Raw genomic sequence first — 57,078 nt, 5'->3', positions numbered from 1 at the left:
GCAGGCTCCTTCAACCTGGGTCTGGCGGGCGTTATCTTCTCCTTCATGCTGGTAAACCTGTTTGACTCCTCCGGTACGTTGATTGGCGTGACTGACAAAGCCGGTCTGGCCGACGCGAAAGGCAAGTTCCCACGCATGAAGCAGGCGCTGTTTGTCGATAGCGTCTCCTCGGTTGCTGGCTCCTTTATCGGCACCTCTTCCGTCACCGCGTATATCGAATCTTCCTCCGGCGTGTCCGTGGGCGGTCGTACCGGTCTGACGGCGGTAGTGGTTGGTCTGCTGTTCCTGCTGGTTATCTTCCTGTCGCCGCTGGCGGGTATGGTGCCGGGCTATGCGGCTGCAGGCGCGCTGATTTACGTGGGTGTCCTGATGACATCCAGCCTGTCTCGCGTGAAGTGGGATGACCTGACCGAAGCGGTTCCTGCGTTTATTACCGCGGTGATGATGCCGTTCAGCTTCTCAATCACCGAAGGTATTGCGCTGGGCTTCATCTCTTACTGCGTGATGAAAATCGGTACCGGTCGTTTCCGCGACCTCAGCCCGTGCGTGATTGTTGTCGCACTGCTGTTTATTCTGAAGATTGTGTTTATTGACGCAAAATAAACAGTAAGCCCTTTTCATCGAAAAGGGCTTTAGTGTTTGTACCCTCTCCCTGTGGGAGAGGGCCAGGGTGAGGGCATCAGCCTGTACTTACGCTTTAACGCGCTGAATGTACTCGCCAAATGCGGTCAACTGACCGGTCAAATGATCCAACGTCCCTTGTTCAATCACTTCACCCAGCTGTGGGTCGACCTTATTCTGAATCACGCCGCCCATAAACTCCGGCTTGTTCATGACCATTGCATCCAGGAACACCAGAATCTGGCGCAGATGATACTGGCAGCGCGCGCCGCCGATAGCGCCCATTGAGCTGGTCTGAATCAGAACTGGTTTACCTGAAAGCGGCTGATCCGGCAGGCGGGAGAGCCAGTCGATGGCGTTTTTCAGGCCACCCGGCACGGAATAGTTGTACTCTGGCGTGACGATAACCACGCCGTCGGCCTGGCGAATCTGTTCTGCCAGCGCTTCCACGCTTTGCGGGAAACCGTCTTCCTGCTGGAGGTCCGCGTCATACAGCGGGATATCGCCAATCGACGGCAGTGCGGAAACGGACATGCCCGCCGGGGCGATTTTAGGCAGGGTGCGCGCCACCATACCGTTGAATGAGCCTTTGCGCAGGCTTCCCAGTAACGTCACAACGTTCAATGTTTCAGACATGACTACTCCTTTTCCATCATGGCGGCTGAAATCCAGCCGAATCAATTGAGTATAAGCGCTTTCTCCGCCGGTAGGCTGGTGAATCTCATCAGGCGTGCCGAGGGTTCGTTAGCCCGGGTCTGGGCATCGGGCAGGCTACGCCAGCCGTGCTTACCATCAAACTCCCAAACCTTGAGTTTGTCGATAGACGGTGAAGCGGCCAGCGACCAGACCAGTACGTCTTCAGCATCGCAGATGACTTCAAGCTGGTCGGTTAACGCTGAACGCAGGCGGCCTGAGCCGGGCAGTAACTGGAGCGTCTGAGGGGAGTCGTGGTGAACGTCACCTGACAGCTTGAGGACGCTCTGACGCAGCGTGATGAGCTGGGCGCGCGCTTCATGTGGATCGTTCTGGTTGTTGATCCACAGATTCTCATTGCTGGTAAAGCGGTAGCTTTCCATCATCGTGGCCTGCGGGGTATTGCGCAGCGTGCGCAGCAGTTCCATATCGAGGCCGCATTGACCTTCGGTGGTCAGGGCTACGCCGACGATGTTACCAGCATAAGCGATAGAAAAATCAGGCAGATGGCTGTCCTTAAAGTACGGTTTACCTTCTTCCTGAGTCTCGATTTCAGGCAGTTCGCTAATGCCATACAGCATAAACAGCAATTCCGCCAGCAAAGCGCGGGAAGCCAGGTAGCGGGTCCGGCGATGGGCCGGCAGCTGGCGCGCAATATTATGGCTGGTGGATGAGAGCCTGACCGATAGTAGATGTCCGTCCTTAAGGATCCCTCTTGCAAAGTGCGTCGCCATTTTTCGCTCCGTGATTAATGGACTGTGGATATGACGAGAGTAACATTTACGCCAGTTATGATCAGGTTTTACTGCCTAAAAGTGCGATTGAAAAGGGGTATTACGCGACTTTTACACTTCGCCCTAACTGAAACGTATTATTTTTACGAATAATGAGTCAGGAAACAGCGAGATATAAGGCTTTGAGGGTATCACGGAGCCAAATAATTTTCGGGTTGTGACTATTTCGTTTATGCCAGAGTAGGGTAAACGGCACCTGCAGTTTTTCCCGCTGCACGGCATCAAACGGTAGCGGGCGAGGCACTAAAGGCAGGTTGTGCAGTTGGTTATAATGCTGGCAGTAGCGTGGCGCGGTGGCGATCATCTGGTGATCCGGTTGGGCGGCCATAAACAGTGACTGTTCAAAGCCCGGCAGGCTGAGCGCGATATGGCGCTCGCGCCCCATCTCCTGCAATACGTCGTCCAGCGCCCAGGTATCGCTTTGTTCCCAGCAGATACTGATGTGCGGGTAGCGCAGGAATGTTTCCAGATTCCACTCTTCCTGAAGCGCTGGATGGTCTTCACGCAGCCAGACCCAGGGCAGGTCGGTAAACAGTACCTCGTAGTCTATCGACAGCGGCAGCAGGCTCAGCAGCTCGCGTGAGCGGGGATGACTTTCACGCCCGGTGAAGCCGATATCGACTTCACCGCGAATAATCGCATCCAGCGAATCATAGTCCCAGTTACGCACTTTGATGGTCGCCTGCGGGTAGCGCTGATAAATCTGGCTGGAGAGTTGGTTGAACATGATCATTACCAGCGGCGTTTCGGCGACCAGGTCGAACTTCAGCCCGCGTGGCGTTTCGTGATGCGGTTTATCCAGCAACTGATTGCCCATCTGCATCCACTCGGCCAGGCTTTGCTCCATGCTGACCATCAGCGGCGTCGGCGTCAGCCCAAGCGGGGTGTTCACAAACAGCGGATCGTCAAACCAGGCTCGCAGCTTCGACAGCGACTTACTGACCGCCGACGGCGTGACGTTCATCCGTTTGGCGGTTTTGGTAACGCTGCGCTCCTGCATCAGAAGCTGGAGGCATAGCAGTAAATTAAGATCGAGACTGGAGAGGGGCTTCTTCATGTGTTGGCGCAGACCGGTTAGGAGCCACTGAGATAATCAGCAGTATGCACACTATGCTACAGCCAATCAGAATCCCGATCAGCATATTCAGCGCATCAAGACCCAGGATGGCCGACAGCCATATCCACAGCGACGAACCGCAGACCTGAGCAATACCCAGCGCCGAACTGGCAACCCCTGCCCGCAGCGAGAATGGCCCCAGCGCCTGACTCATGGCGACGCCAAAGCCTACCGAGAACCCTGCGCAAATTAAGGTCAGCCCGAAGAGCGTAACGGCGTGCGTACCGGCAAGCGTGAGCACAATCCCCGCCGCCAGAAAAAGCACCTGCGATGCCAGCATGAGAGTGCGGGGTTTAAATAGGCTCAGAGCGAACGGCGTTGAGAATGACACCGCCATGCTGACGCCTGCGGTCATCGCCATGGTCGTGGCATATTCGCCACGGTCAAAGCCCATGACCTCCATCAGCAGCACCGGTGAGGTGTTTACGAAGGTGAGGATCACCGACACGCTCAGCGTGGTGATCGCCAGACGGCTGAGGAAAAAGCGATTTATCAACGACTCGGCTCCTGGCGTATGGCCTGCCGAGGCAGGTAGCGTCGCCGGGCGCGATTCTCGCAGTACAAATACCGACAGCAAGCAGACCACCACCCCCATGCCAATCATCGTGTAGAACAGGCTCTGCCACGGGTATTTGAGCATAATCAGGTGCCCCAGCACCGGTGCGAGCACCGGCACGATGCAGGTGATACCGTTAAGTAGCGACAGCACCTTGGCCCGCAGGCGATCGTCGAGCGTATCGCGCAGGATAGCGAACGCCACGACGTAGCAACAACCCGCCCCGACCCCCTGAATAAAACGCCCCACCAGGAAGGGGGTGCCGCTTTCCGCCAGCGAACAGATAGCGGAAGCGGCGATGTAGATCAGCGCCCCGACAATCGCTACCGGCTTGCGGCCCGATTGGTCCGCCACCTTCCCGGCGAACAGCATCGCGGTTGCCATTCCGGCCAGATAGACCGAAAACGCGATGTGCAGCTGCGCTTCGCTGGCCTGTAAATCAGCGGCGATACGCGGTAATCCCACCAGATACATATCAATACCGGCGGGATAGAGTAAAACCAGGGCAAAACAGCAGACGAGAAAGCGTGTCATGGCGACCTCACGAGAAATGTGGCGCTCAGCATACTGGGGCGCGTGCGATGACACGAGTTGCCATTTGGACAACAGTGATTTCCTGTGAGGAAAAATCTGTTACCTGATAGTGTTAGCCTTACCGGGCCTACATGTCGCGTAGGCCGGATAAGGCATAGCTGCCATCTGGTAAAACTACTTACCAATACAGAAGCTGGAGAAAATCCTACCCAGCAGATCGTCGGAGGTAAATTCCCCGGTGATCTCACTCAGGCTTTGCTGCGCCAGGCGCAGCTCTTCTGCCAGCAGCTCTCCGGCCCAGGCGCCAAGCAGTTGGGCTTTCCCCTGCTCCAGATGTTCGGCGGCATCGGAAAGCGCCTGCAGGTGGCGACGACGCGCCAGGAAGCCGCCTTCCATATTGTTTTCGAAGCCCATGCTCTGTTTGAGATGGTTACGCAGCACGTCGACGCCTTCACCGGTACGCGCGGAGAGGCGCACAAGTGAGTGGCCATTTACTTCACTTAGCCCCAGCGTTTCGCCGGTGATATCGGCTTTGTTACGTACCACGGTGATCGGCAGGTTTGCCGGCAGACGGGCGATAAAGTCCGGCCAGATGTCAGCAGGGTCGGTGGCGTTGGTCGTCGTGCCATCGACCATAAACAGCACGCGGTCGGCCTGCTCAATTTCCTGCCAGGCACGCTCGATGCCGATACGCTCCACTTCATCGTTGGCGTCGCGCAGACCGGCGGTATCGATGATATGCAGCGGCATGCCGTCAATATGGATATGTTCGCGCAGTACGTCGCGGGTGGTGCCCGCGATGTCGGTGACGATAGCCGCTTCACGGCCCGCCAGGGCGTTCAACAGGCTCGATTTTCCGGCGTTCGGGCGGCCAGCAATCACCACCTTCATTCCTTCGCGCAGCAGGCTGCCCTGACGCGCTTCGGCGCGCACGGCGTCGAGATCGCCCATCACCGCATTCAACTGCGCTTCGATTTTACCGTCGGAGAGGAAATCGATCTCCTCGTCCGGGAAGTCGATCGCCGCTTCAACGTAGATGCGCAGGTGAGTGAGGGCTTCCACAAGGTGGTTAACACGTGCCGAGAAGGCCCCCTGAAGCGAGTTCAGCGCGGAGCGTGCTGCCTGTTCAGAGCTGGCGTCAATCAGGTCGGCAATAGCTTCTGCCTGAGCCAGGTCGAGCTTATCGTTTAAAAACGCGCGCTCGGAAAACTCCCCCGGGTTGGCAATGCGTACGCCCGGCAGCGTCAGAATACGTTTTAGCAGCAGATCGAGGATCACCGGGCCGCCGTGGCCCTGAAGCTCCAGCACGTCTTCACCGGTGAACGAGTTTGGGCCTGGGAACCATAGCGCAATGCCCTGATCCAGCGCGCTGCCGTCGCTGTCTTTGAACGGCAGGTAATCGGCGTAGCGCGGTTTAGGCAGTTTGCCCAGCACCGCCTGCGCGACATCTCTCGCCTTCAGGCCGGAGATGCGCAGAATGCCCACACCACCGCGTCCCGGTGGGGTGGCCTGGGCGACGATAGTGTCGTTTTGGCTCATGGTTTGTCTCTACTGTGTCGCAATAAAAAAAGGCGGTCATTCGACCGCCTTCCATTTTAGCTCGTGCTCAACCGAATCAGGATTTTTTCTTCTCGCGGCTATGCAGGCCACGTTTTTCCAGACCACGGTAAATCAGCTGCTGCTGAATGATGGTGACCAGGTTGCTGACGATGTAGTACACCACCAGACCAGATGGGAACCACAGGAAGAACACCGTGAAGATGACCGGCATGAAGGTCATGATCTTCTGCTGCATCGGGTCGGTCACGGTCGTCGGAGACATCTTCTGAATGAAGAACATCGTCGCGCCCATGATGATCGGCAGGATGTAGTACGGGTCTTGTGCAGACAGGTCGTGGATCCACAGGATAAACGGCGCATGACGCAGTTCAACCGAGGCGCTCAGCATGTAGTACAGCGCAAGGAAGATTGGCATCTGGATAATCAGCGGGAAGCAGCCACCCAGTGGGTTAACTTTTTCCGCTTTATACAGGGCCATCATTTCCTGGCTTTGACGCTGTTTGTCGTCGCCCAGACGCTCACGCATTGCCTGAATCTTAGGCTGCAGCATACGCATCTTCGCCATGGAGGTGTACTGCGCTTTGGTCAGCGGGTACATGATGCCACGAACGATAAAGGTGATAACGATGATGGAGAAGCCCCAGTTACCCAGGAAGCTATGGATCCACTTCAGCAATTTGAACAGCGGCTGAGAGATGAACCACAGCCAGCCGTAGTCAACGGTCAGATCCAGGTGCGGTGCAACGGCAGCCATTTTATCCTGAATTGCTGGGCCGACCCACAGGGTGCTCTGCAGTTTATCTGCCTGACCTGGCTGTACCAGAACCGGCTGAGATTTGTAGCCGATAGCCACTACGCCGTTACCGAGGTTAGCGGTGTAGAAGTTATTGGTACCGTTGTTCTGTGGAACCCATGCAGTAGTGAAGTACTGCTGCAGCATGGCAACCCAACCGTTTTTGGTGTTGGTGTTCAGGTTCTCGTTATCAACGATGGTATCGAATTTATATTTTTCGTATTTCGAATCAGACGTTGAGTACGCTGCACCACGGAAGGTGTGCATTGTAGACAGGCCACCAGACTGTGTATCGCGACTGGTTGGCAGTGCTGCCGTCTGCTTCAGCTGACCGAAGGTAGAGACTTCCAGCGGTTTCTCGCTGGCGTTCTTCACGTCATAGCTGACGTTCACCGCATAATCACCGCGTTTCAGGGTGAAGGTTTTGGTGAAGACGTTGCCTGCTTTATCGGTATAGGTCAGCGGAATGACGATTTCGTTCTGGCCATCGGCCATCACAAACGCATCTTTATCGACGTTATACAGCGGACGCGGGCCGTTAGCCGGGTTATCCGGGCCATCACGACCGGTTAAGCCGCTCTGTGCCTGATAGACAAACTGTGGGGTGGTTTCCAGTAACTGGAACGGTTCGTCAGATTTCAGCGCTTTCGGGTAAGCCGGAAGCAGCGCTTGCTCAATATCACCACCGCGAGTGTTGATAGTCAGCTCAAGCACATCAGTTTTAACCGTAATCAGTTTCCCTTGGCCACTGGCCGGTACGCCCTGGTCTGCGGCGCTACCCGCTGCTGTGGTCGTAGTCTGCGTGGTCTGCTGCTGGGCTTGAGGATTGTTATCCTGCTCCCAGGCTTGCCAGATCATGAAAGACACGAACAACAAAGCGATGATAAGGAGATTGCGTTGCGAATCCATCGTTAGTGTTCTCTGGTATCAAATGGTCCAGGCGGGACGGGGTCGTCACCACCAGGGTGTAAAGGGTGGCATTTTAATACGCGTTTCACTGTCAACCAACTGCCTTTTATCACTCCAAACCTGCGCAATGCCTCAATTCCGTATTGAGAACAGGTTGGTGTGAAACGACAATGCGGCCCGAGTAGCGGACTAATCAGGCGCTGATAGACCCTGATAAGGCCTATCAGGACCCGCGAGCCAGGCGACAATGGCGGCGCCATAATTTTTCCAACGCTTCCGAGAGAGCACGGTTATCGAGGTCGGCAACCCCTCTCTTTGCCACCACCACGAAATCCATAGGCGGGAGTTCATGTTGACGTAAACGGAAACTTTCACGCGTCAGACGTTTAATCCGATTGCGTTCATGTGCGCGTTTGACGTTTTTCTTGGCGACGGTGAGACCGATACGGGGATGCCCCAGCGAATTCAGGCGGCCGAGAATGGTGATTTGCGGCGTGCCAGCCCGTTGTGGCTGCTGGAAGACGAATGTGAAATGAGTGGGAGTTAACAAACGTAACTCCCTGGGAAATGCTAGCTTAACCACTCGAGGGGTTAGCTTTATTACTTGGAAACGGTCAGACGAGCGCGGCCTTTAGCACGACGACGTGCCAGAACCTGACGACCATTTTTAGTAGCCATACGAGCACGGAAGCCGTGAGAACGGTTGCGCTTCAGTACAGACGGTTGAAAAGTGCGTTTCATGGCGATTTCTACCTAAACTTGAATAAATTCAATGGCTTTATTGGATATCCGAACGAAAATCGAACGAAGGACACCGAAGCCATGGGTGATTAAAGAGGCCGGATTGTAATAATTGTACACTCCGGAGTCAATTCTCTTTCCTTATTTACCGCGTAAAAAACCACGTATCACCGCAGTTTTTCGCCCGGTAAATGAGCAGCGTCCTTCACCAAAATTCGCGCAGAACATGCCGGGTGGGGGATTATACGGCCTGCCCATTAAAGCGCAAGGATCATCCTGGATCTTTGTTAGATCATTTAAGCAGAAATTTGTCGCTAGTCATTAATTTTTCCAATATGCGAAGGAAATCGTGCCTTCTCTTTATCGGGATCGTTTACACTTAGCGCTTCTGGATCCACCCTGTGGATAAATCGGGAAGAATCTGTGAGAAACAGAAGATCTCTGGCGCAGTTTACGCTATGATCCTCGGCCCGATCGCGATCGGTGGATCGTAAAAGGGGAAAGTAACCGCGTCATTTCAGCACCGCGTCTGAAGGGCGCCGTTGAAAACCGCAGATAGCGGTTCGCACGTCACCCGCTTGCATCGGGTCTTTTCGACGTGTGCCAAAAATCACGAATTTTTAATCTTATACACAGCATTGTTCGGGCTGCATCTTTGCAGCAACTGAATGAGTCCCCGACAGTATTCAGTTTCACTGGCGGCAGGATCGTCAGAGGTAGCCTGCAGGTTTGCCTGGAGGATGATGTGTATCGACTTTTTTCGAGTGGAGTCCGCCGTGTCACTTTCGCTTTGGCAGCAATGTCTTGCCCGATTGCAGGATGAGTTACCAGCCACAGAATTCAGCATGTGGATCCGCCCATTGCAGGCGGAACTAAGCGATAACACGCTGGCACTGTATGCGCCAAATCGTTTCGTACTTGATTGGGTAAGAGATAAATACCTCAATAACATCAACGGCCTGCTGAATGATTTCTGCGGCTCTGATGCCCCGCAGCTGCGCTTTGAGGTTGGCACTAAGCCCGTCACCCAGACCTTAAGAGAGACGGCGAACGTCAGCGCCCCGGCCCAGATGGCCCAGGTTCATACCCCGCGCGTTGCCCCGGCACCGCGTGCAGGATGGGATAACGTCCCGGCGCCTGCCGAGCCTTCCTATCGCTCTAACGTCAACGTTAAGCACACCTTTGATAACTTCGTTGAAGGTAAGTCGAACCAGCTGGCCCGCGCGGCGGCGCGTCAGGTGGCAGACAACCCTGGCGGCGCCTATAACCCTTTGTTCCTCTACGGCGGCACCGGTCTCGGTAAAACGCACCTGCTGCACGCGGTGGGTAACGGCATTATCGCCCGCAAACCAAACGCGAAAGTGGTGTATATGCACTCCGAGCGCTTTGTCCAGGACATGGTAAAAGCCCTGCAAAACAACGCGATCGAAGAGTTTAAACGCTACTATCGTTCAGTGGATGCCCTGCTGATCGATGATATTCAATTCTTCGCCAACAAAGAGCGCTCTCAGGAAGAGTTCTTCCACACCTTTAACGCCCTGCTGGAAGGTAATCAGCAGATCATCCTCACGTCGGATCGCTATCCGAAAGAGATCAACGGTGTAGAAGATCGTCTGAAGTCCCGCTTTGGCTGGGGCCTGACGGTGGCCATTGAGCCACCTGAGCTTGAGACCCGCGTCGCTATCCTGATGAAAAAAGCCGACGAAAACGATATTCGTCTGCCTGGCGAGGTGGCGTTCTTCATTGCCAAGCGTCTACGCTCTAACGTGCGTGAGCTTGAAGGGGCACTGAACCGCGTTATCGCCAACGCCAATTTTACCGGCCGGGCGATCACCATCGATTTCGTGCGCGAAGCGCTGCGCGACCTGTTAGCGCTGCAGGAAAAGCTGGTCACCATCGACAACATTCAGAAGACGGTGGCGGAGTACTACAAAATTAAAGTCGCGGATCTGCTCTCCAAACGACGTTCTCGTTCGGTAGCGCGTCCGCGCCAGATGGCGATGGCGTTGGCGAAAGAACTCACCAACCACAGTCTGCCGGAGATTGGCGATGCGTTTGGTGGCCGTGACCATACCACCGTGCTGCACGCCTGCCGTAAGATTGAGCAGCTGCGTGAAGAAAGCCACGATATCAAAGAAGACTTTTCCAATTTAATCAGAACATTGTCGTCGTGATCCTATGAAATTTACCGTAGAACGTGAACATTTATTAAAACCGTTACAACAGGTGAGTGGCCCGTTAGGCGGGCGTCCGACATTGCCGATTCTGGGTAACCTGTTGCTGCAGGTCGCGGACGGCACGCTGTCGCTGACCGGTACCGATTTGGAAATGGAAATGGTAGCGCGCGTGGCGCTGCTGCAGGCACATGAACCGGGCGCGACTACCGTTCCGGCACGTAAATTCTTTGATATTTGCCGTGGCCTGCCGGAAGGTGCTGAGATTGCTGTACAGCTGGAAGGCGACCGTATGCTGGTGCGTTCTGGCCGTAGCCGCTTCTCGCTCTCTACGCTGCCTGCTGCCGACTTCCCGAACCTGGACGACTGGCAGAGCGAGGTTGAGTTCACCTTGCCGCAGGCGACCATGAAGCGCCTGATTGAAGCCACGCAGTTCTCGATGGCGCATCAGGACGTTCGTTATTACTTAAACGGCATGTTGTTCGAAACCGAAGGTGAAGAACTGCGTACCGTAGCCACCGACGGCCACCGTCTGGCAGTCTGCTCCATGCCTATCGGGCAATCGCTGCCGAGCCATTCGGTGATCGTGCCGCGTAAAGGGGTGATTGAGCTGATGCGTATGCTCGATGGTGGCGATACGCCGCTGCGCGTGCAGATCGGCAGCAACAACATCCGCGCGCACGTCGGTGACTTTATCTTCACTTCCAAGCTGGTTGATGGCCGTTTCCCGGATTATCGCCGCGTATTGCCGAAGAATCCGGACAAACATCTGGAAGCCGGCTGCGATATTCTCAAGCAGGCCTTTGCCCGCGCGGCGATTCTCTCTAACGAGAAATTCCGCGGCGTGCGCCTGTTTGTCAGCGAAAACCAGCTGAAAATTACCGCTAACAACCCAGAGCAGGAAGAAGCAGAAGAAATTCTGGATGTTTCCTACCCGGGCACCGAGCTGGAAATCGGCTTTAACGTCAGCTACGTGCTGGACGTTCTGAACGCGCTGAAGTGCGAGAACGTGCGCATTCTGCTGACCGATTCCGTATCGAGCGTACAGATTGAAGATGCCGCATCACAGTCGGCTGCCTATGTTGTTATGCCAATGAGACTGTAATGTCGCTCTCCCGCCTGTTGATCCGCGATTTTCGCAATATTGAAAACGCGGATCTCGCGTTATCTCCTGGCTTTAACTTCCTGGTTGGCGCTAACGGCAGCGGCAAAACCAGCGTGCTGGAAGCCATCTATACGCTCGGCCATGGCCGGGCGTTTCGCAGTTTGCAGATTGGCCGCGTTATCCGCCACGAGCAGGAATCATTTGTCCTGCACGGTCGCCTACAGGGCGCGGAGCGTGAAACCTCTATCGGTCTGACCAAAGACAAGCAGGGCGACAGCAAGGTGCGCATCGACGGTACCGACGGCCATAAAGTGGCCGAACTGGCGCTGCTGATGCCGATGCAACTGATTACGCCCGAGGGGTTTACTTTACTCAACGGCGGCCCCAAATACAGAAGAGCGTTCCTTGATTGGGGATGCTTCCACAACGAAGCCGGATTCTTCAACGCCTGGAGCAACCTGAAGCGGTTGCTCAAGCAGCGCAACGCCGCGCTGCGCCAGGTGAGCCGCTACGCGCAGCTTCGTCCGTGGGATATGGAACTTATCCCACTGGCCGAGCAAATCAGCCGCTGGCGCGCGGAATACAGCGCCGGTATCGCCGAAGATATGGCGGATACCTGCAAACAATTTCTCCCGGAGTTCTCTCTGACCTTCTCCTTCCTGCGCGGCTGGGAAAAAGAAACTGACTATGCCGAAGTGCTGGAGAGAAACTTCGAACGCGACCGTATGCTGACCTACACGGCACACGGCCCACACAAGGCGGACTTCCGCATTCGCGCCGACGGCGCGCCGGTGGAAGACACCTTATCGCGCGGGCAGCTTAAGCTGCTGATGTGCGCGCTACGCCTGGCACAGGGCGAGTTTTTAACTCGCGAAAGCGGGAGACGCTGCCTGTACCTGATAGATGATTTTGCCTCGGAACTTGATGATGCGCGGCGTGGCCTGCTGGCCAGCCGTTTAAAAGCTACACAGTCTCAGGTTTTCGTCAGTGCGATCAGCGCTGAACACGTTCTGGACATGTCGGACGAAAATTCGAAGATGTTTAACGTGGAAAAGGGTAAAATAACGGATTAACCCAAGTTTAAATGAGCGAGAAACGTTGATGTCGAATTCTTATGACTCCTCCAGTATCAAAGTCCTGAAAGGGCTGGATGCGGTGCGTAAGCGCCCGGGTATGTATATCGGCGACACGGATGACGGCACCGGTCTGCACCACATGGTATTTGAGGTTGTGGATAACGCTATCGACGAAGCGCTCGCTGGTTACTGCAAAGATATCGTTGTGACTATTCACAGCGATAACTCCGTTTCCGTACAGGATGACGGCCGTGGTATCCCAACCGGTATTCACCCGGAAGAGGGCGTTTCTGCTGCGGAAGTCATCATGACCGTTCTGCACGCAGGCGGTAAGTTCGACGATAACTCCTATAAAGTCTCCGGCGGTCTGCACGGCGTGGGTGTTTCCGTAGTTAACGCCCTGTCCCAGAAGCTGGAACTGGTTATCCAGCGCGATAACAAAATTCACCGTCAGATTTACGCGCACGGCGTGCCGCAGGCACCGCTGGCCGTGACCGGCGATACCGAAAAAACCGGTACTATGGTGCGTTTCTGGCCGAGCTACGAAACCTTCACCAACGTCACCGAGTTCGAATACGAGATCCTGGCAAAACGCCTGCGCGAGCTGTCGTTCCTGAACTCCGGCGTCTCTATTCGTCTGCGCGATAAGCGTGACGGTAAAGAAGACCATTTCCACTACGAAGGCGGCATCAAGGCGTTCGTTGAGTACCTCAACAAGAACAAAACGCCAATCCACCCGAATATCTTCTATTTCTCCACCGAAAAAGACGGTATCGGCGTCGAAGTTGCGCTGCAGTGGAACGATGGCTTCCAGGAAAACATCTACTGCTTCACCAACAACATTCCACAGCGTGATGGCGGTACTCACCTTGCAGGCTTCCGTGCGGCGATGACCCGTACCCTGAACGCCTACATGGACAAAGAAGGCTACAGCAAAAAAGCGAAAGTCAGCGCCACCGGTGATGATGCCCGTGAAGGTCTGATTGCGGTGGTTTCCGTGAAGGTACCGGATCCGAAATTCTCCTCTCAGACCAAAGATAAACTGGTCTCCTCCGAGGTGAAAACGGCGGTAGAACAGCAGATGAACGAACTGCTGAGCGAATACCTGCTGGAAAATCCGTCGGACGCGAAAATCGTGGTCGGCAAAATTATCGACGCGGCACGTGCGCGTGAAGCGGCGCGTAAAGCCCGTGAAATGACCCGCCGTAAAGGCGCGCTGGACCTCGCAGGCCTGCCGGGCAAACTGGCAGACTGTCAGGAACGCGACCCGGCGCTGTCTGAACTGTACCTCGTGGAAGGGGACTCAGCGGGCGGCTCTGCGAAGCAGGGGCGTAACCGTAAGAACCAGGCGATTCTGCCGCTGAAGGGTAAAATCCTCAACGTGGAGAAAGCGCGCTTCGACAAGATGCTCTCCTCTCAGGAAGTCGCCACGCTGATTACCGCGCTGGGCTGCGGCATCGGTCGCGACGAGTACAACCCGGACAAACTGCGTTATCACAGCATCATCATCATGACCGATGCGGACGTCGACGGCTCGCACATTCGTACGCTGTTGTTGACCTTCTTCTATCGTCAGATGCCGGAAATCGTTGAACGTGGCCACGTCTACATTGCACAGCCGCCGCTGTACAAAGTGAAGAAAGGCAAGCAGGAACAGTACATCAAAGATGATGAAGCGATGGACCAGTACCAGATCTCCATCGCGCTTGATGGCGCAACCCTGCACACCAACGCCAGCGCACCAGCGTTAGCGGGTGAGCCGCTGGAAAAACTGGTTGCCGAGTTCAACGCGACCCAGAAAATGATCAACCGTATGGAACGTCGCTTCCCTAAAGCGCTGCTGAAAGAGCTTATCTATCAGCCAACGCTGGTAGAAGCTGACCTGTCCGACGAACAGAAAGTGACGCGCTGGGTGAACGCGCTGGTGACCGAGCTGAACGAAAAAGAACAGCACGGCAGCCAGTGGAAGTTTGATATTCAGCACAACGTTGAACAGCAGCACTTCGAGCCGATTATTCGCGTCCGTACCCACGGCGTGGATACCGACTACGTGCTGGATAGCGAGTTCGTTAACGGTGGCGAATACCGTCGTATCTTCACGCTGGGCGAGAAACTGCGTGGCCTGGTGGAAGAAGATGCGTTCATCGAACGTGGCGAACGCCGTCAGCCGGTTTCCAGCTTCGAGCAGGCGCTGGATTGGCTGGTGAAAGAGTCCCGTCGTGGTCTGGCTATCCAGCGTTATAAAGGTCTGGGCGAGATGAACCCGGATCAGCTGTGGGAAACCACCATGGATCCAGACAGCCGCCGTATGCTGCGCGTGACCGTGAAAGATGCGATCGCCGCTGACCAACTGTTCACCACCCTGATGGGTGATGCCGTTGAGCCGCGTCGTGCCTTTATCGAAGAGAACGCCCTGAAAGCAGCGAACATCGATATCTAATCCGTGTGGTCGCCCGGCCAACGCCGGAAAACCAACGCCAAAAACGCCTGAATTTTTTCAGGCGTTTTTTTATGCCTGTCCCCCACGAACTATACTTCTCTACGTCTTCTCTTAACCGTCATTCTGAGGTGGAAAAATGGGGCTTTTTGATGATGTCGTAGGTTCGCTGCTCAGCGGCGATGCGGGTAAATATCAGGCTATCCTGAGCTGGGTAAACGAGCAGGGCGGTATTCAGGCGCTGCTGGAGAAGCTGCAAAGCGGCGGGCTTGGTGACATTGTTTCATCCTGGATAAGCAATCAGCAAAGTAATCAATCGATTAGCAGTGACCAGGTCGTCTCGGCGCTTGGCGCGCCCGCCGTGTCGGATCTGGGGGAAAAGCTGGGCACCGATGCCAGTTCTGCCTCAACGATGCTGGCGGAATATCTGCCGAAAATCGTCGATGCGCTGTCGCCAAAAGGCGAAGTGGACCCGCAGGCGCATAACGATTTGCTGTCAGCGGGCATGGATCTGCTGAAAGGCGGCAAACTCTTCGGTTAACGATGCGGCAAAAGAGGAGCACGCTTCTTGCGTTGTATCCCCGTTTTAAGCGCGGTTGGCTACTGTTTTTTGAGCTAAACCGAGTTAGCATGACAACAGACTCATCTAACCTGGGGATCTCATGGCTATTAAACTTATTGCAATCGACATGGACGGAACATTGCTGTTACCGGACCACACTATTTCTCCTGCGGTAAAAAACGCGCTGGCTGCAGCACGTGCAAAAGGGGTTAACGTGGTCCTGACCACCGGGCGTCCGTACGCCGGTGTGCACAGCTACCTGAAAGAACTGGGGATGAACGAGCCGGGAGATTACTGCATTACCTATAACGGCGCGCTGGTGCAGAAAGCCGGCGACGGCAGCACCGTGGCACAGACCGCGCTGAACTACGATGACTACCGCTTCCTGGAAGAACTGTCGCGCAAAGTCGGCTCTCACTTCCACGCGCTGGACCGCAATACGCTGTACACCGCGAACCGTGATATCAGCTACTACACCGTGCACGAATCCTTTATCGCCACCATCCCGCTGGTCTTCTGCGAAGCCGAAAAAATGGACCCGGCAACCGAATTCCTCAAGGTGATGATGATTGATGAACCGGCCATTCTGGATAAAGCGATTGCCCGTATCCCGCCAGAAGTCAAAGAGAAATACACCGTGCTGAAAAGCTCGCCGTACTTCCTCGAGATCCTCGATAAGCGCGTGAACAAAGGTACCGGCGTGAAGTCGCTGGCCGATGTGCTGGGCATCAAGGCGGAAGAGGTGATGGCGATCGGTGACCAGGAAAACGACATCGCGATGATTGAATACGCGGGCGTTGGCGTGGCGATGGATAACGCGATTCCGGCGGTGAAAGAGGCGGCGAACTTCGTCACTAAATCAAACCTGGAAGACGGCGTTGCCTGGGCGATTGAAAAATACGTCCTGTCCTGATTTTCCCGTTGCCCGGCATCGTCCGGGCACTAACCTTAAGATTGTTTGCAAACTTGTTATTGTATTATCAGGTGTGAAACCGCACGGAAGTCCCCCAAATTAGTCCGTAATTTCTTTACTCTCCCCCCTCTTTTATCTCCGGGCAGATCTGCCTGTAAATACGTTTCTTTTATGATCAACAAACGCATCCGTCTGGTGCTGATGATGTCATCCTGTACGGTTTTTCAGACCTGGGCTGCGACGGATTCTGACTCGACGCTGACACCGCTTTATGGCTATCAGGATGATAGTCAGGTCACCCCTTTGCCTGCGAAACCTGTGGCCGCTGCGCCAGAAGAAAGCCACTCCGTTTTACCCTTCTTAGGCGACGAAGCGCGTAAGCGCGGCTATCAACTGCCATTACCGTTTGGCGTGAATATTAACTACATGAATATCCGGCAGAATATTGATGTAGATAGTATCAATTTTAACGGCCTCTATTTGGGCACGAAGTCGCTGGATAACGCCTTTAAAATCAACGTGGGCAATACCCGCGAAAGAAGCAAAACCGAAACGGTAAAGCTGGATGCCTGGCTGCTGCCGTTTATGAACGTATATGGCCTGGTGGGGTATACCGATGGGCATTCCGTTTCGCAGATTGGTGTTGATGTGCTTGGGCCAAATGGGCACTCCATTCCACTGCTGCCAAAGTATAAAAACCAGCTGCAAAACCTGGCCTTCCAGCTCGACTTTAAAGGCACCACCTACGGCATCGGCACCACGCTGGTCGGCGGCGTCGGCAACTGGTTTACCGCCTTCGACGCCAACTACACCCAGACGCAGTTCGATATTCTGGATGGCAGCATCGACGCGTTCACTATTTCTCCGCGCATTGGCTACCGTTTTAACACGCCGGGCATCGATACCCTGCATCTGCCTTCCGGTAAGTTAAACCTGTGGGTGGGCACTATGTATCAGGACGTGCAGCAGGAATTTAAAGGCAGCCTGAGCGATCTCACTATGCCGTCTGCGACGCTTCAGGAAATGGTGAATGCGGCGAACCGTGATGGCAAAGGCCGCTTCGACGTAAAACAGCATCTGTCGTCACCGTGGAACGTGCTGGTCGGGGCGCAATATGAGCTTACCCGCAACTTCAACGTCACCACTGAGATTGGTTTTGCCGACCGCAACAGCTTCTTTGTGGCGGGAGAGTATCGCTTTTGACACGCCTCGCGCTGCTCCTGCCTTTTTGTCTGTTTGCCGGTCAAGTTCAGTCGGCGCTGCCCACTCGCGATCAGGTTGATGGCTGGCTGAAAACGCTGGGGGCTAGCGATAACTTTGATGCCAGCAAAGGCATTGATTGGGGCGTGATGCCGGGGCCATTTTACACCCCGGAGCTAGGGCTCGGCGTGGGCACGGCGGTGGTGGGTATGTACCGCCCCGACCCTCATGATACGGTCAGTCAGAACTCAACGCTGACGCTAAGCGGCTACTTCAGTTCGACCGGTGCATTTGGCGTTACGATGCAGAATTACGCTTTTTTCGCCGACGATCGCTGGCGTTTCTTCCTTGATGGCTCCCTGACTGACACCCCGACCTACTACTGGGGACAGGGCTTCAGCGCGGGAGATAAAGACAGTAAGAAAGCGCAGTATACCGCCCAGGATCTCGACCTGCGCCCGACGCTGTACCGACAGCTGGCACCGAACGTTTATCTGGGTATTGGCTGGTCGCTGAATGCCCAGCATGCGACGCAAATAGACGATAACGATCCGCCAAAAATCAACGATACTGCCCAGGGCGCGTCGGTGTTGAGCTCCGGTAGCAGCGTTGATCTCAGCTGGGACGACCGCGATTTCGTCCCTAATCCGCGCAAAGGGCAGTACGCCGATCTCCGCTACACCCGCTTTACCCCAGATGTCGGCAGCGATACCCGCTTTGATGAATACCAGCTTCACTACAGCCGCTATCACTCGCTGGACGACAACAACGTGCTGGCGTGGGAGATGGATGGCGCGTTTACCCAGGGCGATGTTCCCTGGACGATGATGCCGCTGCTCGGCAGCAATCAGCGGATGCGCGGCTACTACGAAGGCCGCTACCGGGATAAAAACGTCGTCAGCGGTCAACTGGAGTACCGCCGCAAGCTCGACTGGCGGCACGGCGTCGTTGGCTGGCTGGGGGCGGGCACCATGGGGCCATCGTTCCACGCGCTGGACGATGGACGCTGGCTGCCCTCGGCGGGCGTTGGCTATCGTTTTGAGTTCAAGCCGCGCGTGAACGTCCGGCTGGATTACGGCATTGGCAAAGGCAGCAGCGGTTTTTACTTTCAGGTAGGAGAAGCATTTTGAAGGCGTGGGTGAAAACAATATCGCTGCTGGCGCTGTGCGCCGTGACGCAGGTCTACGCCGCGCTGCCGGTAGCGCTGGATTTAGCTACTCAGGCCACTTCAAAGGCCAGCAGCGCCTGGCCCGCCATGCCGCCGCAGCCGCTGCCAAAAGGGCTCCGTCCGTGCTGCGCCTTTGGCTACAACCTGCACGCAGAGTTGCTGGGCATGCCGGTACCGTTCTACCAACTGGATAACGTGGCCTATGTCAGCCATCTGGGGCAGCATCAGTACAACGATAAGATGCTGGCTGGGCTCGAGAATCTGACCGGCTTAAGCGGTGAGAATAATGGCATTCTCTACACCGCTCGCGGTGGTTTCATTGATACCGCCCACGTCCGCGATACGGCGGATATGACGGTCTATATCTTTAGCCAGCTGCTGCCGCGGCTTGGGCAGGCGTTTACGCTCGATCTGGAGAGCGAGCTGGCGCAGCGTCGCCTGGTCTTTACGGCTTTTATTCCCCCCACCGATCCCGCTGAACGTTACACGCTCGCCGCCTGGCTTGCGGCGCATCTGGCGTATCAGGTCGCCGAGTGGCACGAAATTGCCCAATGGTACGGTTTTGAGTCCGTTTCCGGCTTTTCGGAGGGGGTTTCCGCTTTTTCGCCGGAAGATCTCTACTCAAACCTGCTAGGCGCGCGCTTAGCCGTCTCGCTGATCCTCGACGGACAGACCGTTTCCCAGGGCGTCTACAATGCGGCGATGGGCACGGCGCTCAGCCAGGCGCTCATGCATCTGGGCGCTCAGCCCCCAGCGATGACTCGCTTCCATTTCGATATGCTTGACGGCCGCTGGTGGAACAGCCAGCGTCGTGTCCCGGAGAAATATCTGGTGCTGCATCGTAACTTCCAGATGGGCGACAATCGCCTGCCAACGCGTATACCGGGCGAGCAGAGCGTGCCGCAGCGCCTGACGCTGCCGCATCGCTGGCAGGGCATCAACCTTGCCGACCTTGGGCAACTTCAGCTATGGCCGGGCGCGTCTATGAAGCAGCTTCCGCGGCCGCCGGCGCGTTACTACACCGCGGAGGATTTTTCTGCTCTGGCGGCCAGCGCGCAGCAGGCGGATGCTCAACCCCGCCGCTAAAGGCTTATGGGTTCGCGCCCCCGCGTGGTAAAAAGAGGCGGTATCTTTCTACCGGGACTCCGTCATGAAACAAATCACCTTTGCGCCGCGCCATCATCAGCTTACTAATACCCGAACCTGGACGCCGGACAGTCAGTGGCTGGTCTTCGACGTCCGGCCGTCTGGCGCCTCGTTTACCGGTGAAACCATTGAACGCGTGAACGTACATAGCGGTGATGTTGAGGTGGTTTATCGTGCGAGTGAAGGCGCGCACGTCGGCGTGGTCACGGTGCACCCGTCTGAAGAACGATACGTGTTTATCCACGGCCCGGAAAACCCGGACGCCCAGTGGCAGTACGATTTTCACCATCGTCGCGGCGTGGTCACCTCGCTGGGGAAAACGCAAAACCTGGATGCGATGGATATCACCTCTCCCTATACCCCCGGCGCGCTGCGCGGCGGCAGCCACGTTCACGTCTACAGCCCATGCGGGCAGTTCGTCAGCTTTACCTACAACGATCACGTGATGCACGAATACAACCCGGCGCTGGATCAGCGCAACGTGGGCGTGGCGGCACCCTATGGCCCGGTCACGCCGAGCGGCCAGCACCCGCGTGAATATGCCGGCAGCCACTGGTGCGTGCTGGTGAGCCAGACGACGGCGCAACCGCAGCCCGGCAGCGATGAGATCAACCGGGCCTACGAAGAAGGCTGGGTTGGCTCTTCCGCGCTGGCCTTTATCGGCGATACCGTTTCACTTACCGGTGAGAAAGTGCCGGAGCTGTTTCTGGTCGCGCTGCCGCGCGACGAGGCGGGTTGGAAACGGGCGGGGAGTGCGCCGCTATCCGGAACGGCAACTACGCTGCCTGCGCCGCCTGCAGGCGTTCGTCAGCAACGGCTGACCTTTACCCATCAACGCGCTTTTCCTGGGCTGGTGAACGCGCCGCGCCACTGGGTGCGGAGTAACCCGCAGGGGACGCAGATTGCGTTTCTGATGCGCGATGATAGCGGCGTGGTGCAGCTATGGCTTATTGCGCCAGAAGGCGGCGAACCGCGTCAGTTGACGCATAATACGTCGGATATCCAATCGGCGTTCAACTGGCATCCGTCAGGAAACGGGCTGGGGTTTGTGCTGGAGGGGCGTATTGCAATGTGCGATGCCGCGTCTGGTGCGGTGACCTTTTTAACGGCAGATCACGCAAATCCACCGTCGGCGGATGCGGTAGTTTTCTCGCCTGATGGTCAGCATATTGCCTGGATGGAAGAGGTGGCTGGCTTCCGCCAGCTATGGATGACTGAAACCCACCGCTGAATCAAGGCGCGGGCATCGGGGCTGGCGGAATAACCGAATTGGTCGCCAGCGTCTCCTGTTCGCTCTTTTCCACGCGGGAGCGTACGGAGTTGTCCTTACGGAAGAAGTCCCACGGCAGCAGCACCGTATCCATGACCGCCGTAAACGGCATATCGATGGCGACCAGTGATTTGGCGACCCAGCCACTATCATCATCGCCCAGCATCGCGGCGCTCGCTCGGGTGCCAGGATAGGTCCCCTCTTTGCCGCCGGTATGCGACATCACGCTGGAACACCCTCCTGATAAGAAGATCCCCCCAACCAGCGCGGCTTTAATCAGAACATTTTTCATAGTGAGTTCTTCTTGTCACGGGCATAAAACAGCCCTTCTCCGGGTTATATCCACCCATTGCCAAAATAGGAAGTACCAGCTTGCCGCTCTGTGGCGGCTGTCGCACTTTGGCCTTTTGTGCCATACCCCAGTCTAAGCGCTCTGGGGGAAAGTGCAAAAAAAGTAAGACATGAGGACTTGAAAATGGTTCTTTCCGCCACATTTTATAGGTGTAGCCAAGAGGAACACGCCTTCGGGGTGTTTGGGCTTCAACAACCTGTCCATGATGGAAGGTGATTAATTTCTCGCTGATTTTCAGGAGCTATTTAACTATGCGTAACTTCGACTTATCCCCGTTATACCGTTCAGCCATCGGTTTTGATCGTCTGTTCAACCTGTTAGAAAACAATCAAACGCAAAGCAACGGCGGCTACCCTCCGTACAACGTTGAACTGGTTGATGAAAACCACTATCGCATCGCGATTGCCGTGGCCGGTTTTGCGGAAAGCGAGCTGGAAATCACCGCGCAGGACAACATGCTGGTGGTAAAAGGCGCGCATGCCGCAGAGCAAAAAGAACGCACCTATCTCTATCAAGGCATCGCCGAGCGTAACTTTGAGCGCAAATTCCAGCTTGCGGAGCACATCCACGTGCGTGGCGCAAACCTGGTGAACGGCCTGCTGTATATCGAACTGGAACGTGTTATTCCGGACGCGGACAAACCGCGCCGCATCGAAATTAATTAATTCTGTCGGGCCGCCCGTGCGGCCCCGTTAGCTAAACACTCAATCGGCTTGCCGTCAGGGAGCCGGAAGGTACTTACTCGCTTCTTAGAAGGAGAAAACAATGCGTAACTACGATTTATCCCCACTGCTGCGTCAATGGATCGGTTTTGACAAACTGGCGAACGCGCTGCAAAGCACCAGTGAAGGCCAGACCTTCCCACCGTACAACATCGAAAAAAGCGACGATAACCACTACCGCATTACCCTAGCGTTAGCCGGGTTCCGTCAGGAAGATCTGGATATTCAGCTCGAAGGCACGCGCCTGACCGTAAAAGGCACGCCAGAGCCACAGGAAAAAGAGACCAAATGGCTGCACCAGGGGCTGGTTACCCAGGCCTTTAGCCTGAGCTTCACCCTGGCAGAAAATATGGAAGTCGCCGGTGCGACCTTTACCAACGGCCTGCTGCATATCGACCTTACCCGCAACGAGCCGGAAGCTATCGCGCCACAGCGCATCGCCATTAGCGAGCGTCCAGCGCTGAATAGTTAACAGAATTGCCCAATTAGCCCCGAGAAATCGGGGCTTTTTTTTGCGCACTCTCTTGATCTAGTCCCATTTTGGGACCATGATGAAGACGTGAAGATTATCGCTATAGCAACACTAAGGGATTTTTGGACGGCAAATCCGGACGCAGAACAGCCGTTAAAAGCTTGGGTAGACGAGGCAAAGAAGGCCAACTGGACTACCCCTGCAGAGATTAAGGAACAGTACCGCACGGCCAGCATCCTGAAAAACAGGCGTGTGGTATTCAACATAGCGGGGAATAAATATCGTCTCATTGTCGCCATCGCTTATCAACGCGGTGTGATATTTGTGAAGTTTCTTGGCACGCATAAGCAGTACGACGCCATCGATGCTGAGACAGTGAGTATGGAGTAACGACATGACTATTAAGCCTATTAAAACAGAGCAAGACTATAAAGCGGCGCTTAAGGCCGTTGAGCCTTACTTTGATAATGAACCTGCCATTGATACACCGGAAGGTGACTATTTCGAAGTGATGTGCCTGCTTATTGAAGAGTATGAAGCTAAAAATCACCCTATTGACCCACCAGAACCGATTGAAGCCATTCTGTTTCGCATGGAGCAGCAAGGGTTAACGGTCAAAGATTTGGAGCCTGCCATCGGCAAATCTAATCGTGTTTATGAAGTTCTGAAAGGGACACGGACTCTCACACTGCCGATGATTCGCCGCCTGCATAAACAATTTGGTATACCGCTTGAAAGTCTTGTGGGCATTTAATTGTTCTCAAATGGCGGGGCGATAAGAGGCCATAACTCCCCATTTTATCAACTCATTATTGTGCGCCGTACTACATACAATCACCTTACCCTTCGTCCATAATCCCTGATGTTAATAATGTTATTCACAGGGAAAATACGATGAGTGATATAGCATTGACGGTAAGCGTTCTGGCGTTGGTGGCGGTGGTCGGGCTGTGGATTGGCAACGTCAAAATCCGGGGGATCGGCTTTGGCATTGGCGGCGTGCTGTTCGGTGGGATTATCGTCGGCCACTTTGTCGATCAGGCGGGTATCACGCTAAGCAGCCCGATGCTGCATTTTATCCAGGAATTCGGCCTGATTCTGTTCGTCTACACCATTGGCATTCAGGTGGGGCCAGGTTTTTTTGCCTCGCTGCGCGTCTCGGGCCTGCGGCTGAATCTTTTTGCCATTCTGATTGTGGTTCTTGGCGGCCTGGTCACCACGCTACTGCATAAAATCTTCGCCATTCCGCTCCCTGTCGTGCTGGGCATTTTTTCCGGCGCGGTGACCAATACGCCCGCGCTGGGTGCCGGGCAGCAAATATTGCGCGATCTTGGTGAACCGTTTAGCGTCGTGGACCAGATGGGCATGAGCTACGCGATGGCCTATCCGTTTGGTATCTGCGGCATTTTGCTTACCATGTGGCTGGTACGCCTGTTCTTCCGCATTAACGTCGACAAAGAGGCGCAGCGCTTCGATGAGCAGACGGGTTCCAGCCATTCTCATCTTCAGACCATCAATATTCGCGTTGAGAACCCTAACCTGAACCATATGGCGATTCAGGATGTGCCGGTGATCAACAGCGATAAAATTATCTGCTCGCGCCTTAAACGGGGTGAAACATTGATGGTGCCGTCACCAACGACCATTATTGAGAGCGGTGACCTGCTGCATCTGGTCGGTGAACCAGCAGATCTGCGCAGCGCGCAGTTGGTGATTGGTAAAGAGGTTGAAACATCGCTTTCCACCCGTGGTACGGACCTGAAAGTAGAAAGGGTGGTGGTCACCAACGAGAAGGTACTCGGCAAAAAAATCCGCGATCTGCACTATAAACAGCGCTATGACGTAGTGATTTCGCGCTTAAACCGTGCGGGGGTTGAACTGGTCGCCAGCAGCAATGCCAGCCTGCAGTTTGGCGATATCCTCAACCTCGTGGGGCGTCCGGCGGCCATTGATGCCGTGGCCTCCGATCTTGGCAACGCCCAGCAGAAATTGCAGCAGGTGCAGATGCTGCCGGTGTTTATCGGTATTGGTCTCGGTGTGTTGCTCGGCTCCATCCCGCTGTTTATCCCTGGCTTCCCGGTGGCGTTAAAGCTTGGCCTGGCGGGCGGGCCGCTGATTATGGCGCTGATCCTTGGCCGTATCGGCAGCATCGGTAAGCTCTACTGGTTTATGCCGCCGAGCGCGAACCTGGCGCTGCGCGAACTGGGGATTGTGCTGTTCCTTTCTGTGGTGGGGCTTAAATCCGGCGGAGGCTTTGTAGATACGCTGGTGCACGGTGAAGGGCTCAGCTGGATTGGCTACGGCATCCTGATTACCGGCATTCCGCTGCTCACCGTGGGGATACTGGCTCGCGTGCTGGCGAAAATGAACTACCTGACCCTGTGCGGCATGCTGGCCGGTTCAATGACCGACCCTCCGGCACTGGCATTTGCCAATAACCTGCATGCGACCAGCGGCGCAGCGGCGCTCTCCTACGCGACCGTCTACCCGCTGGTGATGTTCCTACGCATTATCACGCCTCAGCTTCTGGCGGTGCTGTTCTGGGGGATGAGCTAGGGTTTTGGATGCGCCTGAGGTGGTAATCCACCTGGTATTCGCTGGCGTTACGAAACATCACTGAATAATTAAGAAACTCACCGCTGTCGCTGTAGGAAAGGGAGGTAATACGCAGCAGCGGTGTTTGCTCGGGTACGTTCATCGACTGGGCCAACTGCTTATCAGCCAGCACCGGTGCCAGGCTTTCATAGTTGCCGCTTATCGTTATGCCGCACTCTTTCTCGATGTAATCAAACTTTGACCCCTCCAGATGCACCAGCGACAGGTTACGAAAAAGCTTAACCGGCATATAGCTGTCTTCAAGCATCAGGGGCTTTCCATCAACGTAGCGTACCCTTCGGGAAAAGTAGATCCGCTCATTGATTTGAATGCGAAGCTGGCTGGCAATGGCGGGCGGAGCGGGCATCACCTCGAAAATCAGGACGTGGCTTATCACTTCTTTACCCTGCTTGCGCAATATCTCTGCCAGCCCCGTCAGGTTAGAGGTTTCGTGGTGGATGTCTTTATGAGCAACATAGGTGCCGCTGCCCTGTCGGCGAACCACCAGGCCCCATTCGACCAGCAGGTCGACCGCTTTTCGAATGGTCATCCGCGCAACGCCAAACTCCTGCGCTAACGCTTTCTCGCCAGGAATCGGGCTGCCAATGTTGAAATCGGATGAATTGAGCCGCAGCCGCAGCCTTTCAGCAATAGATTTATAGATCACTTATAGACCTCTATTCCCTATCCCAGCAGGATTATTGAACCGCCGTTTCTTATTAAAAAGTAATCAATTACAGGTGAATAATGAGAATCCTCATCACGGTACAGAATTCAGTTATATGACATGTCTATTTTTATCTTAAAAATTAGACAACATAGCGTGAATTAAAACCATGAAAGCGATCACGAATCGCACGCTCGCCGCATGTTGTCTGACGGGGCAATTCCTATTCTCGTAGCAGGCCGGAAATTAACATTAATAAGGCCACTTACCCTACGAGTTGTTAAGTGAGGATTGTTAAATGCTCAGTCAAATACAACGCTTTGGCGGCGCCATGTTTACCCCAGTTTTATTATTTCCTTTCGCGGGGATTGTGGTGGGTATCGCCATTATGTTGCGTAATCCGCTGTTTGTGGGTGAAGCGCTCACCGCACCCGATAGTTTATTTGCTCAGATTGTTCATATTATTGAAGAGGGCGGTTGGACGGTATTCAGAAACATGCCGCTCATTTTCGCCGTTGGTTTACCTATTGGCCTTGCTAAACAGGCGCAAGGGCGAGCTTGTTTGGCCGTACTGGTGAGTTTCCTGACCTGGAACTACTTCATCAATGCCATGGGCATGACCTGGGGCCACTTTTTTGGCGTCGACTTCTCCGCTGACCCCGTAGCGGGGAGTGGCCTGACGATGATTGCCGGGATTAAGACGCTGGATACCAGCATCATCGGCGCTATTGTTATTTCGGGCGTCGTGACCGCGTTGCATAACCGCTATTTTGATAAACCACTGCCGGTGTTCCTCGGTATTTTCCAGGGCTCATCGTTTGTCGTGATTGTGGCTTTCCTCGCTATGATCCCCTGTGCGTGGTTAACGCTTTTAGGCTGGCCAAAAGTCCAGATGGGCATTGAATCGCTGCAGGCATTTTTACGCAGCGCCGGTGCCTTGGGTGTCTGGGTTTATACCTTCCTTGAGCGCATTCTTATTCCAACAGGCCTTCATCATTTCGTCTATGGTCCCTTTATTTTTGGCCCGGCGGCGGTTGAAGGTGGAATTCAGGTTTATTGGGCTCAGCATCTCCAGGAATTCAGCCAAAGTACTGAATCGCTCAAAGCGCTGTTCCCGGAAGGCGGCTTCGCGCTGCACGGTAACTCAAAAGTGTTTGGTTCCGTCGGGATTGCGCTGGCGCTTTACTTCACCGCAGCGCCTGAAAACCGCATAAAAGTCGCGGGGTTGCTGATTCCTGCCACGCTGACCGCCATGCTGGTAGGGATCACGGAACCGCTCGAATTCACCTTCCTGTTTATCTCTCCACTGCTGTTCGCTATTCACGCCGTACTGGCGGCCACCATGTCGACCGTAATGTACATGTGCGGCGTGGTGGGGAACTTTGGCGGCGGTCTTCTTGACCAGTTTATCCCGCAGAACTGGATCCCGATGTTCCATAACCATGCGTCGGTGATGTTTACCCAGATAGGCATCGGCGTGTGCTTTACCGCCCTCTACTTCGTCGTCTTCCGGGCTTTAATTCTGCGCTTCAATCTGAAAACGCCGGGCCGTGAAGACAGTGAAATAAAACTCTATAGCAAAGCAGACTACCAGGCCGCACGTGGCAAAACCTCAGTGGCTGGCGCGAGTGACACGAAATTAGGCCAGGCGGCAGGCATCCTCCAGGCACTGGGCGGAGCCGCCAATATTGAAAGCATCAACAATTGTGCGACCCGATTACGTATTGCGCTAACCGATATGGCTAAAACGCAAAGTGATGACGTATTCAAAGCGCTGGGTGCGCACGGTGTGGTGCGCCGCGGAAATGGCATTCAGGTCATCGTTGGCCTACATGTACCACAGGTCCGTGACCAGCTTGAAACCCTGATGAAAGATTCTCTACAGACCGAACAAACCACCATGACGGAGGCAGTATCATGAAAAAATTCTCAGTTGTTATCGCAGGCGGCGGCAGTACTTTTACCCCAGGTATCGTCTTGATGCTGCTGGCAAATCAGGATCGTTTTCCACTGCGAGCGCTGAAATTTTACGACAACGACGGTGCGCGTCAGGAGACGATTGCAGAAGCCTGTAAGGTGATTCTTAAAGAGCAGGCGCCGGAGATTGAATTTAGCTACACCACCGATCCGCAGGCCGCTTTTACCGACGTCGATTTCGTAATGGCGCATATTCGCGTAGGGAAATACCCGATGCGCGAAAAGGATGAGAAGATCCCGCTGCGCCACGGTGTACTGGGTCAGGAAACCTGTGGGCCTGGCGGCATTGCGTACGGCATGCGCTCCATTGGCGGTGTGCTGGAGCTGGTGGATTACATGCAAAAATACTCGCCAAATGCCTGGATGCTCAACTACTCCAATCCGGCAGCGATTGTGGCGGAAGCGACCCGTCGCCTGCGTCCGGAGGCCAAAATCCTCAATATCTGCGATATGCCTATCGGCATTGAAGGACGGATGGCGCAGATTGTCGGTTTGAAAGATCGTAAACAGATGCGCGTTCGCTACTATGGGCTGAACCACTTTGGCTGGTGGACATCTATCGAAGACCTTCAGGGGAACGATTTGATGCCTAAATTACGCGAATATGTGGCGAAATATGGTTATGTGCCACCATCAAACGACCCACATACGGAAGCCAGTTGGAACGACACTTTCGCCAAAGCGAAAGATGTACAGGCGCTGGATCCGGACACCATGCCGAACACTTATCTTAAATATTATCTGTTCCCTGACTATGTTGTAGCGCACTCAAATCCGGAACGTACACGCGCCAACGAAGTGATGGATCATCGTGAAAAGAATGTGTTCAGCGCATGCCGGGCGATTATTGCCGCGGGTAAATCCTCGGCTGGCGACCTGGAAATTGACGAACATGCTTCTTATATCGTCGACCTTGCTACCGCCATTGCCTTTAACACTCAGGAGAGAATGCTGCTCATTGTGCCGAACAATGGTGCCATCCATAATTTTGATGCCGACGCGATGGTTGAAATTCCATGCCTTGTTGGCCATAACGGCCCGGAACCGCTGACGGTGGGTGATATTCCAAACTTCCAGAAAGGGATGATGAGCCAGCAGGTTGCGGTTGAAAAGCTGGTCGTCGATGCCTGGGAACATCGTTCATACCACAAACTGTGGCAGGCGATTACGTTGTCGAAAACGGTACCGAGCGCTTCCGTGGCAAAAGCGATTCTGGATGATTTGATTGAGGCCAATAAAGACTACTGGCCACCGTTAAACTAAGTACTGATTTAGCGCGTCATGCCCACAGAACGTTGTTCTGTGGGCATTTTTGTTTTCAGGTGTTGGGATGTGAGACCGCGCACACTGATGTAAAAAGCAGCGAGAGCACGTAAGCTATTGAGGTAACTTACTCACATTAGCTGGCACAAGGAGCCGTCATGAAAATTTCCCGCGTGGGAGAAGCACCAGACTATCGCTTCTCTCTGGCTAACGAACGTACGTTTCTGGCATGGATTCGTACCTCGCTGGGCTTCCTGGCGGCAGGCGTTGGGCTCGATCAGCTGGCCCCGGATTTTGCCACGCCGGTGATTCGTGAAACGCTGGCGCTGATGCTGTGCCTGTTTGCGGGAGGGCTGGCGATTTATGGCTATCTGCGCTGGCTGCGTAATGAAAAAGCGATGCGCCTGAAAGAGGATCTCCCCTACACCCGTAGTCTGCTGGTTATTAGCCTGATTCTGGCGCTGGTCGCGGCGGTGGTGATGATTCTGGTGTTCTATGGTGGATAACCGCAAGGCCCGCCGCGAGGCCGACCCAGGTCTGCAGCCGGAACGTACTTCGCTTGCCTGGTTTCGCACACTGCTTGGCTATGGCGCGCTGATGGCGCTGGCGCTAAAGCATAATTGGCATCAGGCCGGTGGGTTGTTCTGGGTGTCAATTGGCGTACTGGTTATCGTCGCTATCATCCTCTGGCAGTACACCCGTAATCGGAACGTCATGGACGTCACCCAGAGCGATTTTACTCAACCGCGTGCGGTACGTGATAAATTTTTGATCTCCCTCGCTGTGTTGTCACTCGCATTGTTGTTTGCTGTTACCCATATTCGTCAGCTTGTTATTTTCATAAAGGATTTTGCATGACAGGACGTCACATTGAAGCCGCCATCGCGTGCTGTAGTCCCAATGGCACGATGATGTCAGAGGGGACACTGCGTAGCATGGTGAGCCGCCAAAACTGCCTGCAGCCGCAGCACTGGTATCGCGAGCTTCGGCAAACGGGAACGACTTCAGTGCAATTAATTCCGCAGATAGAAAGGGATGCGTCAGGCAAACTCAGCGAGGGATCGGTGCAGCCGGAAGAGTGGGGCGCGTTCCTCTGCGCCGTTTTTGATCTCTGGGTGCGGGAAGATATCAGCACAATCCGGATTCAGCTTTTTGAATCCACGCTCGCCATCTGGCGCGGTTATTCCCCTCTGATAGCCAGCAATGCGGATAACCCATGCGGTGAGTGTTCTGTGTTGCGCTTCTGTCACGGTACCTGCCCTGAGCCCCCATTTTCTGAGGGTAAGAACGCGCTCTGCGAGGGATATCACCGCTTCTTTACCTACAGTGAACCACACATGAAAGCGATGCGCGATCTCCTTAAACAGCGACGCTCGCCGATGGAATTGATGGTGATGTTAAGTCAGGCTGAATAAGCTTTATCTGTTTGCCAGACGGGTCTGTCGGATGGCAAACAGGTCAAGGTCTCCGCTGCGTATTCTGGTATCACTATCTCTTCACTGTGATGACGCAACTGGAGTGTCTATGTCGCTCGTGCTGCCCCGGGAAACCCACTTTCACCATCCGCTGGAAAGCGTGGTGTTTCATTTCTGGCACCCGGAAAAAAATATCAGCCATGAACATACCCATGAATACTGCGAGCTGTTTCTGGTCGGGCACGGCAGCGGCATCCACGTCATTAATGAAAAGCCCTGGCTGCTGAGCAGCGGAACGCTCTGCTACCTGAACCGCCAGGATTACCATCTGTTTGAAGAGATGAAAGATTTACAGCAGGTGAACCTGCTGTATCTGGGGCGCGATAACTTTAACTTTATCAAACAGATCGATTACCTCCTGCCGCAGGAGGGCGAGAGCAACGTCTGGCAGGTGGACGTGGGCATTATGCAGCGGGTGTTTGAGCGCCTCGCCAGCCACAATGAAGCGGAATTCAGCGATAAGCTGCTGGCGGAAAGCCATAAAGAGATGATTTTTCTCGAAGTGTTGCACACCCTGAATCTGTGGCGCTACAAAACCCAGGATTTTCACTCCAGCGAAGACCGCATCAGCCAGGTGCTGATTCGCCTCAACGGCCAGTGGCAGCAGCCGCTCGACCTTGACGCGTTGTGCCACGAGTTTGGCCTTTCCCGGCGTACGCTACAGCGCGGGTTTAGCGACTACACCGGCGTGTCTCCTCAGCAGTATCTTACGCGCGTACGGCTATTGCAGTCCCACTATCAGCTACGCTTCACCAATGATTCGGTGAATGATATCGCAGTTCGTTGCGGATTTGGCGACGTTAGCTACTTTTCTCGTGCTTTTCGTCGCCAGTTTGGCGTATCACCGAATCAATGCCGCTAGCAGCCTTTCGCCAGATACTGTGCCATCTCCTCATCCGGCACCATGCCGCCGCCGGTGGCCCATACCAGGTGGGTGGCATGGTTGAGCTGTACTTCGCTTAATCCTTGCAGCTTGCGGTAGTCCGCCGATGCACAAACCCGCTGCGGCCCCGCCATTCCGGCGAGTGCCGAGGGTTCCAGCTTAATCGCTTCTTCCTGCGCCAGCCAGCCAAGCATATTGTACAAACGCTGATCGTCAACGGTGTACACGCCGTCGAGCAGGCGCTGCATTGCGCGGCCAACAAACCCAGACGCGCGCCCGACCGCCAGGCCGTCGGCGGCGGTGACGTTATCGATACCCAGTTCCTGCACCGCAATGCCGTCGTGCAGCCCGGTATAGACGCCAAGCAGCATGCACGGTGAGTGGGTCGGTTCGGCAAACAGGCAGTGAACGTGATCGCCAAAGGCTAACTTCAGCCCGAAAGCTACGCCACCGGGACCGCCGCCCACGCCGCAGGGAAGATAGACAAACAGCGGATGATTGGCGTCCACCACGCGCCCTTGCATGGCAAACTGTTCCTTCAGACGCTCACCGGCCACCGCATAGCCGAGAAACAGGGTGCGGGAGTTTTCGTCGTCGATGAAAAAGCAGTTCGCGTCTGCCTCGGCGGCTTTACGCCCCTGTTCCACCGCGACGCCGTAATCCTCCGCGTACTCCACCACGGTGACGCCGTGGCGGCGTAGCTTCGCTTTTTTCCAGGCGCGGGCATCGGCGGACATATGCACCGTGACCCTGAAACCGAGACGGGCGCTGATGATGCCGATCGAAAGACCGAGGTTTCCGGTTGAACCGACGGCAATGCTGTACTGGCTGAAGAACTGCTGGCATTCCGGGGTGAGCAGGCGACTGTAGTCGTCGGTGATGGCGATAAGACCAGCAGCAAGCGCCAGCTTTTCCGCATGGGCCAGCACTTCATAAATACCGCCACGGGCTTTGATGGAGCCAGAAATAGGCAGATGGCTATCTTTTTTCAGCAGCAGTTCGCCGAATATGGGCTGTTGATACTCCTGCGTCAGCCGCCGCTGCATCGCCGGAATAGCCACCACATCGGATTCGATAATGCCACCCTGCGCGGCGGTTTCCGGGAAAGCCTGCGCCAGATAAGGCGCAAAGCGGGCAAGGCGATCGTGTGCATCGGCAACGTCTTGCGCTGTTAGCCCAACATAGGGAAGCCCCTCGGCAAGCGAGGTGGTGGCAGGGTTAAACCAGGTGGTCTCTTTCAGCGCGATAAGATCCGCCAGCAGCGGGAATTGTGCGATTAACGTTGCAGGTTGCATTAGCCGGTCTCGTGTTGTTCTGTTGGTTCTATTGAACAGAAAACCGGTGAGGAATGACAAGCGATATGTGGCCCGATTTCCCGGCGTTACGTTGCTTGGCCGGGCTACTCATCTACAAGTAGCCCGGCCAGGCGTAGCACCGTCGGCGTTATGCTCCGATATCGACCACTTCCAGCAGCGTTGCCGCCGTTTTCTCACCGTGCGGCACATCGCGGAAAATCGGCAGCGCCTCCCAGCGTAGCCAATAGCGGTTTTGCGGGTGGTAATCGCTGTTTTGCGCGGGGATTAACTGCACTTCCGCCAGTGGCGCAATGCCCTGCCGTGGCTGACGCAGCGCCTCTGGAAGCGGCGAAACCAGCGGTCGAGAATCTATCACCGTTAGTTTCCGGTCATCAATAATCCACACCCCGCTTCCGGCCCAGACTGAGGTCCATTCCACCTCGAGTTGACCGTTGCCAATCGCGCGCGGTGCGCTGAGCGTCACGTCCGGGGGGATCGACCCGCCGCCGTTAAAGTCCCAGCGAAAATCCCATTGGCTAATCTGCGTTTTCTGCCACTGTCCGGTGCCATCCGGGCGTGCCAGCCAGGCCTGCGACAGCCCCCGGTCATCATAACGATGGTAAATCAGCACCGGGCGCGCCTGATTATCAAAGCCCACCTCCTGCACCATATTAATCAGCCCGCCGCCGATGCCCGCGTCGTCGACAATCTCGCCCTGATGCCGGGCAATGGGCAGCGCGAGCGGCGTGCCGTCTGATTTTTCCCAGCGCTGAAGGTCGCGGCTGCGCGCGTACGAGAGGTTATTGTTGGTCTCGCAGTGCGGCGTTTCGCGCCACATCCACACCATGTGCCAGTAGCCGTCCGGCCCCAGCAGCGGCTGGCGGGCGTAGCCGTTGCGCGCCCCTTCGCCGTTGAGCAGCGGCGTCTCCAGCAGGCGTGACCACTGCTGACGCTCGGCGTCGAAAATGTTGTACAGGTCATCGCCGTTACCGCTGCAGCCGTCGCGATAGCGGAACAGCAGGCGGCCCTGCACGTCTTTAAAGAACACCGGGTAGGTGGCCCGTGCTTCACGTTGGCCGGTCATCGCGGCAACGCACTCCAGAGTGGTGACGTCGAGCGGCGTGCGGCTGCGGAAGTAAATGAGCGGATCAACGTGCATATTGCCGGAAAGATGCAGGTATCCGGCACTATCTACCGCCATCGTCAGATAGTTGTGCGAATCAAACTCGGTAATATGCGAGTAGCGTTCGCGCTCCGGCAGCCAGAGCCCCTGCGGCTGAAAGGTCTGCCACGGGCCGTCGGGCAGCTCGCGCTGGCCCACGGTGATGCGGTGTTCTGCATCATACCAGGCGGCGAACTGGTGATTGTCGTGATTAATCAGACAGTAAAGCACGGTGAAATCTGCGCAGGCGTGGGCCACGGGCGCAACAACGATATCGGTCATCAGACGGTCTCCGGACGGGCAACAAAAGATTTTTTACGACGCAGGAAGAAGGCGGCCAGCACCAGCGCGCCGATCGGATGCAGCGTCGCGCCAGCGTATATCGGCATCGAGTAACCGAAGTGGTCGATGATGGTGCCGACAAAGCCGTTAAAGATAATGGAGGTCACGCCGCCCAGCGCGCTCATCACGCCGATAGCGGTAGCGATGGCCACGCGCGGCGCCAGCCCGCCCATCATGATGGTAGCCATGCTGAGCCAGGCGGTGCACATAAAGTTAATCACCGTCATGATAGCCACCGCCGCGTAGGCGTTGCTGATGGATGGCAGCAGGAACACCAGCGGTGCCAGACAGGTGACGGACCAGATAATGGTTAAGCGAGCGCGGGTGGCGTCCATGCCGCGCGCCACCAGACGGTCTGAGGCCCAGCAGACTGCCAGCACGCCAAAGACGGCAACCAGCGGCGGCAGCCACATCAGCTTGCCGACTTCAGCCAGCGTCAGGCCGATTTTTTCCTGCATAAAGCCGACCTGCCAGTACTGATAGAAAAACCAGAACGGGTCGGTGAGCAGGCGAGCAATCAGCAGCGCCCAGATAGGTTTTGAGGTCAGCACCATCTTGTAGCGTTCAACCAGCGGCACGCTGACGGCGCTCACCTGCACCGTGTCGTCGGCGGCAGGCGGCGTTTTACGGCTGGAGAGATACCACATCACCCCAACCACCACGCCCGCTACTGCCGGGATAAAGAATGCCGAGCGCCAGCCGGTAGAAATGGTCACCCAGGCCACAAACGGCGGCGCAAGGATTAGCCCCAGAGACTGGATAATATTGGTGAGCTGGAAGGCAAAGGCACGCTGCTCGGCGCGAAACCAGGTAAAGACCGCCAGCGTCAGCGCCGGCACAATCCCGGACTCCGCCAGCCCCAGCATGACGCGCCCGACGATAAGCCCGGTCATCGAGTGCGACAGGCCGGTAATCAGCGTGGCAATCGACATCAATACCATCAGGGCGCACAGCACGTAGCGGCTGCCGAAGCGGTCGACGATGCCGCCGACGAAGAAATACATGAAGGTGTAGGGGATCATAAAGGCGCTGATCAGCACCGAATAGTCGCTGTTATCCAGCCCCAATTCCTGCATCAGTGTGGTTTTGAGGATGGAAACAATTTGCCGGTCGAGCGAAAAGAAAAACAGCACGCAGCCGAGGAGCAGAAGCAGTACCCAGATGAGTAGGGTAAAACCACCGCGGCCGACCGATTTTTCAGCCTGTTGCATTGTGTTCTCCGGTTTATCGTAGGGATACGAGATAAGCCGGAGTATATCGGGGGCGTTTAACCATCGTGGTGGCAGGAGAGCGGAGTGTGATGCGCGGCAATACGCTTTGACCTGAGACGCCACAACGGCGGGTTATGTGGCGTGATAATCATGTTGCCTGAGCGCTAACCATGCGGCGATTATGGTTTGAAGCAGGCGTTTCCCAACGGGAAATATTTCTTGTTAGCGACAATAAACTTTCGATTCTTCGCATTCACCGAACCGTCCTTAAATTTTTCACCGGGCAGCATATAGAATTGCCTGGAGTGTTCATCGTCGCCGTCGCACCCTTTCTGGATGATGACCCTGAAAAAAGTATTGCCGCTGTTTTCAATAACCCCCTGATTTTCATCAACGCTGTACTTCAGGCGCATGTTGCGAGGGCGAACGATCAAAAAGGTACTCATCGACGTTACGGGTAAGACCTGCAGGTGATGGCCGGTATCGTTTTTCGGAAACATTCGAACCGGCGATTCTTTGAAAATGACCCGATAGTAACGCTCGACATCGTCTTTTGGCCCACGATAGTAAAGTTTGAAGTATTCCGTGCCGTGCGAGCTAATCGAAAATTTCAGCGGTGCCCAGAGGAGCTCAAGCTCGTTAGCGTTTACGCGGTGCTCTCCGTCTTTACCTGGCTTATCGATTTTAAAGGCCGAAACGGTGTAGAGATTCGTTCTGTCGGTATCGTTATAGATGGGCCGTGAGACGAATTCTTTATCAGACGGTATGTCATTCACCAGTGAGTCAAACCATACCGCATGGGCCGGTTGGGTACAGATAACCGCCATCAGTACCAAAATGAGAAAACGCTTAGCCATGGCTGCTCTCCTTAACATATCGTCAGCGCGGTTAATTCACGCCAATCCAGGTTGCCGTGGCCACAATTTCCCCGCTCGCGCTGACGGTGCCCATCCAGTCTTCCCCCGAAACGGTAAACTGGGACCGTGAGTCGTTCATCGGAAACAGCAGTTTTACGTTGGTGGTAAAAAAGTAGCTGTCGTCGAGATTCGCATTCCAGGCGGTTTGTACCCATTTGGCGTTGGTGATATCAATGGGGTTTTCTGTACAGCTATTACGGGCGGTTACGGTGGCGCCTGACGACGATGTGTAGCTCAAGTAGGCGGGAATCGGTACGCTGAGGCTTTCATCCGCTGAGGTAAACAGGCAATAGGGGACATCTCTGATACGTACGCTATCACCTTTTACCTGCACGTTAATGCTGTCCGCCTGGCGTGAGGCCGACGTTGTGATGGTGTATTCGAATTCAATTGGCTGATCGCTATCAATCTTTCCCTCACGCGTAGGGTGCGAGCTACCATCTGCCGAGACGATGCTGATCCCATATTCTTTAGGCACAATGGTAATGCGGTTTGACGGCGTAAACTGGTAATAACCTGATTCGCCGACCAGGTCGTTTTCGAAATTAAACGTAAATAGCGAATCTCTATTTGTCAGATCGTTGCCTTTTGCCAGCGCTTGCTTAAAAAAGCTGGTGGTAAGAAAGAGATAGATGGAATCACCGCCGGTGGTGATAATTTTATTAAAGTCGGTGTTCAGCGTGGTGTAATTATACCAGGTACTACCGTCGCCGCTGAAACGGATATCTGAGTTAGCCGTTGGCGTGAAGCCTAACATGTTAGTGTCAAGCACCATCGCCATATCCAGATAGTTAGTGACTGCCGCGCTTTGCTGGTAGGTATAAGAGACCATTTTACAGGTCACGCCGTCGACGTTATTCACTTTGGTGATTTGGCAGAGATTTGACCCTGGCGCAATGCTTGGGGTGCCGTCGCTGGCAATCCATATTTCAGCTATAGAGTTAGTGCTGTTGAGGGTAAGGTGGGCTATCTTATTCAGCGTGAAATTATATTCGTACCAGGCGACCGCGCCGGTCGTCACGTCCTTACAGCGGGTGCCATCGCTGTAATCGTAGTTCGTGGTGGTGTGGCACCAGTTAAGTTTAAAGGTTTCGCTGGAGCCAACCGAAAGTTTACGGAAATATTCGTAGGCTTCCGGGCTAAGTGAACCCAAACCATAGTCACCGTTGTAAATAGAGTTGCCTGCCTTGGTATGATAAAAACCATTATCGTCAATGATTTCACCCGCGATATACCCTGAAGATGGACAGGTATTCCCGCTGGTCATACAGCGAAGGCCCTGAAAAGGACGGGAAATCGACGAATTTTCAATCCACATATCGGTATATGTATTGGGTGAGACCCAGCCTATGTAACCCATATACCCCAGACTCACCTGAGCGGTGGAATAACGAGTCCACATATTCGCGCCGCTAAAACGTGGGTCCAGCGCGTTCGGCGTGACGAAATATTCGTTATCGACGTTGTTTTCGATAAATAAAAAGGAGTTTGACCCGGAACCGCTGTTTCCTTTTGTGGCAGCCTGTGCAGGAGAGGTGAACACCAGGCCGAACGCCATCGCCACGGCATATTTCCAGTAATTAGTAGACATCGTCTTGTTCTCCTGTACGTGAAGCCGTGAGTGCTTGCGTTGCGCATTGAATATCGCCCACCCAGACGGCACCGCGCGCTTTTTGCAGATCCAAATCCGCTTCACAAACGCCGCCACGGGCGTCAATCAGCGTAATAATGGGGTAGCGTTTATCAACATCCATGGCGAATTCGCCCTGTTTGTCGGTGCGCGTTTTACCAATGTGGTTGTGCACATCGGTGTTGGCATACGCCGTGCCGTCTGGCTTACGCATGCGGCCAAATACGGTGACGAGTTGCTTCACCTCTGGATTCAGCACGCCGACGTTACCGGGATAAAGCACAAGTTTGTTACGGCGACCGCTGACGATATCAACGCTATCTTCAGCGGCTTTATCGTTCATTAACTCCACCTGATATTCCGCATACGGCGCCAGGCCGATAAAGTTACTCTTCCCGGTCAGCGGATAATTACGGCCGTTGATCTGGGCGAGCATTTTCCCGCTTTCGCTAAAGTTGGTATTAATCACCACGCCTGAGCTTTGAATTTCTTTGCCCAGATTAAAGCTATCTTTCGTCCACGCGATGCTGCCGTGGGAGCTCAGGTTATAGTTGGTGCTGCCGCCTGATGCGCTTGAAACGGACAGGGTTCCGGCATTGTATTTCGTGTCATAGGAGACATAACCGTTACCCGAGAGATCATCTGATTGGTAACTGTCATAACCGCCTTCGCTGGATTTAAGCCGTTTGGATATCGATGCACCAACCTGGGTAATCGCGCTGTCGTCGAAGCTTTTACGTACCGTGGCATTGGCGAGTAAATTACCGCTTTCGCTGGACACGCCCGCGCTCAACCAGGAGGATAATGGCAATGAGAAATCAAGGTTGATGTATTTATCATTGACACTATTTCGGTCGTCGTAGTAATAGCGCTGAACCCCTGCACGTAACGCAACGGTTACCCAGCGATTGGTAAACAGCGTCTGGCTATAATCAACGTTGGTGTATTTATTTCCTTCGTATTTGTCATGCGTCCGGCTGACGGAAATGTTGCCTAACCAGGGTGAAAAATGACTCAGGTTAGCCGATGCCCCTAACGAGATATAATGGCTGCTTTGCATTGGCAGTCTGTCGCCAATATGGCTCGCCTGACGCGCAAGCCAGATATTCCCGAACCCGCCGGGGATTGATAAATTCAATGATGTGGTGCTTTGTCTGCTGCGGTCGGTCGCCACCAGCGTCTGTTGATTCAGCGTGAGGTTGTTATTCAGAACAACGTCGGCTTCAACTTCGGCCACGCCGTTGTTATCAAAGCCATACAGGGTGGATTTGAACGTAACGCCGGATAGCAGCGGCAGTGACGTTTCTGCGGCTACACCCGCGATCCAGGTATTCTTCTTCCCGTAATCAATATTTTGATGATTACGGTAGTCCATTCGATTGTACTCCAGCATACCGCTAAAGATTTGCCAGGCGAGATTGCCGGTTGCGCTGGATTTACGGGAGAAGGTCTTATTTATCTGGGCGGTACGGCTATTAACCACTTTACCATTGACGACAATCTGCAAATCGACGGTATAGATGCCAAACGGCAGCGTGGAGGTATCAATCTCATAACTCCCCATCGAGAAGTTTTGAATGCTCAGGAGTTTTCCGTTGCGAAGCACGTGAACTTCCCCTGCAGCGGGCAGAAATACGGTAATCGGAACCAGGGTGAGCGAGGTATTTTCAATCTGGGTGCTACTTTTGTTACCCACGCTGGCGCCGTAAATGCGACTGGAGTTAAGGGCGCTCATGCTGGCGATTGATTGTAAATTCCAGGTGTCAACCATCCCCACGGCGACGCGGTGGCCCTGGTAATCGCGTTCATACATGGCACGGTACAGCTGACTGTCGCTGTTGACGGTACCAAGCCCGTAAACCGTCCCATTCAGGTTAAAGTGGTGCTCGCGTATCGACGTGGTGTTATCAAGGGTGAAATAGTTACTGGTATTATCCCCGTTCCCATATTTGTTGTAATAGGTCCCCATCGTATAATTCAGAATATTTGACAGATGCTCTACCGTCGAAGCGCTTAAGGTATTGGTGCGTGGTATAATTGCCGCCGATAGCGCCTGCTTATTTACCATCAACTCAAGGTAAAACGATCGTGTATCCAGGGATAACGATGCGTTTTCATTGAGAACGATTTTATTATTCTCGCTAAGCGGGGCTGAATGTACCTTACCGAGTAATTCTTTTATCTGTGGCGAGAGTTCTGTTTTATTCGGCATCTCATTAAGCTCAATTTGATTAACAAGAAGGCTGCCTTTTTGTGCCACAATCACCGCGTCGGCGATTTTCTGTCGACTACGAGACAAACTATTATCTCCGTCGTAACGAATAAATACCGGGACAGTCATCCCCTGCTGCAATGCATTAGCAAATGCGGCTGGGACAACGTAGTTGTTCACTTGAAGAGATTCGGCATAGCTATTAACAGAGTAAAGTAACTCAATTAATATTAGCCCTCTTAGATATATTGATTGGCCCATGGCTTATATTTACCCTGCGTTTGCGGTAATAAGCTTTTCACCATGCCATATTCCTACGTGGGTCCTTTTACTACTAAGATCGGTATGCTTAATTTTTACGCTGACGTTCGGCATCAAATAATAGCGTTCACGACAACCTTTTCCCTGATCCTGTGATTTATCACGGCATGGGCCATAGGAGATGACGCGGAACGAGGCATTGCCGGTATTGGTGACCGTGTCGCCCTCACGTTTAAAATCAAAATGCTCTTTACGTGGAGCTACGACCAAAATAGTACCTATAATTGCCGAGGTTGTAGCCTGACCGAGTTTACTTTTTTTAGTTGATTCATATTCTGCAATCGGTTCATCGGACCATGAAAGACGGTAGTAGCGCTCTTTATCGTCAGACGGGCCATCGTAGATAAAACGGAAGTATTCTTTTGATTGCCCCGGCAGGATTAAATTTGCAGGCGTTGAAAGCAGTTCTGATTTGCTTTCCATTGGAATAATAACTCCGCCCTCCATTGGCGACGATAGACGTTCAATACGCACGTTCACAAAGCGCGCGCTATCGGTGTTATTAAATATTTCTTTTGCCAGATGCGTTTCGTCTGGCGACATAATTGATGTGACATCACCGACGCCAATCGCCAGCGCAGGGAACGATGTGAGTAGTGGAAATAAGAAGGCAAACAAACGTTTTGTTTTCATTAAAGTATCCTTACTTAAATAAGGAGGTCATCCATGCGACCTCCTTGCCTTTCGTTACCGGTTCATCGTAAGCAGGGGGATTATGCCGTTACCCACGTAGCGTTGAACTGGACTTTTACATCACCGCTCCAGTAGCCGTCTGCCAGATCTTCAAACTGAGCATCGGTGGAACCATCGCTGGTTGCAGAGTCAATCGTGAAGGTAAAGGTCCCCTGGGTGGAGGTACGGTCTGAACCCGCATAGGCTGAACTGACGGACAATGCATCCAGGCCTGAAGAGACATTGTTTGCGGTGTCAACCAGGGTCACCGGCGTAGCGTTGCTCAGCGCCTGGCCATTCCACTGAACGCCAACCGCCAGAGTGGAGGTGTCAGTGGCGCGGGAGAGGGTATTGGTGACAATCTGAGAAGTCAGTTTGAAATCCGTTGCCCCTGACTGCCCTTTAATCGTGATGTCGAAAGCGCCATTCTGTGAGTTGAACGCTTTGATACCTTCAGCATACTGGAAGCTCAGAGATTTCAGCGGGGTAACAACCAGCGCGCTGGTGGTGTCTTTAGTTGCTGACGCATCCCAGGTCGCTGTTGAGGACGCAGTAACATCATCAGCGGCCATGGCGCTTGAGCAGAATAATGCCGCAGCAACGCAGCTAACCAGAGTGAGTTTTTTCATATCTAATCCTTTTAGATAAAATTGTTTCTTCATTTTGTTGAAGTAACCAGGTTACTTCCCTGCATATACTCCTCTGGTTTTTCCATAAAAATCACCAGAGTAATATTATTTAGTTAGGCATCATAGAAACGAATGCTTATTTCAATAAAGCTGTAAAGAAACCCTATTATTCAAACGTTTTATCATTCGTTTGTTGGGTATTTAACTCATTGTACGTAGTGGTATTAAGAAAAAGATTAAGCAAGATATACGTCGTGCTTATAGATACCATTTTGTAAAACGGTCTAGTTATTTTTGATTCGGAAATAAGATTAAATACCTGAGTGGTTATTGTATAGCTGTTTTTAATTTTTTTAATGACAAAATTGATAGGTGAATGCTATTGAAATACGGCTGATATGATGGTTTGTGTATGATTTGTTTTTTAGTATAGAAAATAAATATACGTCAAATTTATTTCGCGTGTATTTTAATTAACTGCGTGAATTCAATGGGTGGGGTGATTGTATTATTTTTATTTATTAGTTTTGGTGTTTTGCCAAAATATTATTACTCTGAATTATTAACGCCCGTTAGGGTTCTTAACGGGCGTTAATCGGAGACGTTACACCATCGTTTGCTGATGGCGGGCAAAGCGTGACGCGAGCGGCAGCCAGCAGAGGAAAATCAGCAGCCCCATCAGCGTCATCAGTAGCCCGATGCTGCCCTGTCCGGTTTGCGGCATCATTGCCGACAGCCAGGCAAGTACGCCTGAACCAATGTTCTGCAGGCCGCCAACCAGCGCCCCGGCGGTACCGGCAAGAAACGGGAAGGGCTCCATCGCACCGCTGGTCGCCAGTGGGAACAGCATCCCCGCGCCGAAGAAGAACAGCGCCGCAGGCACCAGCAGCGTCCAGATATTCATGACGCCGAACAGGCCGGGGATCCACATCATCACGCCCGCTGCCAGACAGCACACCACCGACTGCCACATTAGCGTCGGGAAGCGTTTTTTCGGCCGCCCGGCAAACCAGGCGCCAAAGAACGCCGCCGGAATCGGCAGAATAAACAGGATACTGACCATCAGGCTGCTTAAGCCCAGCACGCCGCCCATCAGCACGCCGGAGCTGGCTTCAAATACCGCGATACCCGCCAGGCCGCCAATCAGCATCAGCAGATAGCAGTTAAAGCCGCTGTTACCGAACAGCGTTTTGTAGTTGCTGATAAGCCGGGTTTTCGGTGCGCCGGTTGGGCGCGTTTCCGGCATCCAGCGTGCCATGCTGAAGGTGACTCCTGCACAGAGCACCAGTAGGAAACCGTAACAGGCGCGCCAGTTGATCAGCGTCTCCAGCACGCCGCCAATCAGCGGCGCCAGCAGCGGGCTGACCAGAATACCCATGTTTAACAGACTGTTGGCATGACGAAGCTGGCTGCCCTCATACAGGTCACGCGGTAGCGTACGCGCCATCACGCCGCCCACGCCGGTGCCCATCCCCTGCATGGCGCTAGCAACAATCAGCACCGTCAGGCTGTGAGTGGTGATGGCAACCAGCGTCGCCAGCATAAAAATCGACATCCCGACCAGGATCACCGGACGGCGCCCGACGCGGTCTGAGAGCGGGCCGTAGAACAGCTGCGAAACGCCATAGGTCAGCAGATAGGCCGCCATGACGCTCTGCACCGCCCCTTCGCGGACGTTGAGGTCGTTCGCCATCTGCGCAATTGCAGGAATATAAATGGTTTGCGCCATCTGACCGACGGCGACGAGCAACACCAGCATCACCAGGATATTGACGTTTCTATCTCTTTTCATTTCGCTGATAACTTTATAAAAATTGAGTTTATAAGAATAAATGTCCAGGAATTGCGCTAAAAGCGAGAGGAATCTACCACAATGAGGTGACGATTTAATCACATGCCATGTAAATGAAATGTGTGATGCAGGCAGGATTTATACACGTAAACGGCAACAATAGTTGCCAGTTTAGTCAGGAGAGGCGCAGCAGTATGGCACCCGCAGCGATGCCGCCAGCGGCCACCAGCCGCAGTCCGGCTACCCGCTCTTTGAGCAGCAGCCAGGCAATCAGCGCGCCGAACAGAATCGAGCTTTCACGCAGCGCGGCCACTACCGCCAGCGGTGCCTGGGTCATCGCCCATAGTGCCAGACCGTAGGACCCCATCGTCCCCATGCCGCCGAGCACGCCTTTTTTCCAATGCTGAATCAGATAGCGCGATGCTTCGCGGCGGCGGGCGATCATCGCCCAGCACAGCAGGCTGGAGCCGTTAAGGAAAAACGACCACAGCGTATAGCCCAGCGCCGTTTCCGACAGGCGCACGCCGGTACCGTCGATCAGGGTGTAACCGGCAATCACCACGGCGTTCATCAGCGCCAGCACCACGCCACGCTGCGAGCTGGAACGGCTGTTAAATGCCATCGCCAGGATCGCCGTACAGATGACCGCAATGCCACCCCAGGCCAGCGTTGAAAGATGATCGCCCAGAAACAGCACGCTGATGATGGCGACCAGCAGCGGCGCGGTACCGCGCATCAGCGGGTAGGTCTGGCTCATATCGGAAATCTGATAGGTCTTCGCCACCAGTACGGTGTAAATCACCTGCAAGACGGTGGAGGCGACCATAAATGGCACGCTGGCCGCCGAGGGGGCAGGGGCAAAGGGCAAAAGTAGTAGTGCGATGAGCGCGGCGGAGCCGGTGACGCCGATAGCCGAATAGAGTTTGTCGTTTCCCGCCTTAACGATGGCGTTCCAACTGGCGTGTAAAAGTGCGGCAAACAGCAAAATACAGAAAACAGAAAGCGTCATGATAATGCGTTGCTCAGGAAGATTTCACCAAAATTTAACACAGCCGACGGGCGGTGACCAAGGCCAGAAATAGGGGAAAGATGGGACAGCCTGGATAATTTCCCTGACCGCAATAATGTGATCTTTGCTGTATTTTTGCGCAGATGAAAATATTTCCATTGTCAGCAGAAAAAAGCTGTGTTTGTATAAATTCACTAAACGAATTGAGAGAAGACCCTTAATGACCCCATCAATGCTGACTTCGACCCTACTAAAAACCGCGCTACCAGCCGCGGTGGTCGTCGTGCGTGTGGTGGTGGTCGTCGGCAATGCGCCGTAGGGTCAGGAACACACACGATTCCAAACCCCGCCGGCGCAAACCGGGCGGGGTTTTTAGTTTCTAGCCCCCTCCGGATAGTCGGCCTAGTTGAAAGGACTGGAGCATGGCAATTTCGGGCACAACATCACAGACCACGCGTTTTACCGGCGCGCAATTAATCGTTCATTTACTGGAACGTCAGGGTATCACCATGGTGACCGGCATCCCCGGCGGCACGGTGCTTCCGCTGTACGACGCCTTAAGCCAGAGCACGCAGATCCGCCATATTCTGGCGCGACACGAGCAGGGCGCGGGCTTTATCGCCCAGGGCATGGCGCGTACCCACGGCAAACCGGCGGTGTGCATGGCCTGTAGCGGGCCGGGCGCGACCAACCTGGTGACCGCCATCGCCGATGCGCGCCTCGACTCTATTCCGCTGGTGTGTATCACCGGCCAGGTAGCCTCCTCGTTAATCGGCACCGACGCGTTCCAGGAAGTCGACACCTACGGCATCTCTATCCCCATCACTAAGCACAACTATTTAGTCCGTAACATCAATGAATTACCGCAGGTTATTGCTGATGCTTTCCGGATTGCCCAGTCTGGCCGCCCAGGCCCGGTGTGGATAGACATTCCTAAGGACGTTCAGACTGCGGAAATCGACATCAGTGAACTGCCGGAACCCGGCGACCGTGCGGCAACGCCAGAATTCAGCGCTGAGAGCGTGAGCGAAGCGGCGGCGATGATCAACGCGGCGCAGCGTCCGGTGCTCTATCTGGGCGGCGGCGTGATCAATGCCCCGGACCGCGTGCGCGAACTGGCGGAAAAAGCCAACTTGCCGACCACCATGACCCTGATGGCGCTGGGCATGCTGCCGAAAGCGCACCCGCTGTCATTAGGTATGCTGGGTATGCACGGCGCGCGCAGCACCAACTTCATTCTGCAACAGTCTGATTTACTGGTAGTTTTAGGTGCGCGTTTTGATGATCGGGCGACCGGTAAAGTGGCGGAGTTCTGCCCGAACGCCAAGATTATCCACGTCGATATCGACCGCGCCGAGCTGGGTAAAATCAAACAGGCTCACGTGGCGATTCAGGCGGATGTGGACGACGTGCTGGCCCAGATGCTGCCGCAAATTGACGCGCAGCCGCGCGATGCGTGGCGCGGTAAAGTGGCCGAACTGCAACAAGAGTTCCCGGGCGCCATTCCTGAAGCGGGCGACCCGCTCAGCCATTATGGCCTGATCAACGCCGTTGCCGCCTGCGTGGACGACAGTGCGATTATCACCACCGACGTTGGCCAACACCAGATGTGGACGGCGCAGGCTTATCCGCTGAACCGCCCTCGCCAGTGGCTGACCTCCGGCGGCCTCGGCACCATGGGCTTTGGCCTGCCTGCCGCTATCGGTGCGGCGCTGGCGAACCCGGACAAAAAAGTGCTGTGCTTCTCCGGCGACGGCAGCCTGATGATGAATATTCAGGAGATGGCCACCGTGGCGGAAAACCAGCTGGATGTGAAAATCATCCTGATGAACAACGAAGCACTGGGGCTGGTGCATCAGCAGCAGAGCCTGTTCTACAAACAGGGTGTCTTTGCTGCCACCTACCCAGGCATGATTAACTTTATGCAGATTGCCGCCGGTTTCGGTCTGGAAACCTGCGATTTGAACAATGAAGCTGACCCGCAGGCGGCGCTGCAGGCGATTATCAATCGTCCGGGCCCAGCGCTGATTCACGTGCGCATCGACGCCGAAGAAAAAGTGTATCCGATGGTGCCGCCGGGTGCGGCAAATACCGAAATGGTGGGGGAATAAGCCATGCAACAACAGACTCGTGACAACGTTATTCTGGAACTCACCGTGCGCAACCATCCGGGCGTAATGACTCACGTCTGCGGGCTCTTTGCCCGCCGCGCCTTCAACGTGGAAGGCATTCTCTGTCTACCTATCCATGACAGCGATAAGAGCCGCATCTGGCTATTGGTCAACGACGATCAGCGACTCGAGCAGATGATTAGCCAGATAGACAAGCTGGAAGACGTGGTGAAAGTGACCCGCAACCAGTCCGACCCATCGATGTTCAACAAGATAACCGTCTTCTTCGAGTAGTCCGCTCAAGACTTGAACAGCCGCGCGCTTATCGTTAAGGTAGGCGCGTTTTTTTTACCCGCCAGGATGGAATCTATGATCACCGTTGCCCTTATCGACGACCACACTATCGTCCGCTCCGGCTTTGCTCAACTGCTCGGTCTTGAGCCTGATTTGCAGGTGGTTGGCGAGTTTGGCTCCGGGCGTGAGGCGCTGGCGGGGCTACCGGGGCGCGGCGTGCAGGTCTGTATCTGCGATATCTCGATGCCGGATATCTCCGGCCTTGAGCTGCTCAGCCAGCTGCCGAAAGGCATGGCCATTATCATGCTCTCCGTTCACGACAGCCCGGCGCTGGTCGAACAGGCGCTGAACGCGGGCGCGCGCGGGTTTCTTTCCAAACGCTGTAGCCCGGACGAATTGATTGCCGCGGTGCACACCGTGGCGACCGGCGGCTGCTACTTAACGCCGGATATCGCCGTCAAACTGGCGGCGGGCCGCCAGGATCCGCTGACCAAGCGCGAACGCCAGGTGGCGGAGAAGCTGGCGCAGGGAATGGCGGTAAAAGAGATTGCCGCCGAGCTGGGGCTGTCACCGAAAACGGTACACGTTCATCGCGCTAACCTGATGGAAAAGCTGGGCGTCAGCAACGACGTCGAGCTGGCGCGTCGCATGTTTGACGGCTGGTGATGAATAGTGTCTTTTCGCGGTGCATTACCGTTGTCGCCTGTTTCTTTATCTTCTCCGCCGCGTGGTTCTGCCTGTGGAGCATCAGCCTGCACCTTGTGGAGCGTCCAGCGCTGGCGGTGCTGCTGTTCCCGTTCGGTCTGCGCCTGGGGCTAATGCTGCAATGCCCGCGCGGCTACTGGCCGGTGCTGGTGGGCGCAGAGTGGCTGCTGATTTACTGGCTGGCGCAGGAAGTGGCGCTGGATCACGCGTTATTATTGATGACCGGAAGCGCGTTGACGCTGCTGCCGGTGGCGCTGATCTCCCGCTATCGCCATCAGCGCGACTGGCGTACGCTGCTGCTTCAGGGCGCGGCGCTGACGGCGGCGGCACTGCTGCAATCTTTGCCCTGGCTGTGGCAAGGGGAAGCGGCGCTGAACGCTTTACTGCTGACCTTAACCGGCGGGCTAACGCTGGCCCCTATCTGCCTCGTATTCTGGCACTACCTTACCAGCACCACCTGGCTGCCGCTCGGCCCGGCGCTGGTGTCGCAGCCGGTGAACTGGCGCGGGCGGCATCTGGTCTGGTATCTGCTGCTGTTTACCGTCAGCCTGTGGCTGCAGCTCGGTTTACCCGCAGAACTTTCGCGCTTTACCCCATTCTGTCTCGCGTTACCGATCATCGCGCTGGCCTGGCACTACGGCTGGCAGGGCGCATTGATTGCGACCCTGATGAACGCCATCGCCCTGATTGCCAGCCAGACCTGGCACGATCACCCCGTTGATTTACTGCTCTCGCTGCTGGCGCAAAGCCTGACCGGGCTGCTGCTCGGCGCGGGCATTCAGCGGCTGCGCGAGCTGAATCAGTCGCTGCAAAACGAACTGGCGCGCAACCACCGGCTGGCGGAGCGTCTGCTGGAAACCGAAGAGAGCGTGCGCCGCGACGTGGCGCGCGAGCTGCATGACGATATTGGCCAGACCATCACCGCCATCCGCACTCAGGCCGGGATCGTACAACGTCTGGCTCCGGAGAACGCGGGCGTGAAGCAGAGCGGGGCGCATATCGAACAGCTTTCACTGGGCGTTTACGATGCCGTACGCCGCCTGCTGGGCAGGCTGCGCCCACGTCAGCTCGACGACCTCACGCTGGAACAGGCCATCCGCTCGCTGATGCGCGAAATGGAGCTGGAAAGCCGCGGTATCGTCAGCCACCTCGACTGGCGAATTGATGAATCAACGCTGAGTGAAAGCCAGCGGGTGACGCTGTTCCGCGTCTGCCAGGAAGGGCTCAACAACATTGTGAAGCACGCCAACGCCAGCGCAGTCACACTACAGGGCTGGCAGCAAGATGAGCGGCTGATGCTGGTGATAGAAGACGATGGCAGCGGCCTGCCGCCGGGCTCGAATCAACAGGGTTTTGGCCTCACCGGCATGCGCGAACGCGTGACGGCGCTCGGCGGCTCGCTCACTATCTCCTGCATGCACGGCACGCGGGTCAGCGTCTCTTTGCCTCTGCGCTACGTGTAAGGAACGGCGATGTTTCAATTTCTCAAGGCTCCGGCTAACGCACCGCGCATCACCGATAAGCAGGAAGTGGATGCGCAATATCGCTACTGGCGGCGGCATATTCTGCTGACCATCTGGCTTGGCTACGCGCTGTTTTACTTCACCCGCAAAAGCTTCAACGCCGCGGTGCCGGAGATTCTCACCACCGGCGTACTGACCCGTAGCGATATTGGCCTGCTGGCGACGCTGTTTTACATCACCTACGGGCTATCGAAGTTTATCTCCGGTATCGTCAGCGACCGCTCCAACGCCCGCTATTTTATGGGCATCGGGCTGATTGCCACCGGAGTGGTCAACATTCTGTTCGGTTTCTCCACTTCGCTGTGGGCCTTTGCTCTGCTGTGGGCGCTGAACGCCTTCTTCCAGGGCTGGGGCGCGCCGGTCTGCGCCCGCTTGCTCACCGCCTGGTACTCGCGCAACGAGCGCGGCGGCTGGTGGGCTATCTGGAATACCGCGCATAACGTCGGTGGCGCGCTGATCCCTATCGTTATGGGGGCGGCGGCGCTGCACTACGGTTGGCGTGCGGGGATGACCATCGCGGGAACCCTGGCGATTGTGGTCGGTCTGTTCCTCTGCTGGCGGCTGCGTGATAGACCGCAGGCGATTGGCCTGCCGCCGATTGGCGACTGGCGGCACGACGAGCTGGAGATTGCTCAGCAGCAGGAAGGGGCGGGGCTGACGCGCAAAGAGATCTTCACCCGCTACGTGCTGCTCAACCCCTACATCTGGCTGCTGTCGTTGTGCTATGTGCTGGTGTATGTGGTGCGCGCGGCAATCAACGACTGGGGCAACCTGTACATGTCCGAGACGCTGGGCGTCGATCTGGTGACGGCGAATACGGCGGTCACCATGTTTGAACTGGGCGGGTTTATCGGCGCGCTGGTGGCGGGCTGGGGTTCGGACAAACTGTTTAACGGCAACCGTGGGCCGATGAACCTGATTTTCGCCGCCGGAATTTTACTCTCGGTGGGCTCGCTGTGGCTGATGCCGTTCGCCAGCTACGTCATGCAGGCGGCGTGCTTCTTCACCACCGGGTTCTTTGTCTTCGGCCCGCAGATGCTTATCGGCATGGCGGCGGCGGAGTGCTCGCACAAAGAGGCGGCGGGCGCGGCTACCGGCTTCGTCGGGCTATTTGCCTATCTCGGCGCGTCGCTCTCCGGCTGGCCGCTGGCGAAGGTGATGGAAGTGTGGCACTGGACGGGGTTCTTCGTGGTGATTGCCATCGCGGCGGGCATCTCCGCGCTGCTGCTGCTGCCGTTCTTAAACGCCCAGGCGCCGCGAGAAGCGTGACCCGCTTCACCTTTCTAAGACGAATGACCTAAAACTAAGAAATTTTCCCGGTTTCACCTGGACGCTGTCTCAGGCGTGCTTCCCGGCTGATTTTTACAATGTCTGCCATTCGCAGGTACCAAAAATTAGCTCGGGAGTGTCCTATGCTGGCCTTTCTAAACCAGGTGCGCAAGCCGACCCTGGATCTGCCGCTCGACGTGCGGCGCAAAATGTGGTTCAAACCGTTCATGCAGTCCTACTTGGTGGTCTTTATCGGCTACCTGACGATGTATCTGATTCGTAAGAACTTTAACATCGCCCAGAACGACATGATCTCCACCTACGGGCTGAGCATGACCCAGCTCGGGATGATTGGCCTCGGCTTCTCGATCACCTACGGCGTGGGTAAAACGCTGGTCTCCTACTACGCCGACGGCAAGAACACCAAGCAGTTCCTGCCGCTGATGCTGATCCTCTCCGCCATCTGTATGCTCGGCTTCAGCGCCAGCATGGGGCCGGGCTCAACCAGCCTGTTCCTGATGATCGCGTTCTATGGCCTGAGCGGCTTCTTCCAGAGTACCGGCGGCTCGTGCAGCTATTCGACCATCACCAAGTGGACGCCTCGCCGCAAGCGCGGTTCCTACCTCGGCATGTGGAATATCTCCCACAACCTCGGTGGTGCGGGTGCGGCAGGCGTAGCGCTGTTTGGGGCTAACGTCCTGTTCGACGGTCACGTCATCGGCATGTTTATTTTCCCGTCGATCATCGCGCTGATTGTGGGCTTTATCGGCCTGCGTTTTGGTAGCGACTCCCCGGAATCTTATGGCCTCGGTAAAGCGGAAGAGCTGTTCGGTGAAGAGATCAGCGAAGAGGACAAAGAGACCGAAGATAACGACATGACCAAGTGGCAGATCTTTGTGGAGTACGTGCTGAAAAACAAAGTGATCTGGCTGCTGTGCTTCTCCAACATCTTCCTGTACGTGGTGCGTATCGGTATCGACCAGTGGTCTACGGTCTACGCCTTCCAGGAGCTGAAGCTCTCTAAAGAGGTGGCGATTCAGGGCTTTACCTTGTTTGAAGTTGGCGCGCTGGTGGGTACCCTGCTGTGGGGCTGGCTCTCCGACCTCGCCAACGGCCGTCGTGCGCTGGTGGCCTGTGTGGCGCTGGCTTTAATCATCGCGACGCTGGGCGTTTATCAGCATGCCAGCAACCAGTACGTCTATCTGGCCTCGCTGTTTGCCCTCGGTTTCCTGGTCTTTGGCCCGCAGCTGTTGATTGGCGTGGCCGCGGTGGGCTTCGTACCGAAAAAAGCGATCGGCGCCGCCGATGGTATCAAAGGCACCTTCGCCTATCTGATTGGCGACAGCTTCGCCAAGCTGGGTCTGGGGATGATTGCCGACGGCACGCCGGTCTTTGGCCTCACCGGCTGGGCTGGCACCTTCGCCGCGCTGGATACCGCCGCTATCGGCTGTATCTGCCTGATGGCCATCGTGGCCGTGTTTGAAGAACGTAAAATTCGCCGTGAGAAAAAGATTCAGCAGTTAAAAATGGCGTAAGTGTGTTTGGTAACTTCTTTGCCCGGTTCTGCACCGGGCTTTTTTATGCCTGCTGGCTGGTCTCATGCAGCAGTTCGCGCAGCCACTGCTGCGCCGGGTCGCGATGATTACGCTCATGCCAGGCCATGCTTTTGGTAAAACCGTGAATCGCCACCGGCGGCTCCTGCACGCAGATTGACGCGCGTGCGCGGGCAAGGCGGCTCGGCACCACGGCAATCATGTCGCTGACGGCCAGCACTTCCGGCAGCACCAGGAAGCTGCTCACCGACAGTCCGACCCGGCGTTTGCGGCCGACTTTTGCCAGTGCATCATCGGTTACTCCCCAGAAACTCTCGCCCTCGTAAGAGACCAGAATATGCTCCAGCGCGCAGAAGCGGTCGAGGCTCAGCGGCGTGCGGGCGTCGGGGTGGTCGGCGCGCAGCATGCAGACGTAGCGCTCCTCATACAGCATGCGGCTGTGTAGATCGCCCGGTGTGGTGCTGGGGGTCAGCAGCGCGAGGTCGATTTTCCCCTGCTCAAACTGCGCGGTCAGCCGCTCTGGTTCGACGGGGATCACCCGGACGCGAATCATCGGCGCGCGCACTTTCAGGGCGGCGATAAACGGCACCACCACGGCTTTGAGCGCATAGTCGGTGGCGGCGAGGGTGAAGGTGACGTCGGCGGTGAGCGGGTCGAACTGTGCGGGCTGTAGCAGGGTGTTGATATCGTTCAGGATCTGTTTGACTACCGGCGCCAGTTGCTGGGCGCGTAGCGTCGGCACCATGCCGTGCGGAGCGCGGATAAACAGCGGATCGCCAAAATTATCCCGCAGCCGGGTCAACATTCCGCTGACGGCGGGCTGGGTCAGCGACAGCCGCGCGGCCGCTCGCGTCACGCTGCGTTCATCGAGCAGCGCATCCAGCGTTTTCAGCAGGTTGAGGTCGAGGGTTCTGAGATCCGGTTTCATCGGCGGCTTCCTTCAGGGAGGTAACGCACATTATGGCATGTTCGATTATCGACAGGGCGCAAAATCCCATTATCATGTCGGGGTTTAGCTAAGGTGAGAGCGTGCATGATCTGGTTGATTCTGGCCACTCTGGTGGTGGTGTTTGTTGTAGGATTTCGGATCCTGACCTCAAGTTCCCGACGGGCGATTCGCCGTCTTAGTGAACGGCTCGGTATTACCCCAGAGCCGGTAGAGTCGATGGTAGACCAGCTAGGGAAAGCGCAGGGCGAAGAGTATTTACGCTATCTGGAGCGGCCGAACGAAGCGCATTTGCAGAATGCGGCGCAGATGCTGCTGATCTGGCAGGTGTGCATTGTCGACGGCAGTGAAGTGAACATGCTGAGCTGGCACCGACGGCTGCAAAAAGCCCGTCTGGCGGCGCCGATTACCGACGCCCAGATTCGTCTGGCGCTGAGCTTCCTGCGCGAGCTGGAGCCGGAAATCAGCGAGCTGAACGCTTTCCAGTACCGCTACAACGCGCTGTTCCATGATGAAAACGGTGTGCACTGGCTGCATTGATATCACGTTGTGTGATGTTGTTTATCAACATTGATGATTATATTTATATCACTCCTGAGCGCATGATTGACCTCGTCAACATCATTACTCACGAGGTTCATCATGAAACAGTCAATGCAACAAAGCGCTATCGTCTGGCCAGAAGGCTACCTGCCTGGCACCACTGACAACTTTGCCTCTAACGAAATCATCGTCAGCGGCCTGACCGCCAAACAGATTTGGGCACAGCTTGACGACACCACGCTGTGGCCAACCTACTACAGCAACGTAGCGGATATTCATTTCCACGACGGCAGCGGCCCGATGCTGAGCGCCAACGCCCGCTTCCGTTTCTCTACCTTCGGCTTCCCGATTGAAGCGCAAATCACCGAATACGTCCCACTGGTCGACGGCGAAGCCGCGCGTGTGGCCTGGCACGGCTGGGCGGAAGGTGATGCCACCACCCGTCTGGACGTGATCCATGCCTGGCTGTTCGAAGACCTGCCGGGTAACCGCGTGCGTATCCTGACCCAGGAATCGCAGATTGGCGTCCCGGCGCAGGAACTGGCGCGCACCGTGCCGAACCCGATGATTAACGGCCATCAGGAGTGGATTACCGGGCTGGTGAAATCGGCGCGAGGGGAGTGAGTTTGCCAAAGCCGGATAGGCGCTACGCTTATCCGGCAAGCATTACCGGAAAAGAAACTAATCTTGCTTATATAGCCAATAAACTATAATTTATTTATAGCTTATTGGCTATGAGAGATCGCAGATGTGGTCGGTGGAAACAACGGATGTTTTCGACAGCTGGTTTGAGGGACAGACCGAAGCCTTAAGGGAAGATATGCTCGCCGCGATGGTGATTTTATCCGAGTTCGGGCCGCAGCTGTCGCGCCCCTTTGCGGATACGGTTAATGGCTCTGCTTTTACGAATATGAAAGAGCTTCGTGTACAACATCAGGGAAATCCCATTCGGGCCTTTTTTGCGTTTGATCCTTCCCGCTGCGCCATCGTGCTATGTGCAGGAGATAAAACAGGATTAAACGAAAGACGGTTTTATAAAGAGATGATCAAGCTTGCTGATGCTGAGTACCGTAAGCACCTGAACAAGTAAGGAATGATGATGGCGACCCTTAAAGAGCTAATGGATAAACAGAGCCCGGAAAGTCAGGCGCGAATCGCTGAGAAAGTCGAAGCGTTACGCCAGACCGTCACGTTAAGCATGCTGCGCGAAGAACTCAACCTGTCTCAGGCGGAGTTGGCTACCGCAATGGGCGTAAAGCAACCCACCGTTGCGAAGATGGAACAGGCAGAGAACGATCCACGTTTGTCGACGCTGAGGCGTTACGTCGCAGCGCTCGGCGGAGAGATCAGCATTGATGTCACGCTGCCAACGGGAAAGAAGATAGCGTTCCATCTTTAATCGTTGCCAAAACGTTAAATCCATCACACTTAAGATGTTACACTGCGCATCCTTTCCGCAAAAACACCGCGCAGGTAACAAAAAAATGAGTGAGCATAGTGAAGCAAAGCCCCGCACAGAGGGCGTTCTGCGGCCGAACTGGTCGGCGGTTTTTGCCGTGGCATTTTGTGTGGCCTGCCTGATTACCGTGGAATTTTTACCCGTCAGCCTGCTGACGCCGATGGCAGAAGATCTGGGGATTTCTGAAGGCGTGGCCGGTCAGTCGGTCACCGTAACGGCGTTCGTCGCCATGTTCTCCAGCCTGTTTGTCACGCAGATTATCGGTAGCCTCGATCGTCGCTACGTGGTGATTCTATTTTCCGTTCTGTTAACGCTCTCCTGTCTGCTGGTGTCGTTTGCCAACTCGTTTACCCTGCTGCTGATGGGCCGCGCCTGTCTGGGGCTGGCACTGGGCGGCTTCTGGGCGATGTCGGCTTCGCTGACCATGCGCCTGGTACCGGCGCGAACGGTGCCTAAAGCGCTGTCGGTTATCTTTGGTGCGGTCTCTATCGCGCTGGTGATTGCCGCGCCGCTCGGCAGCTTCCTGGGCGGCATTATTGGCTGGCGCAACGTGTTTAACGCGGCAGCGGTGATGGGCGTGGTGTGTATCTTTTGGGTGGTGAAAGCGCTGCCGTCGCTGCCGGGGGAACCGGCGCACCACAAGCAGAATATGTTTAGCCTGCTGCAGCGTCCCGGCGTGATGGCGGGGATGATCGCCATCTTTATGTCTTTTGCCGGGCAGTTCGCCTTCTTTACCTATATTCGCCCAATCTATATGAACCTGACGGGCTTTGGCGTCGACGGCCTGACCTTAGTGCTGTTGAGCTTCGGGATTGCCAGCTTTATCGGCACCTCATTCTCGGCGGTTATTCTGAAGCGCTCGGTCAAACTGGCGCTGGCCGGTGCGCCGCTGATTCTGGCGATAAGCGCGCTGGTGCTGACGCTGTGGGGAAGCGAAAAGGCCGTGGCGGCAGGTATCGCCATTATCTGGGGGCTGGCGTTCGCGCTGGTGCCGGTGGGCTGGTCAACGTGGATCACCCGCTCGCTGGCCGACCAGGCGGAGAAAGCGGGGTCGATTCAGGTGGCGGTTATCCAGCTGGCGAATACCTGCGGGGCGGCGATTGGTGGTTTAGCGCTGGACCGTCTGGGGCTGACGTCACCGCTGATGCTCTCCGGGGCGTTGATGCTGCTGACCGCGCTACTGGTGACGGCGAAGGTACGGATTAAATAACCGCGCGGTTGAATAATCGTGTAGCCCGGCCAAGCGAAGCGCCGCCGGGAATGGCCCCGGGGTCGGCATAAATGCCTCGCCCGGGCTACCTGTTACGGGCGTTCGCCCTTTGCCAGCCGCGCATTAATCTCGGCAATCACGCCCGGTAAATCCGCCAGCGAATCCACCACGTAATGCGCCCCGGCGGCATACAGCTTGCTGGCGGCGTGCTCGCGGCGGGTAGCAATCTCTGCAACGGGCATCGCCTGATACTCCTCCCACGTCGCGCCGAACTCATTGCCCGACACCGCAAGCCCTACGGTCCACATCCCGGCATTTAGCCCCTCGGTAATGCCCGGTGCGGCATCGTCCACCTTCACGCAGCGGCTCACCGCATCGATACCCAGCGTAATCACGTTTTGCAGTGCCATCCACGGCCCCGGACGCCCGCCCGCCGCAAGATCGTCAGTAGCGACCCAACAATCCGGCGCGTAGCCGTGCTCGGCAGCGGCGGGCACC

The 57,078-nt window shown here is 55.4% G+C and carries 57 protein-coding genes and 1 other annotated feature (2 of these 58 running past the window's edge); of the genes, 34 read left to right on the top strand and 23 right to left on the bottom strand.

The window, feature by feature from the left end; all coding sequences use genetic code 11:
* A protein-coding gene (gene adeP, locus HII27_RS12375) for an adenine permease AdeP (protein WP_185668158.1) crosses the window boundary here: on the top strand, positions 1-603 show its end. 735 nt of this gene lie to the left of the window's left edge; 603 of the gene's 1,338 nt are visible here — the last part of the coding sequence; the start codon falls outside the window, past its left edge; it ends in the stop codon at positions 601-603.
* Between the two features lie 87 nt (positions 604-690).
* Here adeP and HII27_RS12370 read toward each other — a convergent pair whose 3' ends face one another.
* The 9 genes from HII27_RS12370 to rpmH all read right to left on the bottom strand — a co-directional run bounded on the left by HII27_RS12370 (position 691) and on the right by rpmH (position 8,318).
* On the bottom strand, positions 691-1,257 hold the full coding sequence (locus tag HII27_RS12370) for an NADPH-dependent FMN reductase (protein WP_123650965.1): 567 nt from the start codon (positions 1,255-1,257) through the stop codon (positions 691-693).
* Between the two features lie 41 nt (positions 1,258-1,298).
* Positions 1,299-2,048 (bottom strand): 4'-phosphopantetheinyl transferase family protein, encoded by a 750-nt coding sequence (locus tag HII27_RS12365; RefSeq protein WP_185668157.1) that lies wholly within the window; start codon positions 2,046-2,048, stop codon positions 1,299-1,301.
* Between the two features lie 157 nt (positions 2,049-2,205).
* Complete coding sequence (gene yidZ, locus HII27_RS12360; RefSeq protein WP_185668156.1) at positions 2,206-3,165, bottom strand: HTH-type transcriptional regulator YidZ; 960 nt, start codon at positions 3,163-3,165, stop codon at positions 2,206-2,208.
* Complete coding sequence (locus HII27_RS12355) at positions 3,134-4,315, bottom strand: MFS transporter (protein WP_185668155.1); 1,182 nt, start codon at positions 4,313-4,315, stop codon at positions 3,134-3,136. Before HII27_RS12355 ends, yidZ begins: the two co-directional genes overlap by 32 nt.
* Positions 4,316-4,489: 174 nt before the next feature.
* Positions 4,490-5,854 (bottom strand): tRNA uridine-5-carboxymethylaminomethyl(34) synthesis GTPase MnmE, encoded by a 1,365-nt coding sequence (gene mnmE / locus HII27_RS12350; protein ID WP_185668154.1) that lies wholly within the window; start codon positions 5,852-5,854, stop codon positions 4,490-4,492.
* 76 nt (positions 5,855-5,930) lie between these two features.
* Complete coding sequence (yidC, locus tag HII27_RS12345; protein WP_185668153.1) at positions 5,931-7,577, bottom strand: membrane protein insertase YidC; 1,647 nt, start codon at positions 7,575-7,577, stop codon at positions 5,931-5,933.
* Between the two features lie 2 nt (positions 7,578-7,579).
* Complete coding sequence (yidD, locus tag HII27_RS12340) at positions 7,580-7,837, bottom strand: membrane protein insertion efficiency factor YidD (protein ID WP_015703903.1); 258 nt, start codon at positions 7,835-7,837, stop codon at positions 7,580-7,582.
* Entirely contained in the window at positions 7,801-8,160 is a 360-nt protein-coding gene (gene rnpA, locus HII27_RS12335) for a ribonuclease P protein component (protein ID WP_034881900.1), read from the bottom strand. Before rnpA ends, yidD begins: the two co-directional genes overlap by 37 nt.
* A 17-nt stretch (positions 8,161-8,177) precedes the next feature.
* Positions 8,178-8,318 (bottom strand): 50S ribosomal protein L34, encoded by a 141-nt coding sequence (rpmH, locus tag HII27_RS12330; protein ID WP_000831330.1) that lies wholly within the window; start codon positions 8,316-8,318, stop codon positions 8,178-8,180.
* A 776-nt stretch (positions 8,319-9,094) separates the two neighbouring features.
* Between rpmH and dnaA the strand changes: the two genes are divergently transcribed.
* The 10 genes from dnaA to HII27_RS12280 all read left to right on the top strand — a co-directional run bounded on the left by dnaA (position 9,095) and on the right by HII27_RS12280 (position 21,330).
* Positions 9,095-10,492: a chromosomal replication initiator protein DnaA gene (gene dnaA, locus HII27_RS12325; protein ID WP_185668152.1), complete on the top strand. Its 1,398-nt coding sequence runs from the start codon at positions 9,095-9,097 to the stop codon at positions 10,490-10,492.
* A gap of 4 nt (positions 10,493-10,496) precedes the next feature.
* A complete protein-coding gene (dnaN, locus tag HII27_RS12320) occupies positions 10,497-11,597 on the top strand; it encodes a DNA polymerase III subunit beta (protein WP_035896448.1) in 1,101 nt (366 codons plus the stop codon).
* Positions 11,597-12,670 (top strand): DNA replication/repair protein RecF, encoded by a 1,074-nt coding sequence (gene recF, locus HII27_RS12315; RefSeq protein ID WP_185668151.1) that lies wholly within the window; start codon positions 11,597-11,599, stop codon positions 12,668-12,670. The genes dnaN and recF overlap by 1 nt, the downstream gene beginning before the upstream one ends.
* 28 nt (positions 12,671-12,698) lie before the next feature.
* Positions 12,699-15,113, top strand: a complete 2,415-nt coding sequence (gene gyrB, locus HII27_RS12310) for a DNA topoisomerase (ATP-hydrolyzing) subunit B (RefSeq protein WP_185668150.1) — start codon at positions 12,699-12,701, stop codon at positions 15,111-15,113.
* 136 nt (positions 15,114-15,249) lie between these two features.
* Complete coding sequence (locus HII27_RS12305) at positions 15,250-15,651, top strand: YidB family protein (protein ID WP_123650970.1); 402 nt, start codon at positions 15,250-15,252, stop codon at positions 15,649-15,651.
* 121 nt (positions 15,652-15,772) lie between these two features.
* The gene (gene yidA, locus HII27_RS12300) at positions 15,773-16,585 is read left to right on the top strand and encodes a sugar-phosphatase (RefSeq protein WP_185668149.1); all 813 of its coding nucleotides are present in this window, start codon (positions 15,773-15,775) and stop codon (positions 16,583-16,585) included.
* A gap of 171 nt (positions 16,586-16,756) precedes the next feature.
* Positions 16,757-17,788, top strand: a complete 1,032-nt coding sequence (locus HII27_RS12295) for a hypothetical protein (protein WP_396401356.1) — start codon at positions 16,757-16,759, stop codon at positions 17,786-17,788.
* The gene (locus HII27_RS12290) at positions 17,785-18,915 is read left to right on the top strand and encodes a BamA/TamA family outer membrane protein (RefSeq protein WP_185668148.1); all 1,131 of its coding nucleotides are present in this window, start codon (positions 17,785-17,787) and stop codon (positions 18,913-18,915) included. The genes HII27_RS12295 and HII27_RS12290 overlap by 4 nt, the downstream gene beginning before the upstream one ends.
* An 8-nt stretch (positions 18,916-18,923) precedes the next feature.
* Positions 18,924-20,039 carry a DUF4056 domain-containing protein gene (locus HII27_RS12285; RefSeq protein ID WP_317983850.1) on the top strand — a complete coding sequence of 372 codons (1,116 nt, stop codon included), beginning with the start codon at positions 18,924-18,926 and terminating at the stop codon, positions 20,037-20,039.
* Positions 20,040-20,103: 64 nt separating this feature from the next.
* Entirely contained in the window at positions 20,104-21,330 is a 1,227-nt protein-coding gene (locus HII27_RS12280) for a DUF3748 domain-containing protein (RefSeq protein WP_185668147.1), read from the top strand.
* Between the two features lies 1 nt (position 21,331).
* Here HII27_RS12280 and HII27_RS12275 read toward each other — a convergent pair whose 3' ends face one another.
* On the bottom strand, positions 21,332-21,661 hold the full coding sequence (locus HII27_RS12275; protein WP_185668146.1) for a YceK/YidQ family lipoprotein: 330 nt from the start codon (positions 21,659-21,661) through the stop codon (positions 21,332-21,334).
* 241 nt (positions 21,662-21,902) lie between these two features.
* Positions 21,903-21,979, top strand: a sequence feature (ROSE (Repression Of Heat Shock gene Expression) occurs in the 5'-region of heat shock genes and acts as an RNA thermometer to modulate expression.).
* Between HII27_RS12275 and ibpA the strand changes: the two genes are divergently transcribed.
* From ibpA to HII27_RS12250, 5 genes are all read left to right on the top strand, one after another.
* A complete protein-coding gene (ibpA, locus tag HII27_RS12270; RefSeq protein ID WP_035896433.1) occupies positions 21,973-22,386 on the top strand; it encodes a small heat shock chaperone IbpA in 414 nt (137 codons plus the stop codon). (Overlaps the previous feature by 7 nt.)
* A gap of 100 nt (positions 22,387-22,486) precedes the next feature.
* Positions 22,487-22,915 carry a small heat shock chaperone IbpB gene (gene ibpB / locus HII27_RS12265; protein ID WP_185668145.1) on the top strand — a complete coding sequence of 143 codons (429 nt, stop codon included), beginning with the start codon at positions 22,487-22,489 and terminating at the stop codon, positions 22,913-22,915.
* An 87-nt stretch (positions 22,916-23,002) separates the two neighbouring features.
* On the top strand, positions 23,003-23,305 hold the full coding sequence (locus HII27_RS12260) for a type II toxin-antitoxin system HigB family toxin (protein WP_185668144.1): 303 nt from the start codon (positions 23,003-23,005) through the stop codon (positions 23,303-23,305).
* A 4-nt stretch (positions 23,306-23,309) separates the two neighbouring features.
* Positions 23,310-23,669, top strand: a complete 360-nt coding sequence (locus HII27_RS12255) for a helix-turn-helix domain-containing protein (RefSeq protein ID WP_185668143.1) — start codon at positions 23,310-23,312, stop codon at positions 23,667-23,669.
* Positions 23,670-23,809: 140 nt separating this feature from the next.
* Positions 23,810-25,471 (top strand): putative transporter, encoded by a 1,662-nt coding sequence (locus HII27_RS12250; RefSeq protein WP_185668142.1) that lies wholly within the window; start codon positions 23,810-23,812, stop codon positions 25,469-25,471.
* Here the strand turns inward: HII27_RS12250 and HII27_RS12245 are convergent.
* On the bottom strand, positions 25,428-26,177 hold the full coding sequence (locus HII27_RS12245) for a GntR family transcriptional regulator (RefSeq protein WP_185668141.1): 750 nt from the start codon (positions 26,175-26,177) through the stop codon (positions 25,428-25,430). The genes HII27_RS12250 and HII27_RS12245 overlap by 44 nt on opposite strands.
* Before the next feature lie 298 nt (positions 26,178-26,475).
* Here HII27_RS12245 and HII27_RS12240 point away from each other — a divergent pair, with 298 nt between their 5' ends.
* The 6 genes from HII27_RS12240 to HII27_RS12215 all read left to right on the top strand — a co-directional run bounded on the left by HII27_RS12240 (position 26,476) and on the right by HII27_RS12215 (position 31,754).
* Positions 26,476-28,098, top strand: coding sequence for an alpha-glucoside-specific PTS transporter subunit IIBC (locus HII27_RS12240; RefSeq protein WP_185668140.1), 1,623 nt, complete (start codon positions 26,476-26,478; stop codon positions 28,096-28,098).
* Positions 28,095-29,417, top strand: coding sequence for a 6-phospho-alpha-glucosidase (locus HII27_RS12235; protein ID WP_185668139.1), 1,323 nt, complete (start codon positions 28,095-28,097; stop codon positions 29,415-29,417). The genes HII27_RS12240 and HII27_RS12235 overlap by 4 nt, the downstream gene beginning before the upstream one ends.
* Positions 29,418-29,575: 158 nt before the next feature.
* Positions 29,576-29,923: a YidH family protein gene (locus HII27_RS12230; protein WP_185668138.1), complete on the top strand. Its 348-nt coding sequence runs from the start codon at positions 29,576-29,578 to the stop codon at positions 29,921-29,923.
* A complete protein-coding gene (locus HII27_RS12225) occupies positions 29,913-30,275 on the top strand; it encodes a DUF202 domain-containing protein (RefSeq protein ID WP_185668137.1) in 363 nt (120 codons plus the stop codon). The genes HII27_RS12230 and HII27_RS12225 overlap by 11 nt, the downstream gene beginning before the upstream one ends.
* Complete coding sequence (locus tag HII27_RS12220) at positions 30,272-30,832, top strand: radical SAM protein (RefSeq protein WP_223883209.1); 561 nt, start codon at positions 30,272-30,274, stop codon at positions 30,830-30,832. Before HII27_RS12225 ends, HII27_RS12220 begins: the two co-directional genes overlap by 4 nt.
* Before the next feature lie 109 nt (positions 30,833-30,941).
* Positions 30,942-31,754, top strand: a complete 813-nt coding sequence (locus tag HII27_RS12215) for a helix-turn-helix domain-containing protein (RefSeq protein WP_185668136.1) — start codon at positions 30,942-30,944, stop codon at positions 31,752-31,754.
* Here the strand turns inward: HII27_RS12215 and dsdA are convergent.
* The 10 genes from dsdA to HII27_RS12165 form a co-directional block, all read right to left on the bottom strand.
* A complete protein-coding gene (gene dsdA / locus HII27_RS12210) occupies positions 31,751-33,070 on the bottom strand; it encodes a D-serine ammonia-lyase (protein ID WP_185668135.1) in 1,320 nt (439 codons plus the stop codon). The genes HII27_RS12215 and dsdA overlap by 4 nt on opposite strands.
* Positions 33,071-33,218: 148 nt before the next feature.
* On the bottom strand, positions 33,219-34,514 hold the full coding sequence (locus HII27_RS12205) for a BNR repeat-containing protein (protein WP_185668134.1): 1,296 nt from the start codon (positions 34,512-34,514) through the stop codon (positions 33,219-33,221).
* Positions 34,514-35,785, bottom strand: coding sequence for an MFS transporter (locus HII27_RS12200; protein ID WP_185668133.1), 1,272 nt, complete (start codon positions 35,783-35,785; stop codon positions 34,514-34,516). The genes HII27_RS12205 and HII27_RS12200 overlap by 1 nt, the downstream gene beginning before the upstream one ends.
* Before the next feature lie 179 nt (positions 35,786-35,964).
* The gene (locus tag HII27_RS12195; RefSeq protein ID WP_185668132.1) at positions 35,965-36,642 is read right to left on the bottom strand and encodes a fimbrial biogenesis chaperone; all 678 of its coding nucleotides are present in this window, start codon (positions 36,640-36,642) and stop codon (positions 35,965-35,967) included.
* A 31-nt stretch (positions 36,643-36,673) separates the two neighbouring features.
* Positions 36,674-38,293, bottom strand: a complete 1,620-nt coding sequence (locus tag HII27_RS12190; RefSeq protein ID WP_223883208.1) for a fimbrial protein — start codon at positions 38,291-38,293, stop codon at positions 36,674-36,676.
* Positions 38,283-40,805 carry a CS1-pili formation C-terminal domain-containing protein gene (locus tag HII27_RS12185; RefSeq protein ID WP_185668131.1) on the bottom strand — a complete coding sequence of 841 codons (2,523 nt, stop codon included), beginning with the start codon at positions 40,803-40,805 and terminating at the stop codon, positions 38,283-38,285. The genes HII27_RS12190 and HII27_RS12185 overlap by 11 nt, the downstream gene beginning before the upstream one ends.
* A gap of 9 nt (positions 40,806-40,814) precedes the next feature.
* On the bottom strand, positions 40,815-41,498 hold the full coding sequence (locus HII27_RS12180; protein WP_185668130.1) for an EcpB family pilus assembly chaperone: 684 nt from the start codon (positions 41,496-41,498) through the stop codon (positions 40,815-40,817).
* A gap of 80 nt (positions 41,499-41,578) precedes the next feature.
* Positions 41,579-42,166 carry a common pilus major fimbrillin subunit EcpA gene (ecpA, locus tag HII27_RS12175; protein WP_185668129.1) on the bottom strand — a complete coding sequence of 196 codons (588 nt, stop codon included), beginning with the start codon at positions 42,164-42,166 and terminating at the stop codon, positions 41,579-41,581.
* A 604-nt stretch (positions 42,167-42,770) separates the two neighbouring features.
* Complete coding sequence (gene emrD, locus HII27_RS12170; RefSeq protein ID WP_185668128.1) at positions 42,771-43,958, bottom strand: multidrug efflux MFS transporter EmrD; 1,188 nt, start codon at positions 43,956-43,958, stop codon at positions 42,771-42,773.
* Positions 43,959-44,133: 175 nt separating this feature from the next.
* Entirely contained in the window at positions 44,134-44,967 is an 834-nt protein-coding gene (locus tag HII27_RS12165) for a DMT family transporter (protein ID WP_185668127.1), read from the bottom strand.
* A 220-nt stretch (positions 44,968-45,187) separates the two neighbouring features.
* Between HII27_RS12165 and ivbL the strand changes: the two genes are divergently transcribed.
* The 7 genes from ivbL (at position 45,188) to uhpT (ending at position 52,404) form a co-directional block, all read left to right on the top strand.
* Entirely contained in the window at positions 45,188-45,286 is a 99-nt protein-coding gene (ivbL, locus tag HII27_RS12160; RefSeq protein ID WP_072011409.1) for an ilvB operon leader peptide IvbL, read from the top strand.
* Positions 45,287-45,389: 103 nt separating this feature from the next.
* The gene (ilvB, locus tag HII27_RS12155) at positions 45,390-47,078 is read left to right on the top strand and encodes an acetolactate synthase large subunit (RefSeq protein ID WP_185668126.1); all 1,689 of its coding nucleotides are present in this window, start codon (positions 45,390-45,392) and stop codon (positions 47,076-47,078) included.
* Between the two features lie 3 nt (positions 47,079-47,081).
* The gene (gene ilvN / locus HII27_RS12150; protein ID WP_185668125.1) at positions 47,082-47,372 is read left to right on the top strand and encodes an acetolactate synthase small subunit; all 291 of its coding nucleotides are present in this window, start codon (positions 47,082-47,084) and stop codon (positions 47,370-47,372) included.
* A gap of 75 nt (positions 47,373-47,447) precedes the next feature.
* Positions 47,448-48,038: a transcriptional regulator UhpA gene (uhpA, locus tag HII27_RS12145; RefSeq protein ID WP_185668124.1), complete on the top strand. Its 591-nt coding sequence runs from the start codon at positions 47,448-47,450 to the stop codon at positions 48,036-48,038.
* The gene (gene uhpB, locus HII27_RS12140; protein ID WP_185668123.1) at positions 48,038-49,540 is read left to right on the top strand and encodes a signal transduction histidine-protein kinase/phosphatase UhpB; all 1,503 of its coding nucleotides are present in this window, start codon (positions 48,038-48,040) and stop codon (positions 49,538-49,540) included. The genes uhpA and uhpB overlap by 1 nt, the downstream gene beginning before the upstream one ends.
* 9 nt (positions 49,541-49,549) lie before the next feature.
* On the top strand, positions 49,550-50,869 hold the full coding sequence (gene uhpC, locus HII27_RS12135; RefSeq protein WP_185668122.1) for an MFS transporter: 1,320 nt from the start codon (positions 49,550-49,552) through the stop codon (positions 50,867-50,869).
* A gap of 143 nt (positions 50,870-51,012) precedes the next feature.
* Positions 51,013-52,404, top strand: coding sequence for a hexose-6-phosphate:phosphate antiporter (gene uhpT, locus HII27_RS12130; RefSeq protein WP_185668121.1), 1,392 nt, complete (start codon positions 51,013-51,015; stop codon positions 52,402-52,404).
* Between the two features lie 43 nt (positions 52,405-52,447).
* On the opposite strand, the gene HII27_RS12125 is transcribed toward uhpT, so the two are convergent.
* Positions 52,448-53,350: a LysR family transcriptional regulator gene (locus HII27_RS12125; RefSeq protein WP_185668120.1), complete on the bottom strand. Its 903-nt coding sequence runs from the start codon at positions 53,348-53,350 to the stop codon at positions 52,448-52,450.
* Between the two features lie 105 nt (positions 53,351-53,455).
* On the opposite strand from HII27_RS12125, the gene HII27_RS12120 reads away from it, so the two are divergent.
* From HII27_RS12120 to nepI, 5 genes are all read left to right on the top strand, one after another.
* A complete protein-coding gene (locus HII27_RS12120; RefSeq protein WP_185668119.1) occupies positions 53,456-53,908 on the top strand; it encodes a DUF1198 family protein in 453 nt (150 codons plus the stop codon).
* Between the two features lie 114 nt (positions 53,909-54,022).
* On the top strand, positions 54,023-54,535 hold the full coding sequence (locus HII27_RS12115; RefSeq protein ID WP_185668183.1) for an SRPBCC family protein: 513 nt from the start codon (positions 54,023-54,025) through the stop codon (positions 54,533-54,535).
* 124 nt (positions 54,536-54,659) lie between these two features.
* Entirely contained in the window at positions 54,660-55,001 is a 342-nt protein-coding gene (locus HII27_RS12110; RefSeq protein WP_185668118.1) for a type II toxin-antitoxin system RelE/ParE family toxin, read from the top strand.
* A gap of 9 nt (positions 55,002-55,010) precedes the next feature.
* Positions 55,011-55,310 carry a helix-turn-helix domain-containing protein gene (locus HII27_RS12105; RefSeq protein WP_185668117.1) on the top strand — a complete coding sequence of 100 codons (300 nt, stop codon included), beginning with the start codon at positions 55,011-55,013 and terminating at the stop codon, positions 55,308-55,310.
* Between the two features lie 85 nt (positions 55,311-55,395).
* Positions 55,396-56,580, top strand: coding sequence for a purine ribonucleoside efflux pump NepI (gene nepI, locus HII27_RS12100; protein WP_185668116.1), 1,185 nt, complete (start codon positions 55,396-55,398; stop codon positions 56,578-56,580).
* A 92-nt stretch (positions 56,581-56,672) separates the two neighbouring features.
* Here nepI and phnX read toward each other — a convergent pair whose 3' ends face one another.
* Positions 56,673-57,078: the 3' portion of a phosphonoacetaldehyde hydrolase gene (gene phnX, locus HII27_RS12095; protein WP_185668115.1), read on the bottom strand. The gene runs 404 nt beyond the window's last position; the window shows 406 of its 810 coding nt (coding positions 405-810); its start codon lies off the right edge, out of view; its stop codon occupies positions 56,673-56,675.

This window comes from Kluyvera sichuanensis (assembly GCF_014218705.1).
GTDB classification, from domain to species: domain Bacteria; phylum Pseudomonadota; class Gammaproteobacteria; order Enterobacterales; family Enterobacteriaceae; genus Kluyvera; species Kluyvera sichuanensis.
Note: the sequence above shows the minus strand (reverse complement) of the source record. Positions and strands in the feature narration are given on the sequence as shown.

Bases quoted from the DNA above. Each gene is read 5' to 3' on its own strand.
- HII27_RS12230 (WP_185668138.1), top strand. From the start codon at position 29,576: ATGAAAATTTCCCGCGTGGGAGAAGCACCAGACTATCGCTTCTCTCTG.
- rpmH (WP_000831330.1), bottom strand. From the start codon at position 8,318: ATGAAACGCACTTTTCAACCGTCTGTACTGAAGCGCAACCGTTCTCAC.
- HII27_RS12305 (WP_123650970.1), top strand. From the start codon at position 15,250: ATGGGGCTTTTTGATGATGTCGTAGGTTCGCTGCTCAGCGGCGATGCG.
- ivbL (WP_072011409.1), top strand. From the start codon at position 45,188: ATGACCCCATCAATGCTGACTTCGACCCTACTAAAAACCGCGCTACCA.
- HII27_RS12250 (WP_185668142.1), top strand. From the start codon at position 23,810: ATGAGTGATATAGCATTGACGGTAAGCGTTCTGGCGTTGGTGGCGGTG.
- ilvN (WP_185668125.1), top strand. From the start codon at position 47,082: ATGCAACAACAGACTCGTGACAACGTTATTCTGGAACTCACCGTGCGC.
- uhpB (WP_185668123.1), top strand. From the start codon at position 48,038: ATGAATAGTGTCTTTTCGCGGTGCATTACCGTTGTCGCCTGTTTCTTT.
- HII27_RS12280 (WP_185668147.1), top strand. From the start codon at position 20,104: ATGAAACAAATCACCTTTGCGCCGCGCCATCATCAGCTTACTAATACC.
- HII27_RS12225 (WP_185668137.1), top strand. From the start codon at position 29,913: ATGGTGGATAACCGCAAGGCCCGCCGCGAGGCCGACCCAGGTCTGCAG.
- HII27_RS12235 (WP_185668139.1), top strand. From the start codon at position 28,095: ATGAAAAAATTCTCAGTTGTTATCGCAGGCGGCGGCAGTACTTTTACC.
- HII27_RS12215 (WP_185668136.1), top strand. From the start codon at position 30,942: ATGTCGCTCGTGCTGCCCCGGGAAACCCACTTTCACCATCCGCTGGAA.
- HII27_RS12295 (WP_396401356.1), top strand. From the start codon at position 16,757: ATGATCAACAAACGCATCCGTCTGGTGCTGATGATGTCATCCTGTACG.
- yidZ (WP_185668156.1), bottom strand. From the start codon at position 3,165: ATGAAGAAGCCCCTCTCCAGTCTCGATCTTAATTTACTGCTATGCCTC.
- uhpT (WP_185668121.1), top strand. From the start codon at position 51,013: ATGCTGGCCTTTCTAAACCAGGTGCGCAAGCCGACCCTGGATCTGCCG.
- uhpC (WP_185668122.1), top strand. From the start codon at position 49,550: ATGTTTCAATTTCTCAAGGCTCCGGCTAACGCACCGCGCATCACCGAT.
- HII27_RS12125 (WP_185668120.1), bottom strand. From the start codon at position 53,350: ATGAAACCGGATCTCAGAACCCTCGACCTCAACCTGCTGAAAACGCTG.
- HII27_RS12195 (WP_185668132.1), bottom strand. From the start codon at position 36,642: ATGGCTAAGCGTTTTCTCATTTTGGTACTGATGGCGGTTATCTGTACC.
- HII27_RS12200 (WP_185668133.1), bottom strand. From the start codon at position 35,785: ATGCAACAGGCTGAAAAATCGGTCGGCCGCGGTGGTTTTACCCTACTC.
- emrD (WP_185668128.1), bottom strand. From the start codon at position 43,958: ATGAAAAGAGATAGAAACGTCAATATCCTGGTGATGCTGGTGTTGCTC.
- HII27_RS12120 (WP_185668119.1), top strand. From the start codon at position 53,456: ATGATCTGGTTGATTCTGGCCACTCTGGTGGTGGTGTTTGTTGTAGGA.
- HII27_RS12365 (WP_185668157.1), bottom strand. From the start codon at position 2,048: ATGGCGACGCACTTTGCAAGAGGGATCCTTAAGGACGGACATCTACTA.
- HII27_RS12220 (WP_223883209.1), top strand. From the start codon at position 30,272: ATGACAGGACGTCACATTGAAGCCGCCATCGCGTGCTGTAGTCCCAAT.
- ibpB (WP_185668145.1), top strand. From the start codon at position 22,487: ATGCGTAACTACGATTTATCCCCACTGCTGCGTCAATGGATCGGTTTT.
- HII27_RS12240 (WP_185668140.1), top strand. From the start codon at position 26,476: ATGCTCAGTCAAATACAACGCTTTGGCGGCGCCATGTTTACCCCAGTT.
- ecpA (WP_185668129.1), bottom strand. From the start codon at position 42,166: ATGAAAAAACTCACTCTGGTTAGCTGCGTTGCTGCGGCATTATTCTGC.
- HII27_RS12180 (WP_185668130.1), bottom strand. From the start codon at position 41,498: ATGAAAACAAAACGTTTGTTTGCCTTCTTATTTCCACTACTCACATCG.
- HII27_RS12115 (WP_185668183.1), top strand. From the start codon at position 54,023: ATGCAACAAAGCGCTATCGTCTGGCCAGAAGGCTACCTGCCTGGCACC.
- HII27_RS12165 (WP_185668127.1), bottom strand. From the start codon at position 44,967: ATGACGCTTTCTGTTTTCTGTATTTTGCTGTTTGCCGCACTTTTACAC.
- HII27_RS12370 (WP_123650965.1), bottom strand. From the start codon at position 1,257: ATGTCTGAAACATTGAACGTTGTGACGTTACTGGGAAGCCTGCGCAAA.
- HII27_RS12190 (WP_223883208.1), bottom strand. From the start codon at position 38,293: ATGTCTACTAATTACTGGAAATATGCCGTGGCGATGGCGTTCGGCCTG.
- nepI (WP_185668116.1), top strand. From the start codon at position 55,396: ATGAGTGAGCATAGTGAAGCAAAGCCCCGCACAGAGGGCGTTCTGCGG.
- mnmE (WP_185668154.1), bottom strand. From the start codon at position 5,854: ATGAGCCAAAACGACACTATCGTCGCCCAGGCCACCCCACCGGGACGC.
- yidC (WP_185668153.1), bottom strand. From the start codon at position 7,577: ATGGATTCGCAACGCAATCTCCTTATCATCGCTTTGTTGTTCGTGTCT.
- uhpA (WP_185668124.1), top strand. From the start codon at position 47,448: ATGATCACCGTTGCCCTTATCGACGACCACACTATCGTCCGCTCCGGC.
- recF (WP_185668151.1), top strand. From the start codon at position 11,597: ATGTCGCTCTCCCGCCTGTTGATCCGCGATTTTCGCAATATTGAAAAC.
- HII27_RS12255 (WP_185668143.1), top strand. From the start codon at position 23,310: ATGACTATTAAGCCTATTAAAACAGAGCAAGACTATAAAGCGGCGCTT.
- ilvB (WP_185668126.1), top strand. From the start codon at position 45,390: ATGGCAATTTCGGGCACAACATCACAGACCACGCGTTTTACCGGCGCG.
- gyrB (WP_185668150.1), top strand. From the start codon at position 12,699: ATGTCGAATTCTTATGACTCCTCCAGTATCAAAGTCCTGAAAGGGCTG.
- ibpA (WP_035896433.1), top strand. From the start codon at position 21,973: ATGCGTAACTTCGACTTATCCCCGTTATACCGTTCAGCCATCGGTTTT.
- HII27_RS12185 (WP_185668131.1), bottom strand. From the start codon at position 40,805: ATGGGCCAATCAATATATCTAAGAGGGCTAATATTAATTGAGTTACTT.
- HII27_RS12110 (WP_185668118.1), top strand. From the start codon at position 54,660: ATGTGGTCGGTGGAAACAACGGATGTTTTCGACAGCTGGTTTGAGGGA.
- yidA (WP_185668149.1), top strand. From the start codon at position 15,773: ATGGCTATTAAACTTATTGCAATCGACATGGACGGAACATTGCTGTTA.
- yidD (WP_015703903.1), bottom strand. From the start codon at position 7,837: ATGGCGCCGCCATTGTCGCCTGGCTCGCGGGTCCTGATAGGCCTTATC.
- HII27_RS12355 (WP_185668155.1), bottom strand. From the start codon at position 4,315: ATGACACGCTTTCTCGTCTGCTGTTTTGCCCTGGTTTTACTCTATCCC.
- dnaN (WP_035896448.1), top strand. From the start codon at position 10,497: ATGAAATTTACCGTAGAACGTGAACATTTATTAAAACCGTTACAACAG.
- dsdA (WP_185668135.1), bottom strand. From the start codon at position 33,070: ATGCAACCTGCAACGTTAATCGCACAATTCCCGCTGCTGGCGGATCTT.
- HII27_RS12205 (WP_185668134.1), bottom strand. From the start codon at position 34,514: ATGACCGATATCGTTGTTGCGCCCGTGGCCCACGCCTGCGCAGATTTC.
- HII27_RS12105 (WP_185668117.1), top strand. From the start codon at position 55,011: ATGGCGACCCTTAAAGAGCTAATGGATAAACAGAGCCCGGAAAGTCAG.
- HII27_RS12275 (WP_185668146.1), bottom strand. From the start codon at position 21,661: ATGAAAAATGTTCTGATTAAAGCCGCGCTGGTTGGGGGGATCTTCTTA.